At 51.2% G+C, this 57,671-nt stretch carries 54 protein-coding genes and 4 tRNA genes (2 of these 58 cut by a window edge); 42 read left to right on the forward strand and 16 right to left on the reverse strand.

Annotated elements, in window-relative coordinates; translation table 11 throughout:
• Positions 1 to 2,874, forward strand: the 3' portion of a protein-coding gene (locus tag Q394_RS0104270; RefSeq protein ID WP_028488183.1) for an alpha-2-macroglobulin family protein. Its footprint begins 2,004 nt before the window's first position; 2,874 of the gene's 4,878 nt are visible here — the last part of the coding sequence; its start codon lies off the left edge, out of view; it ends in the stop codon at positions 2,872 to 2,874.
• Between the two features lie 8 nt (positions 2,875 to 2,882).
• On the forward strand, positions 2,883 to 5,219 hold the full coding sequence (gene pbpC, locus Q394_RS0104275; protein ID WP_051542755.1) for a penicillin-binding protein 1C: 2,337 nt from the start codon (positions 2,883 to 2,885) through the stop codon (positions 5,217 to 5,219).
• Here the strand turns inward: pbpC and Q394_RS0104280 are convergent, their stop codons facing one another.
• The 6 genes from Q394_RS0104280 to nadB all read right to left on the reverse strand — a co-directional run bounded on the left by Q394_RS0104280 (position 5,220) and on the right by nadB (position 12,291).
• Positions 5,220 to 6,680, reverse strand: coding sequence for an ATP-binding protein (locus Q394_RS0104280; protein WP_028488185.1), 1,461 nt, complete (start codon positions 6,678 to 6,680; stop codon positions 5,220 to 5,222).
• An 18-nt stretch (positions 6,681 to 6,698) separates the two neighbouring features.
• Positions 6,699 to 7,400: a response regulator transcription factor gene (locus Q394_RS0104285; protein WP_028488186.1), complete on the reverse strand. Its 702-nt coding sequence runs from the start codon at positions 7,398 to 7,400 to the stop codon at positions 6,699 to 6,701.
• 227 nt (positions 7,401 to 7,627) lie between these two features.
• Positions 7,628 to 7,930 (reverse strand): hypothetical protein, encoded by a 303-nt coding sequence (locus Q394_RS0104290; RefSeq protein ID WP_028488187.1) that lies wholly within the window; start codon positions 7,928 to 7,930, stop codon positions 7,628 to 7,630.
• Between the two features lie 184 nt (positions 7,931 to 8,114).
• Positions 8,115 to 9,260 (reverse strand): cupin domain-containing protein, encoded by a 1,146-nt coding sequence (locus Q394_RS0104295; protein ID WP_028488188.1) that lies wholly within the window; start codon positions 9,258 to 9,260, stop codon positions 8,115 to 8,117.
• Positions 9,261 to 10,628 carry an adenylosuccinate lyase gene (gene purB / locus Q394_RS0104300; protein ID WP_028488189.1) on the reverse strand — a complete coding sequence of 456 codons (1,368 nt, stop codon included), beginning with the start codon at positions 10,626 to 10,628 and terminating at the stop codon, positions 9,261 to 9,263. It abuts the gene before it with no gap.
• Between the two features lie 64 nt (positions 10,629 to 10,692).
• A complete protein-coding gene (gene nadB / locus Q394_RS0104305) occupies positions 10,693 to 12,291 on the reverse strand; it encodes an L-aspartate oxidase (RefSeq protein ID WP_028488190.1) in 1,599 nt (532 codons plus the stop codon).
• Between the two features lie 113 nt (positions 12,292 to 12,404).
• Between nadB and rpoE the strand changes: the two genes are divergently transcribed.
• The 15 genes from rpoE to acpS are packed head-to-tail and all read left to right on the forward strand — an operon-like array spanning position 12,405 to position 23,565.
• Positions 12,405 to 12,980 carry an RNA polymerase sigma factor RpoE gene (gene rpoE / locus Q394_RS0104310; RefSeq protein WP_028488191.1) on the forward strand — a complete coding sequence of 192 codons (576 nt, stop codon included), beginning with the start codon at positions 12,405 to 12,407 and terminating at the stop codon, positions 12,978 to 12,980.
• A 39-nt stretch (positions 12,981 to 13,019) separates the two neighbouring features.
• On the forward strand, positions 13,020 to 13,613 hold the full coding sequence (locus Q394_RS21295; RefSeq protein WP_028488192.1) for a sigma-E factor negative regulatory protein: 594 nt from the start codon (positions 13,020 to 13,022) through the stop codon (positions 13,611 to 13,613).
• Entirely contained in the window at positions 13,600 to 14,484 is an 885-nt protein-coding gene (locus tag Q394_RS0104320) for a MucB/RseB C-terminal domain-containing protein (protein ID WP_028488193.1), read from the forward strand. Before Q394_RS21295 ends, Q394_RS0104320 begins: the two co-directional genes overlap by 14 nt.
• The gene (locus tag Q394_RS0104325; RefSeq protein ID WP_028488194.1) at positions 14,474 to 15,052 is read left to right on the forward strand and encodes a SoxR reducing system RseC family protein; all 579 of its coding nucleotides are present in this window, start codon (positions 14,474 to 14,476) and stop codon (positions 15,050 to 15,052) included. Before Q394_RS0104320 ends, Q394_RS0104325 begins: the two co-directional genes overlap by 11 nt.
• Positions 15,053 to 15,070: 18 nt before the next feature.
• Positions 15,071 to 16,459, forward strand: a complete 1,389-nt coding sequence (locus Q394_RS0104330) for a Do family serine endopeptidase (RefSeq protein WP_342665150.1) — start codon at positions 15,071 to 15,073, stop codon at positions 16,457 to 16,459.
• Positions 16,446 to 16,703 (forward strand): glutaredoxin family protein, encoded by a 258-nt coding sequence (locus Q394_RS0104335; protein ID WP_028488196.1) that lies wholly within the window; start codon positions 16,446 to 16,448, stop codon positions 16,701 to 16,703. Before Q394_RS0104330 ends, Q394_RS0104335 begins: the two co-directional genes overlap by 14 nt.
• Complete coding sequence (gene lepA / locus Q394_RS0104340; RefSeq protein WP_028488197.1) at positions 16,696 to 18,501, forward strand: translation elongation factor 4; 1,806 nt, start codon at positions 16,696 to 16,698, stop codon at positions 18,499 to 18,501. The genes Q394_RS0104335 and lepA overlap by 8 nt, the downstream gene beginning before the upstream one ends.
• Before the next feature lie 12 nt (positions 18,502 to 18,513).
• A complete protein-coding gene (lepB, locus tag Q394_RS0104345) occupies positions 18,514 to 19,278 on the forward strand; it encodes a signal peptidase I (RefSeq protein WP_028488198.1) in 765 nt (254 codons plus the stop codon).
• A 53-nt stretch (positions 19,279 to 19,331) separates the two neighbouring features.
• Positions 19,332 to 19,712 carry a DUF4845 domain-containing protein gene (locus Q394_RS0104350; RefSeq protein WP_028488199.1) on the forward strand — a complete coding sequence of 127 codons (381 nt, stop codon included), beginning with the start codon at positions 19,332 to 19,334 and terminating at the stop codon, positions 19,710 to 19,712.
• Complete coding sequence (gene rnc / locus Q394_RS0104355; RefSeq protein ID WP_028488200.1) at positions 19,709 to 20,374, forward strand: ribonuclease III; 666 nt, start codon at positions 19,709 to 19,711, stop codon at positions 20,372 to 20,374. Before Q394_RS0104350 ends, rnc begins: the two co-directional genes overlap by 4 nt.
• Positions 20,371 to 21,282, forward strand: coding sequence for a GTPase Era (gene era, locus Q394_RS0104360; protein WP_028488201.1), 912 nt, complete (start codon positions 20,371 to 20,373; stop codon positions 21,280 to 21,282). Before rnc ends, era begins: the two co-directional genes overlap by 4 nt.
• A gap of 10 nt (positions 21,283 to 21,292) precedes the next feature.
• Positions 21,293 to 21,745, forward strand: a complete 453-nt coding sequence (locus Q394_RS0104365; protein WP_038140478.1) for a DUF2721 domain-containing protein — start codon at positions 21,293 to 21,295, stop codon at positions 21,743 to 21,745.
• Between the two features lie 8 nt (positions 21,746 to 21,753).
• Positions 21,754 to 22,443 carry a DNA repair protein RecO gene (recO, locus tag Q394_RS19105; RefSeq protein WP_051542758.1) on the forward strand — a complete coding sequence of 230 codons (690 nt, stop codon included), beginning with the start codon at positions 21,754 to 21,756 and terminating at the stop codon, positions 22,441 to 22,443.
• A complete protein-coding gene (gene pdxJ, locus Q394_RS0104375) occupies positions 22,436 to 23,170 on the forward strand; it encodes a pyridoxine 5'-phosphate synthase (protein ID WP_028488203.1) in 735 nt (244 codons plus the stop codon). Before recO ends, pdxJ begins: the two co-directional genes overlap by 8 nt.
• A complete protein-coding gene (gene acpS, locus Q394_RS0104380; protein ID WP_038140481.1) occupies positions 23,167 to 23,565 on the forward strand; it encodes a holo-ACP synthase in 399 nt (132 codons plus the stop codon). Before pdxJ ends, acpS begins: the two co-directional genes overlap by 4 nt.
• Here the strand turns inward: acpS and Q394_RS21300 are convergent.
• Positions 23,491 to 25,353 (reverse strand): ATP-binding protein, encoded by a 1,863-nt coding sequence (locus tag Q394_RS21300; RefSeq protein ID WP_156946734.1) that lies wholly within the window; start codon positions 25,351 to 25,353, stop codon positions 23,491 to 23,493. The two genes, acpS and Q394_RS21300, sit on opposite strands and share 75 nt — an antisense overlap.
• Positions 25,354 to 25,498: 145 nt before the next feature.
• Between Q394_RS21300 and cysM the strand changes: the two genes are divergently transcribed.
• The 8 genes from cysM (at position 25,499) to Q394_RS0104425 (ending at position 31,421) form a co-directional block, all read left to right on the forward strand.
• Positions 25,499 to 26,392 carry a cysteine synthase CysM gene (gene cysM, locus Q394_RS0104390; protein ID WP_028488205.1) on the forward strand — a complete coding sequence of 298 codons (894 nt, stop codon included), beginning with the start codon at positions 25,499 to 25,501 and terminating at the stop codon, positions 26,390 to 26,392.
• A 14-nt stretch (positions 26,393 to 26,406) separates the two neighbouring features.
• Positions 26,407 to 27,186, forward strand: a complete 780-nt coding sequence (locus Q394_RS0104395; protein ID WP_028488206.1) for a 3'-5' exonuclease — start codon at positions 26,407 to 26,409, stop codon at positions 27,184 to 27,186.
• Positions 27,183 to 28,532, forward strand: a complete 1,350-nt coding sequence (gene rlmD / locus Q394_RS0104400) for a 23S rRNA (uracil(1939)-C(5))-methyltransferase RlmD (protein WP_028488207.1) — start codon at positions 27,183 to 27,185, stop codon at positions 28,530 to 28,532. Before Q394_RS0104395 ends, rlmD begins: the two co-directional genes overlap by 4 nt.
• A 10-nt stretch (positions 28,533 to 28,542) precedes the next feature.
• On the forward strand, positions 28,543 to 30,552 hold the full coding sequence (gene ligA / locus Q394_RS0104405; RefSeq protein WP_028488208.1) for an NAD-dependent DNA ligase LigA: 2,010 nt from the start codon (positions 28,543 to 28,545) through the stop codon (positions 30,550 to 30,552).
• A gap of 73 nt (positions 30,553 to 30,625) precedes the next feature.
• A tRNA-Gly gene (locus Q394_RS0104410) sits at positions 30,626 to 30,700 on the forward strand.
• Between the two features lie 51 nt (positions 30,701 to 30,751).
• Positions 30,752 to 30,826 (forward strand) — tRNA-Gly (locus Q394_RS0104415).
• Positions 30,827 to 30,862: 36 nt separating this feature from the next.
• Positions 30,863 to 30,936 (forward strand) — tRNA-Cys (locus Q394_RS0104420).
• A gap of 188 nt (positions 30,937 to 31,124) precedes the next feature.
• The gene (locus tag Q394_RS0104425) at positions 31,125 to 31,421 is read left to right on the forward strand and encodes a hypothetical protein (protein WP_028488209.1); all 297 of its coding nucleotides are present in this window, start codon (positions 31,125 to 31,127) and stop codon (positions 31,419 to 31,421) included.
• A gap of 71 nt (positions 31,422 to 31,492) precedes the next feature.
• Here Q394_RS0104425 and Q394_RS22580 read toward each other — a convergent pair whose 3' ends face one another.
• The 4 genes from Q394_RS22580 to Q394_RS0104440 all read right to left on the reverse strand — a co-directional run bounded on the left by Q394_RS22580 (position 31,493) and on the right by Q394_RS0104440 (position 35,397).
• Entirely contained in the window at positions 31,493 to 31,720 is a 228-nt protein-coding gene (locus tag Q394_RS22580) for a hypothetical protein (protein ID WP_169735874.1), read from the reverse strand.
• Between the two features lie 145 nt (positions 31,721 to 31,865).
• Positions 31,866 to 31,940 (reverse strand) — tRNA-Arg (locus Q394_RS0104430).
• A 19-nt stretch (positions 31,941 to 31,959) separates the two neighbouring features.
• On the reverse strand, positions 31,960 to 34,251 hold the full coding sequence (locus Q394_RS21310; RefSeq protein ID WP_169735875.1) for a mechanosensitive ion channel domain-containing protein: 2,292 nt from the start codon (positions 34,249 to 34,251) through the stop codon (positions 31,960 to 31,962).
• A 60-nt stretch (positions 34,252 to 34,311) separates the two neighbouring features.
• On the reverse strand, positions 34,312 to 35,397 hold the full coding sequence (locus Q394_RS0104440) for a polysaccharide lyase (RefSeq protein WP_084260350.1): 1,086 nt from the start codon (positions 35,395 to 35,397) through the stop codon (positions 34,312 to 34,314).
• Positions 35,398 to 35,504: 107 nt separating this feature from the next.
• On the opposite strand from Q394_RS0104440, the gene Q394_RS0104445 reads away from it, so the two are divergent.
• The 5 genes from Q394_RS0104445 to ispD all read left to right on the forward strand — a co-directional run bounded on the left by Q394_RS0104445 (position 35,505) and on the right by ispD (position 40,424).
• The gene (locus Q394_RS0104445; protein ID WP_028488212.1) at positions 35,505 to 37,160 is read left to right on the forward strand and encodes a CTP synthase; all 1,656 of its coding nucleotides are present in this window, start codon (positions 35,505 to 35,507) and stop codon (positions 37,158 to 37,160) included.
• Entirely contained in the window at positions 37,157 to 37,990 is an 834-nt protein-coding gene (gene kdsA / locus Q394_RS0104450; RefSeq protein ID WP_028488213.1) for a 3-deoxy-8-phosphooctulonate synthase, read from the forward strand. Before Q394_RS0104445 ends, kdsA begins: the two co-directional genes overlap by 4 nt.
• Before the next feature lie 18 nt (positions 37,991 to 38,008).
• Positions 38,009 to 39,289 (forward strand): phosphopyruvate hydratase, encoded by a 1,281-nt coding sequence (gene eno / locus Q394_RS0104455; protein WP_028488214.1) that lies wholly within the window; start codon positions 38,009 to 38,011, stop codon positions 39,287 to 39,289.
• 78 nt (positions 39,290 to 39,367) lie between these two features.
• Complete coding sequence (locus tag Q394_RS19120; protein WP_169735876.1) at positions 39,368 to 39,700, forward strand: FtsB family cell division protein; 333 nt, start codon at positions 39,368 to 39,370, stop codon at positions 39,698 to 39,700.
• Positions 39,690 to 40,424, forward strand: coding sequence for a 2-C-methyl-D-erythritol 4-phosphate cytidylyltransferase (gene ispD, locus Q394_RS0104465; RefSeq protein WP_028488215.1), 735 nt, complete (start codon positions 39,690 to 39,692; stop codon positions 40,422 to 40,424). Before Q394_RS19120 ends, ispD begins: the two co-directional genes overlap by 11 nt.
• A gap of 118 nt (positions 40,425 to 40,542) precedes the next feature.
• On the opposite strand, the gene glcF is transcribed toward ispD, so the two are convergent.
• The 3 genes from glcF to Q394_RS0104480 are packed head-to-tail and all read right to left on the reverse strand — an operon-like array spanning position 40,543 to position 44,336.
• A complete protein-coding gene (gene glcF / locus Q394_RS0104470) occupies positions 40,543 to 41,781 on the reverse strand; it encodes a glycolate oxidase subunit GlcF (protein ID WP_028488216.1) in 1,239 nt (412 codons plus the stop codon).
• Positions 41,781 to 42,854: a glycolate oxidase subunit GlcE gene (gene glcE / locus Q394_RS0104475; RefSeq protein ID WP_028488217.1), complete on the reverse strand. Its 1,074-nt coding sequence runs from the start codon at positions 42,852 to 42,854 to the stop codon at positions 41,781 to 41,783. Before glcE ends, glcF begins: the two co-directional genes overlap by 1 nt.
• 12 nt (positions 42,855 to 42,866) lie before the next feature.
• Positions 42,867 to 44,336 (reverse strand): FAD-linked oxidase C-terminal domain-containing protein, encoded by a 1,470-nt coding sequence (locus tag Q394_RS0104480; protein WP_028488218.1) that lies wholly within the window; start codon positions 44,334 to 44,336, stop codon positions 42,867 to 42,869.
• 88 nt (positions 44,337 to 44,424) lie between these two features.
• Between Q394_RS0104480 and crcB the strand changes: the two genes are divergently transcribed.
• The 10 genes from crcB to Q394_RS0104530 all read left to right on the forward strand — a co-directional run bounded on the left by crcB (position 44,425) and on the right by Q394_RS0104530 (position 53,699).
• On the forward strand, positions 44,425 to 44,799 hold the full coding sequence (gene crcB, locus Q394_RS0104485; RefSeq protein WP_028488219.1) for a fluoride efflux transporter CrcB: 375 nt from the start codon (positions 44,425 to 44,427) through the stop codon (positions 44,797 to 44,799).
• A gap of 102 nt (positions 44,800 to 44,901) precedes the next feature.
• Entirely contained in the window at positions 44,902 to 45,165 is a 264-nt protein-coding gene (locus Q394_RS0104490) for a ribbon-helix-helix domain-containing protein (RefSeq protein ID WP_028488220.1), read from the forward strand.
• Positions 45,165 to 45,578 (forward strand): putative toxin-antitoxin system toxin component, PIN family, encoded by a 414-nt coding sequence (locus Q394_RS0104495; RefSeq protein ID WP_028488221.1) that lies wholly within the window; start codon positions 45,165 to 45,167, stop codon positions 45,576 to 45,578. Before Q394_RS0104490 ends, Q394_RS0104495 begins: the two co-directional genes overlap by 1 nt.
• Before the next feature lie 158 nt (positions 45,579 to 45,736).
• Entirely contained in the window at positions 45,737 to 47,011 is a 1,275-nt protein-coding gene (gene serS / locus Q394_RS0104500) for a serine--tRNA ligase (RefSeq protein WP_028488222.1), read from the forward strand.
• A 116-nt stretch (positions 47,012 to 47,127) separates the two neighbouring features.
• On the forward strand, positions 47,128 to 48,528 hold the full coding sequence (gene ccoG, locus Q394_RS0104505; protein ID WP_028488223.1) for a cytochrome c oxidase accessory protein CcoG: 1,401 nt from the start codon (positions 47,128 to 47,130) through the stop codon (positions 48,526 to 48,528).
• 6 nt (positions 48,529 to 48,534) lie between these two features.
• Positions 48,535 to 49,356 (forward strand): FixH family protein, encoded by an 822-nt coding sequence (locus Q394_RS0104510; protein ID WP_028488224.1) that lies wholly within the window; start codon positions 48,535 to 48,537, stop codon positions 49,354 to 49,356.
• 6 nt (positions 49,357 to 49,362) lie between these two features.
• On the forward strand, positions 49,363 to 51,792 hold the full coding sequence (locus Q394_RS0104515; RefSeq protein WP_038140486.1) for a heavy metal translocating P-type ATPase: 2,430 nt from the start codon (positions 49,363 to 49,365) through the stop codon (positions 51,790 to 51,792).
• A 43-nt stretch (positions 51,793 to 51,835) separates the two neighbouring features.
• Entirely contained in the window at positions 51,836 to 52,039 is a 204-nt protein-coding gene (ccoS, locus tag Q394_RS19125) for a cbb3-type cytochrome oxidase assembly protein CcoS (protein WP_051542767.1), read from the forward strand.
• Positions 52,040 to 52,316: 277 nt separating this feature from the next.
• A complete protein-coding gene (locus Q394_RS0104525; protein ID WP_028488226.1) occupies positions 52,317 to 53,225 on the forward strand; it encodes a selenium metabolism-associated LysR family transcriptional regulator in 909 nt (302 codons plus the stop codon).
• A gap of 66 nt (positions 53,226 to 53,291) precedes the next feature.
• A complete protein-coding gene (locus tag Q394_RS0104530; protein ID WP_028488227.1) occupies positions 53,292 to 53,699 on the forward strand; it encodes a hypothetical protein in 408 nt (135 codons plus the stop codon).
• Here the strand turns inward: Q394_RS0104530 and uvrB are convergent.
• A complete protein-coding gene (gene uvrB, locus Q394_RS0104535; RefSeq protein WP_028488228.1) occupies positions 53,691 to 55,715 on the reverse strand; it encodes an excinuclease ABC subunit UvrB in 2,025 nt (674 codons plus the stop codon). The two genes, Q394_RS0104530 and uvrB, sit on opposite strands and share 9 nt — an antisense overlap.
• Positions 55,712 to 56,284, reverse strand: coding sequence for a TetR/AcrR family transcriptional regulator (locus Q394_RS0104540; protein ID WP_245606729.1), 573 nt, complete (start codon positions 56,282 to 56,284; stop codon positions 55,712 to 55,714). Before Q394_RS0104540 ends, uvrB begins: the two co-directional genes overlap by 4 nt.
• Before the next feature lie 123 nt (positions 56,285 to 56,407).
• On the opposite strand from Q394_RS0104540, the gene Q394_RS0104545 reads away from it, so the two are divergent.
• On the forward strand, positions 56,408 to 57,517 hold the full coding sequence (locus Q394_RS0104545) for an S-(hydroxymethyl)glutathione dehydrogenase/class III alcohol dehydrogenase (protein ID WP_028488230.1): 1,110 nt from the start codon (positions 56,408 to 56,410) through the stop codon (positions 57,515 to 57,517).
• A 10-nt stretch (positions 57,518 to 57,527) separates the two neighbouring features.
• On the forward strand, positions 57,528 to 57,671 hold the 5' portion of the coding sequence (fghA, locus tag Q394_RS0104550) for an S-formylglutathione hydrolase (protein ID WP_028488231.1). Its footprint extends 693 nt past the window's final position; the window shows 144 of its 837 coding nt (coding positions 1–144); it begins with the start codon at positions 57,528 to 57,530; its stop codon lies beyond the right edge, outside the window.

Raw genomic sequence — 57,671 nt, forward strand, 5'->3', positions numbered from 1 at the left:
ACTGAATACCCAACTGTACAGCAAAAAGTGACGTTGGATGTTGCTGCTACCAGCAAGGTTGTATTTTCTGTGCAATATGGTTACTACCGTTTGGAAGTGGAAGATGCCGAAACGGGTTTGAAAACAGTTTACCCTTTTCATGCCGGTTGGGATCGGGAGCAAAATGAAAACACGGCTGCCCGCCCGGATCAAATAGAACTGGCACTGGATAAAGCCAAATACCAAACCGGTGATGTGGCGAAACTAAAAATTACCCCGCCCGCAGCAGGCGAAGCGTTGATTGCTGTGGAAGGCGAATCCATGCTGTGGTCAAAGCATGTGACGTTGCCCGTAGAAGGGCTGACTGTGGATATTCCAGTCGACAAGTCTTGGGAACGCCACGATTTGTATATCACCGTAACAGCGTTTCGCCCGGCTAGCCGTCAGCAAAAAATCACGCCTAACCGGGCATTAGGCGTGATTTTCTTACCTCTTGAACGGGAGGATCGTCGTTTAAATCTGACGATTGATGCCCCTGAAAAAGTTCTGCCAGAAAAAACCACTTCTATTACCGTGAGTGCCGATAATCTCAAGGGTGAAAAAGCCATGGTGACCGTGGCGGCAGTGGATGTTGGGGTGCTTAGTATGACTGAGTTTAAAACACCTGACCCGTTTGCCTTCTATTTCTCACAGCATCAATATGTTCCCAGTTTGTACGATGCTTATGGAAAAATTATTGAGGGCATTGATGGTGCACCGTTGCAACAGCGCTTTGGTGGTGATGCGGCAGTGCAACGTAGTGGTTCTTTGGCGAAGGCAGATAGGAAAATTGTGTCTCTGTTCAGTGGTTCTGTGGCTTTTGATATCGAGGGTAGGGCGAAGATTGACTTGCCGTTGCCGGGGTTTGATGGAACCCTACGGTTAATGGCTATCGCTGTTTCTGAGGAGCGTTTTGGTAGTGCTGAGCGGGAGATGAAGGTGGCTTCTCCTGTGGTTGCGACATTGGCAGCACCGCGTTTTCTGGCAGCGGGTGATAGCAGTGTCCTAACGGTAGATTTGAACAATACCACGACAGAAGTGCAGTCTGTAAAGGTCAAACTTACCGGTAATTCTTTACTGTCTGGCATTGCGGATGAGCGTGAGTTAACGCTGGCAGCGGGTAAGCGTGAAACGTTACGTTTACCCCTATCTGCGCATGAGGCTTTTGGGCGTGGTCTGGTTGATCTGGAACTGACTGGTAAGGATTTTGTGGTGCGACGTCAGCTTCAACTGTCGGTGCGTCCCGCGTACCCAGAACGCTACGCGTCGCAAACGCGTGAGTTGAAAGCCAATGAGACCATGACCTTGGATGCAACAGCTCTACAAGGTTTCTTGCCAGCAGGATTGAAGGCGAATCTGAGCCTTTCTGCTGCGCCGCCATTGCCGTTGCGCAGTATTTTGCAAGATTTGTTGAAGTACCCCTACGGTTGCTTGGAGCAAACGACAAGTACTGCGTGGCCTTACTTGTTTCTGGATGACAATGTCTCTGAACAATTGGGGCTAGAACCCTTGGATATGAAAACGCGTAACGAGCGAGTGACCAGCGCTTTATTACGCTTATCAGGGATGCAGCTCTCCGATGGTGGATTCACGCTGTGGGGTGGTGACAGTGGTAATAAGGAAGAGTATTGGTTGACACCCTATGTGGTGGATTTCTTGCTGGATGCGAAAGAACAAGGCTTTGTTGTGCCGGATTGGTTATTGCAGCGTTCGCTCCAAAATCTGGAAGAGCGTTTGGCGGAAACTGAGCGTGATGCTGCCAGTCTTTACGCGTTTTCGGATGCACCGGAACACTTAGATTTTGCTGCCCGGGCTTATGCGGGTTTCGTTTTGTCGCGGGTGAAACGCGCGTCTCCGGGTACGTTAAAGGTGATGTTTGATAAAGATGCAGCGAAGGCTGTGTCGGGTTTGCCGCTGGTGCACTTAGGGTTGGCATTGAAGACTTCACCTGGCGGAGATTCAAAGCGCGGTGATGAAGCCATACGGCGCGGGTTGGCGCTGATGCGTGATGAGCAGAAATATCTGGGCGATTACGGTAGCCATTTGCGTGATCGCGCCGCGATGCTTTACTTATTGCTGCGTTACAAGGCTGACATTCCTGGTGTGTCCACGGAAATTAACAAGCTGGTCGATTTGCTGCACAACCGTAATTATTTTAGTACCCAAGAGCAATTATTCGTGTTTCTTGCGGGTTTGAAGGTACAAGAAAAAGCCAAAGATGGCTGGAAAGCCAGCTTGAAAATAGGCAGTGATAGCGTGGATCTGAGTGGCAGTAAAACGCTGTATCGGGGGTTAAGTACTGATGAATTTAAGCAAGGTATCAGCATTACTGCCACGCAGCCCCTTTACGCATCACTAACGCTGGATGGCTACCCTGATGCTGTGCCTGCACCCGACAGTGATCCGATTGAGGTGCAGCGTAACTGGTATGGAATGAATGGCAAGTTGGTGCAGCCTTCGGCGATCAAAGCTGGTGATCTGTTGTTAACCCATGTGATGGTAAGCAGCAGTATCGATATTAATGATGCTTTGCTGGTGGATCTGCTGCCTGCTGGCGTTGAGCTTGAGAATACGAATTTGCAAACCAATGAGTCTTTGGAGGGGTTGCAATTGGAGGGTATGGACAAGCCGGTGCTGGAGTTGATGGAAAGTAGTGTGTTGCGTACTCAGGAGTTCCGTGATGACCGTTACATCGCGGCTTTGCCACTGAATGCTAAGGCACGTCATCATTTGTTTTACATGGTGCGAGTTGTGTCGCCGGGTAAATTTGTGGTGCCGCCGACTTATGTTGAAGATATGTACCGTCCTGAATTGAATGGTGTGGGAGCTGCTCCGGCAGATCTGGTAATTCCTTAGGATAAACCATGACGTGCCGTTATCCATGGTGGCTAGGTGGAACGACTATTGTTTGCCTGCTGTTATTCGTGTTGGCGGATCGTCTTTGGGCTTTGCCTGATCCACAGCGTGTGCGCAGTGTGCTGATTTTGGCGCAAGACCGCACGCCCTTACGTGCTTTTGCTGATAACGAAGGTGTGTGGCGTTACCCGGTGACACTGGATGAAGTGTCACCCTTGTATGTACAAGCCCTGCTGGAATACGAGGATCGCTGGTTTTACTGGCATCCGGGCATTAATCCATTTGCGTTGGTGCGAGCGGGGTGGCAATGGTTGCGGGGTGGTCAGATTATTTCTGGTGGGTCTACGCTGACTATGCAGGTGGCGCGTATTCTCGACCCACACGACCGCAGCATGGCTGGAAAATTACGGCAAATGTTCCGTGCTTTGCAGCTTGAATGGCATTATAGCAAGTCTGAAATCCTTACTTTTTATCTTAATCTTGCTCCTTTCGGTGGGCCTATTGAAGGTGTGCAGACGGCAAGTTTTGCTTGGTTGCATAAATCAGCAGTGGATTTGAGCCATGCCGAAGCGGCGTTATTGGCGGTTTTGCCTCAAGCTCCTTCGCGTTTACGGCCTGATCGTCATCCAGAACTGGCGCAGCGTTACCGTGACAAAGTATTACGCCGTATGGTGATTCAGGGTATCTGGTCGCAAGCGGTGGTGGATGATGCGATGAATGAGCCGGTGATGCATTCACGTTTTCAGCAGCCAATGATTGCGCCGTTGTTCGCGGAACGGATGAAGTCACAGGCCTTTGCCGCCAATGTTGCCCGTTTGCAAACGACATTGGATGCGAATGCCCAATGGGCCGTGGATAATGTGTTGCGTACTCGTGTGGGAGGTTTACCGCCTAAGGCTTCTATTGGTGTTTTGGTGATGGAGAATACGACGGGCTATGTACGAGCTTATGCAGGCTCGGCGGATTTTTACAATGCTGAACGCTTTGGGCATGTCGATATGGTGCAGGCTGTACGTTCCCCTGGTTCTACCTTGAAGCCTTTTTTGTACGGTATGGCGTTGGAAGATGGCTTGATACATTCCTCCAGTTTGTTGAGTGATGTGCCTGTAAAGTTGCATGACTATGCACCACAGAATTTTGTGCGGCATTTTTCGGGTGCGGTTAGTGTGACTGAGGCTCTACAGCAATCGCTAAATGTTCCTGCGGTGGATGTATTGCAACGCTTGAATCCCAGTACATTTGTGGCAAGGTTGCGGAATGGTGGTATTGTGGTTAGCTTTCCCGAACAGGCAGCGCCGAATCTGAGTGTTATTCTGGGCGGGGCTGGGACAACGCTGGAGGATTTAGTGCGTGGGTTTACAGCATTTGCGCGTAAGGGAATCAGTATTAAGCCGCGCTTTCTCAGCGATGAGCCCATCGTAGAGCGGCGGATGTTGTCGGCAGGCGCGGCTTGGATCATTCAGGATATTTTACGGGGTATTCCTGCTCCCGAAGGTAGCGTCAATGTGACGGGAGTGGCTTGGAAGACGGGGACGAGCTATGGGTTCCGGGATGCTTGGGCAGTTGGTGTTAATGATGCTTATACCGTGGGAGTATGGACAGGTCGCCCAGATGGTACGCCGTTACCAGGAAGTTTTGGGGCGATAGCCGCAGGCCCCATTCTGTTTGATGTCTTTCGTGCCTTGCCTAAACAGCGTGATGTCAATACGCGGCGTCGCCCGCTGGAGGTGACACAAACAGATATTTGTTGGCCGTTGGGGGAGAGTGCGGCGAGTACTGCTCCAGAGCATTGTCATGTACGTCAGCAGGCTTGGGTGCTGGATGGGCATATTCCACCAACTTTGCCACATTTGCGGCAGTATTCGTGGTCGGCTGGCTTGCAAACCTATTGGGTCAATCCGCTGACAGGGTTGCGGGTAACAGCAGCGTGTAGTGCGCCGCAGCGGGTGGCTCGGCAGGTCGCTCAATGGCCATTGGAGTTGCATCCGTGGTTATCGAATGCCTTATTGTCAACAATAAACTTGCCTAAATTTGATGCTAGTTGTCCGTTGGGTAGTGAGTATCAGGAGGGGACACAATTATCTATCCGCTATTTGGATGACAGTACCTGTTTGTATTTACCCAAAGTCGGAGAAGCGCAGAGAACAAAGAGTGTGACTCTGGATCTGCACGCAGAAGGTGGAATAGGGCAATACTTTTGGTTGATCAACGGTGAGCTGATAGGGAAGGTTGTTGGGCAACAAGGTTTGCGTTACACGTTTGAACGGGCAGGGGATTATGATTTAACGGTGTTTGATGCAGCTGGGGGTGTTGATAAGGTGGCTATTAGGGTTATGACACCTTAATCAGATAGGTAAGTGTAAACGAACCCTTGCACCCACATACGGCGAAACTTGTAATTCAATTTTGCCACCAATGGCCGAAACAATTTCTGTACTGACCGCCATACCAATGCCTTGGCCTTCACTTTTACTGTCTTCGCGCACGCCACGTTGCAATAGTTTGGCGGGGTTGTCGACTGGGAAACCTAGGCCGTCATCGTCAATATCGATCACCAGCATATTGTTGTCTTGGTGGGCAGAAACTTCCACAATATTTTGGCAGAAACGGCAGGCGTTATTTATCAGATTGCCAAGCAGTTCTGTCATGTCTTCTGCATCCATTCGACATTTGGCGTATTCGTCGGCATTAATACGAATTTCAAAAGGTTTGTCCCGGTAGACCTTATGGAAGGTTTCTCGTAAGCGGAACAATATTGGGCGGATGGGTTGTGATAGGATCATGGCACCTTGGTTTGTCACCATAGCACGTCGCAGTTGATGGCCTACGATTTCGCGCATCCGTTCAATTTGTGCTTCAAATACTTTGACCGCCGCTTCAATTTGGGGCGTGTGCTTTGCTTGATTTAGCTGGTCAAGCTGGTGTTGCATCGCCGTCAAGGGGGTTTTGATGCTATGGGCAAGGTCATCAAGCGTATCTTTATAACGTTGTTTTTGCCCTTTTTCATAGCTTAATAAGCCATTCAGGGCATTTTTGACCGGTAGCAGTTCTTCGGGATAATGATCGCTGATAAGTTCTTTGTCACCCGATTCAATGGCTTTAACTTCATTCTCGAACTCTTTGATAGGTGCGACAACCCAAAAGCTCAGAGCAAGTTGCGCGATCAATACCAATACGGTTGATAGGAAAAGTAGGATCGCAAATTTCTCGCGCATATCCTGCATTTCTTTTTCAATATCGGCAATGGATGCGCCGATGACAAATTGGAATTTTCCATAAGTGGAATCGAAAAAGCTTTGAATGGACAGTAAGTATTCCTGATTATACGTTTGTTTCAGCAATGGGTCGTTTTCGAGCCTGTTGAGATCTTTGGGCTGTAATGGCTTAAGTTGCGCAAAGGATGGCTCAAAGCTGATTTTTAGGTTTTTATCGACATTGAAACGTAAGTAATAATCATCGCCTACCTCACTACTGGGTTTACTGAGTGAGGAAGCGCTCCAGACGATTTTGGACTTTTCTGTATCAATGACATAAGCAAAGTGATTTTGAGTGACATCATCTAAGTTATGGTCCATTACCATTTTTTTGGCGCTGGACTCCATTTCTTTATCTAAAATCTCAAACTTACCGTCCTGAAAGTTCAAATAGCCTAAAACATCATAGGATATTTCTCTCAGCTCAGCCTGTTTCTGCTCAATTTTGTAGCTGTGCGAAAACCAATGCAACATGCTACCTAGCATGAAAATGCCAACCATGATAACGCCAAAACCACTAATCAGTTGGCGACTGCGTAAAGAGCTGATCATGTGTTTAGCAGCTGTGCATTAAGTGCGCGTGAGTGTGAAGCGGTAGCCACGACCACGTAACGTCTCAATCGGTTTGAGTGTGTCATTTGGATCGAGTTTAATGCGCAACCGACGAATAAATACTTCAATGACATTGCTATCACGATCAGTATCTTCTTCATACAGGCTGTCAGTCAGGCGTGTTTTTGAAATGACTTCACCAGCATGTAACATCAGGTGCTCAAGTACGCGGTATTCATAAGCAGTCAATGTGACTTCTTGTTCATTGACATAGACACGCTGTTCTGAGGTATTTAAGCGGATAGGACCGCAACTGAGTTCGGCTTGAGTCCAGCGTCCAGTACGGCGTAATTGTACACGCAAACGGGCGATGAGTTCTTCGGTATGGAATGGTTTGGTTACATAGTCGTCAGCACCCGCTTCGAGTCCTTCGACTTTGCTTTGCCAGCGATCGCGAGCGGTCAGAATAATAATCGGGTAATCCAGCCCTTTAGCTCGGATGGCGCGGATAATATCCAAACCCAAATCGTTATTAACCTGCCCACCTTTAGAATTGGGTAGGCCTAAATCGATGACGGCCACGTCAATAGGATATTCCAGTGCAACATATAGCCCCTGTGAGCCATCGGCGGCGAGATCTACGGTAAAGCCACTTTTTTTAAGGTCTTCAGCAACCTGTTCGCGGATGATATCTTGGTCTTCTATTATAAGTACGCGCATGACACGGTTCTTTCCTGTTCGTCAACTGATAATGATTTAATTGTAACTATGGGGGCTTTTTAATCAGAATGCCCCTGAAATGCAATCATACACCAGCTTGTTAGGAATAAAAAACAATCATTCTGGATTATTAGTAGAAATTATCAAAAAAATGCCTAGAAATTCTGTTCGAACTCTAGGCACTTAATTAAAAATGTATTTTTTTACAGTAGCTTATGAAGTATTCTTCAGTCGCTACAGGCAACTTTGATTGTTAGATATTCACCTTCTAGTGAAAGCATACGAACAACATGGCAATCAGGATAACCCGGTAAAGGCTTTTCCTGCACGGATAGTACGCGTCCCTTATAGGCACTTTTTACTTTAGATAAGACAGCATCCCGTCCGATGGGTTCGCTGGGATTGCTGCGTTTTAGTGAAATTTTCCTTTCACTATCCGCTGCATTCGCAATATTTGGCAGTAAGGTGATAGTAACACCCACAACCATAGCGCTGCATAACGCAGCAAGCATGGACTTTTTGAAATCCATCGTTTTTCCCCTGTTACATAAAAAATCAGCAAAGACACAAAAGCTATCTCTACAGAGATAAGTGAATTATTAGGATGCATATTAATCGCTCAAAACTGAATGGGCGGTGAATACCCATTAGTTTGATTTATTCATCTTGATGATAAATATAGGAAATGCTTAAATCATGAGCGATGAGGGCTTATCACTTTTTTGCTATAAAAATCCCCGTTTCTAACAGTGTATGCAATGTGTCAAAACATATTTCATCAGTGAGAAAATGAGCATAGTTTTTGTGCAGAAGTATTGTAGATTGACAGAGGTATTCAATAAATTGAATATGTTGGCTACCAAGATCGTAATGATTGCCATTCGTAAATAGATGCACATTATTGTCTAACAGAAAGTACAGAATGCGTGCATCTAGCACTTTTTCAAACCGCTTTTTCTGTCTAATGAGTTTACCAAATTCGGCGCGACTGATGATTTCGGCTTCTAGGGGAGGCGTATTTGTTTTGGGAATGGTGAGATATTTTCCCAGCCATAGCTGTAAAGATTGTTCATCTTGCGGCAGTGCATCCACCAAAAAGTCCACCAGACTATCCATGTCCGAGGCTGTTAATTCACCAGAATGTTGTTGCGGGCTGCGTCCACTGTCGCTGAAACGTCGCTTTAGACGTGGATCTTCCAGTGAATCCTCAAGCAGTCGTTCCAGCATATCGGCTTGTGATGGGGCACGGAAACCGACCGAATAGGTCAAGCATTCGTTCAGGGCAACCCCATAATGCGGCACATTGGGGGGCAGGTAGAGCAGGTCACCCGGTTCTACCACCCATTCCTGTTCTGCCACAAAGTCGCTCATGATGCGTAACTCCAGATCGGGCAGGAAATTGTCAGGATTAGCCGTTTGGGTGGTGATCTGCCAGCGGCGTTGCCCTTGCGCTTGTAGCAGGAATACGTCGTATTCATCCACATGCGGGCCAACCGAGCCGCCTTCGACGGCAAAACTGATCATTAAGTCGTCGATACGCCAGTCGGGGATAAAGCGGAACGGTTCCATCACCGCTTTCAGTTCCGGCAAGTGCTGGTCGGTGTCGTTGACCAGCAAGGTCCAATGGGTTTCTGGCAAGTGGCTGAAATCGTCTTCGTCGAAGGCACCGTGGCGAACTTCCCACGGGTGTTCGCCGCCTTTTTCGATGACAATACGCGCGGTATCGGTTTCACAGGCCAAACCCGCCAGTTCATCCTGCGTAATCGGTGACTGGAAGTTGGGGAAGGCTTGGCGGATCAACAGCGGCTTTTTCTGCCAGTAATCCCGCAAGAATTCTTCAACGCTAATATCACCAAACATTTATACCGCCTTGGCTTGCGCAATCGCATTGCCGATGTAAGTAGCAGGTGTCATGGCAATCAGCGCGTCTTTGGCTTCCTGCGGCATGTCCAGTGTATTGACGAATTCGCGCAAGCCTTCCGGGGTAATGCGTTGTCCACGGGTCAGGGCTTTGAGCTTTTCATACGGCTGTTCGATGCCGTAGCGACGCATCACGGTTTGGATGGGTTCGGCGAGTACTTCCCAGTTGGCGTCGAGGTCGGCAGCGATGGCGGTAGTGTTGACTTCCAGCTTGCTGATGCCTTTGAGGGCGGATTGGTAAGCAATCAGGGTATGCCCCAAACCAACGCCGAGGGTACGCAAGACGGTGGAGTCGGTCAGGTCACGCTGCCAGCGCGAAATGGGTAGCTTTTGCGCCAGATGAGTCATCAGGGCATTGGCAATGCCGAAGTTGCCTTCTGCATTCTCGAAATCAATCGGGTTGACCTTGTGCGGCATGGTGGAGGAACCGACTTCGCCCGCAATCACTTTCTGTTTGAAATAGCCTAGTGAGATGTAGCTCCACACGTCACGGCAGAAGTCGATCAGGATGGTATTGGCGCGTGCCACGGCATCGAAGGTTTCCGCGATGTAATCATGCGGTTCGATTTGCGTGGTGTACGGGTTCCAAGTCAGGCCGAGTGAGGTGATGAACTGTTCAGCGGTAGTTTCCCAATCAATGTCGGGGTAGGCGCTGATGTGGGCGTTGTAGTTACCGACTGCACCGTTGATTTTGCCAAGGTATTGCGCGGCGAGTATGTGGCGTTGCTGACGTTCCAAACGTGCTACGACGTTCGCCATTTCCTTGCCAAGGGTGGAAGGCGAGGCGGGTTGCCCGTGGGTGCGTGACAGCAGCGGAATGTCGGCGTAAGCGTGCGCAAGCTGGCGAATGGCGGCGATGGTCGTGGCCAATTCGGGGTGAATGACGTTTTCCATGCCGCCTTTGAGCATCAGGGCATAAGACAGGTTGTTGATGTCTTCGGAGGTGCAGGCGAAGTGGATGAATTCGCTGACGGCTTCCAGCTCTGCCTGCCCGGCGATTTTTTCCTTGAGGTAATACTCGACCGCTTTCACGTCATGGTTGGTGGTGCGCTCAATCGCTTTAACACGCAACGCATCCGTTTCGCTAAAGTTGCTGAGGATGCTTTCCAGAAACGTGTTGGTTGCCGCTGAAAACGCAGGCACTTCGCTGATTTGTGGGTGTGCCGCCAGCATTTGCAGCCAGCGGATTTCGACCAGTACGCGGTGGTAAATCAGGCCGTATTCGCTGAACCACGGGCGTAAGGCCGCTGTTTTACTGGCGTAGCGCCCATCAGTAGGGGAAAGTGCGGTGAGTGCAGAAAGTTCCATGCCGTATCCTGAAGCAAAATAATGACCTGCGATTGTACCGTAAATTCATCTGCTGTTAATCCTGTTAATGCGTATGGTAGGTGGTAATGGGGTCTAAAATCGTGGGAATGCCATCGAGTTTGGGGTTGGTTTTAGGAAAGTTGAGGGTGTAATGCAGGCCACGACTTTCCGGGCGATCCAGCGCTGAGCGGATAATTAGCCAAGCGATCAAGGCAAGGTTACGCAATTCGATCAGGTCACTGGTGACACGGAAGTTGGCGTAGTACTCGTCGATTTCGTGCAATAGTAATTCCATGCGGTTGCGGGCGCGTTGCAGGCGTTTGGTGGTGCGCACGATGCCGACGTAATCCCACATGAAACGGCGAATTTCATCCCAGTTATGAGTAATCACCACGCGCTCATCCGAATCGGTGACGCGGCTTTCATCCCAGTTGGGAATGGGCAGGTCGAGCGCGGGTTCTTGCAACCTACTGATAATGTCCTGTGCGGCGGATTTGCCGTAGACAATGCATTCTAGTAAGGAGTTGCTGGCCATGCGGTTGGCACCGTGCAGCCCGGTGTAGGAGGCTTCGCCGATGCAATACAGCGCGTCTACATCGGTGTGTCCGTTTTGATCAACCATCACGCCGCCGCAGGTGTAGTGGGCAGCGGGGACGACCGGCACAGGTTCTTTGCTCATGTCGTAGCCAAACTTTTCGCAAGTGGCGTAGACATTGGGGAAGTGACTGATGATGAAATCGCGCGGTTTGTGGCTGATGTCGAGGTAGACGCAATCCAGCCCCAAACGCTTCATTTCATGGTCAATGGCGCGTGCCACGATGTCGCGCGGCGCGAGTTCGGCACGGGGGTCGAAACGTGGCATGAAACGGCTGCCATCTTTTAATAATAAGAGTCCGCCTTCGCCGCGCACCGCTTCGGTGATCAAGCTGGATTTGGCGTGAGGGTGGTATAAACAGGTAGGGTGAAATTGCATGAATTCCATATTGGCCACCCGGCAACCGGCACGCCATGCCATCGCGATGCCATCACCGCTCGCGCCATCGGGGTTGCTGGTGTAGAGGTAGACTTTGCTTGCCCCGCCTGTTGCCAGTACGGTGAAGCGTGCATGTAGGGTCTGAACGCGTTTAGCCTTACGGTTCAGCGCATACGCACCAATGCAGCGGTTGCTGCGATGCCCTAGTTTGCGGGCGGTAATTAAATCCACCGCGATGTGGTGTTCCAGTAAGGTGATATTGCTGCGTTGGCGTACTTGCCCGACCAAGGTGTGTTCGATGGCAGCACCACTGGCGTCAGCGGCATGGGCAATGCGCCGGTGGCTGTGCCCACCTTCACGGGTTAGGTGGAGGCGGTTGGTGTCGTGCTCTTCGCGGGTGAAGGGGACGCCTGCATCTAATAACCATTTGATGGAGCTTGCACCATTTTCAACGGTAAAACGCACGGCGGCTTCATCACACAGCCCCGCACCCGCATTGAGGGTATCGGTAATATGCGAATCCACGCTGTCGGTGGCATCCAGCACGGCGGAAATGCCACCTTGCGCATAGACGGTGCTGCCTTCGGTGATGACGTCCTTGCTCAATACGGCAATCTTGCAGTCTTCAGGCAAACTCAGTGCCAAGGTTAAGCCTGCTGCGCCGCTACCGATGATTAATACATCGTACATATGCGTCCCTCTTAGTTTCTGTGTGGAATTCATTAAGTTTAACTATTCTAATCTTGCTTTGCGGCATGTAGCATATAGTCTTAGTAAGATAATAACCAAGGAGTAAGGCCCTGATGGGCACGAGCTATACCGATCTCGAACTGGTGCAACGCATCCAGTCTGGGGACAAGAAATCATTCGATATTCTGGTTCTGAAGTACCAACACAAGGTTATTAGCTTGGTGTTGCGCTATGTTCATGACCACGATACTGCACAAGATGTTGCGCAGGAAGCCTTTATCAAAGCGTATAAGGGGTTAAAAAACTTTCGAGGCGACAGTGCGTTTTATACTTGGCTTTACCGTATTGCTATTAATACAGCAAAAAACTATCTGGTGTCGCAGAATCGCCGTTTACCTGATACGGATATTGATGCACAAGAAGCGGAACAATTTGGGGGTGAGTCCGCTCTAAAGGAATATGCCACGCCTGAACATGAATTGTTAACCGCTGAAATTCAGACCACAGTCTCGCAAGCGATTGAGGATCTACCTGAAGATTTGCGGACTGCCATCATGTTACGGGAGCTGGAGGGCATGAGTTACGAAGAAATTGCAGTGACAATGGATTGTCCAATAGGTACTGTACGTTCGCGGATTTTCCGGGCGCGTGAGTCGATTGACAAAGTATTGAGGCCGCTACTTGGCTAAACCTCCGAGAGTAGTGTCTCAAGGTGAAGGTGAAATAAAATGAATACGATAAAAGAAGAACTCTTGTCGGCTTTCCTTGATGACGAGAGCAATGAGTTTGAGCGGCGACGCTTACTCGATGAATTGAAAAAAGATGATGAAATGGGTGCAACCCTGTCACGTTACGCCTTTATGGGTGAAGCGATGCGGGCGAGTAAAGGTCAGGCTATGGGGCAGGGCGTTTCACTGTTGTCACGCATTCAGGATGAGCTGGAAGATGAGCCAGCGTACACGGCAGATAATGTTGTGCCAATGCCGGTTCGTGCCAATACTGCCACCAAAGTGCATTCTTACCGTTGGCTGGGGATGGGCATGGCCGCTACCGTGGCGGCCGTGGCGGTGGGCAGTGTGTTGTTTATGGGGCAACCCAAAGCACCCGATGCGCAAATAGCAGCAGCAATTCCGGCGACTCCGGTCAGTACGGCGACCGTCGTGGCTGATGCGGGTAGTACGGATGTGCGTATCCAGCAAGTCGGGCGTATTGATCCGCAAGCCCGTGACATTCTTAAGCAGTATGTGTCGCAGCATGTCAAATATGCTTCTACGACGGTGATTGCACCTTCAATTCGGGCGGTTTCCTATGCCAACGATTAAGCACTCCGTTTCCCTCGCAGTATTGGTGGCGGTGCTCGCATGGTCAGCGCCGAGTATGGCGAATGAGGCTGGTGATCTGCTTGCCAAGATGCGTAATGCGGTGCATGCGCTGAATTATTCAGGCACGTTGGTGTATTCACAGGGTAATGAGCTTTCCAATTACCAGATTAGCCATACGCTGGAAAATGGGACTGAAAAGGAAAGCGTGGTGCGTTTGGCGCAGGGTACCGAGGCTGGTGATGAGAATGTGGAAAGTTTTTCGTTAGCCAAGCTTCAGCAAGTGCAGCCGCAAGCGGAAGATGTTTATACGTTGGATCTGGGTGGGCAGGAGTTTGTGGCGAATCGCAATTGCCAGATTGTGGTGGCACGGCCACGTGATGGAATGCGTTACCTGCAACGTTATTGTATTGAACCGGACAGTGGCATGTTGTTGAAATATTCACTGGTTGATCGTTCCCATCGTTCGGTTGAGCAGTTGATGTTTACGGCATTGGATATCGTGGCTACAACGTCAGATGCTGTGCCGCCCATTCAGCAAGCACCTGTGGCAGCGCCTGCCGCCGCAATGCCGAGCAAGGATTGGATTTTTACTTCATTACCTGTTGGTTTCCAGCAAGTTCAGGATTTACAGCAGGACGGTGTTAATGGCAAAGCGCCCGTGCGGCAGATTATCCTGTCAGATGGTATGACATCGGTGTCAGTGTTTATTGCTCCCCCCGGTGCGCTTGGTATGTTGGATAGCATGGGACTATCATCCGGTGCGATGAATATTTATGCTTCCGAAGTGGATCAATACCAGATTACGTTGGTGGGTGAAGTACCTGTCGCTACTCTGAAAAGTATTAGTGATGCATTGCAACATGTCCACTGAAAACAAGGCTGTCATGATTAAGTTTGTAGCAAGCCCCCGTCGTTATACTGATGATATAATGGTCAATAATGAGGGCAACGGGATGATTGAGCAAACGGCAACAGTAGTCAGTGTTGAATCGGGCTATGCGTGGATTATTCCACAACAACAAGCGGGTGGTTGTGGAGGGTGTGCGTCGAAGCGTTCGTGCGCATCCACCGCATCGCCCTTTGATCTTGTGCGTAAGGAACCCCAGAAAATGCGGGTATTGAACCCATCGTATGCGCGTCCCGGTGATACCGTGGTCGTTGGTATGCAGGGTGATGCGCTGGTGGTCTATTCTTTGCTGGCTTATATGTTGCCTTTGCTGGGTATGCTTGCATTGGCTGTATTGGGGCGTGAAACCTTCGCTTTTTTCGGCATGGCGAATGAGTTAGGCACTGTATTCAGTGGTTTGCTGGGCTTAATGGGGGGGTTGCGCTTGGCCAATCTGATCAGCTTGCGCTCCCTTCAGTCAGCTGATTTCCAGCCGGTGATTTTACGTGTTGTTGGACAGCCCATCTTTAGCGGTTTGCAGCACATTGCCTGAGAGAACTACTCCATGTTGATGCAAGGGTTGCGGGGAGTAATACTCGTATGTATTCTTTTTTTTACAAAAACAGTATTTTCCCATGATTTGCCTCAATTTGCTGCGCTGGTAAAGCAGAATAGCCCAGCCGTTGTGAATATCAGTACCAAGCAAAGCATTTCCCCTGCTGAAATGCTGCCTAACGCCTCTCCATCCCCTGAATCTGATGAGCTTTTTGATGAGCTGATGAAGCGCCTTTTTGAGCGTGACGGCAGTAGTGGTGGAAAGCCCTTCGATTTCGATAGCAATTCGCGTGGTTCTGGTTTTGTCTATTCATCTGACGGTTATATCGTCACTAATCACCATGTCGTGGTTGACGCAGATGAAATCAAGGTCAGATTTACGGATGGACGTGAACTGCCCGCACAGCTGGTTGGAAGTGATGAGCGTACTGATGTCGCGCTGTTAAAAGTGGCGGCTACTGATTTACCTGTGTTGAGAATGGGAACTTCAGCCCCCTTGGAAGTGGGTGAATGGGTATTGGCAATTGGTTCACCTTTTGGTTTTGATCACAGTGCGACAGCGGGTATTGTGAGTGCGAAGGGGCGTAGTTTACCAGATGAAAATTATGTTCCATTCATTCAGACCGATGTGGCGATTAATCCCGGTAATTCAGGTGGCCCCCTGTTCAATCTTGATGGCGAAGTTGTCGGTATTAACTCTCAGATTTACAGCCGTTCGGGTGGTTTTATGGGGGTTTCCTTTGCTATTCCGATTGATCTTGCTCAGGACGTGATTGAGCAGTTGAAAAGCAAGGGTGCTGTATCGCGTGCTTGGGTTGGTGTGTATGTACAAGCAATTGACGCTAATTTAGCGCAATCTTTCAAGATGAGTAAACCCGAAGGCGCATTGGTTGCCCAAGTCATGAAAGATGGCCCAGCCGCACGCGCTTTGAACCTAGGCGATGTTATCCTGAGTTTTGATGGCAAGCCGGTGACTAATGCAGCGGCTTTGCCCCCTATCGTGGGTAATACCGCTATCGGTAAGAAAGTGGTGATTGAAATTTTGCGCGAAGGTAAGCGTAAAACCGTCACCATGACTGTCACTGAGTTACCTAATAGTCCTAAGGCGGTTGCATCTACTCATTCACCGGTGGCAGCACCCGTCGCTGGTACGTTAGGCATGAAGCTGAGTGATACCGAAGCAGGGGTATGGGTGGACGAAGTGATCGGTGAGCCAGCTCGCAGTGCCGGGATTGCCATAGGTGATACTATCCGCCAGCTTGATAGTCAGACAGTGACGTCTGTGGCGGGCTTGCAAGCGATTGCTATCGAGCTGGATGTCGGAAAAACCGTCGCAGTTTTAGTGAATCGTGAGGGTTCCGCCCGTTTTCTGGCCATGAAGATTGAGGCAAATGCAAGAGAGTGAAGCAAAAACCCATCTGAGCGTGTATTATCGCGTGGGCTGTCATCTTTGTGACGAGATGACAGCCCTTTTGTGTGAATTTCAGGATGAACTGAGGTTTACGTTCGAGCTGGTCGACATTGACGCGGATGCAGAGTTAAGAGTGCGTTTTAATGCGGATGTCCCAGTAGTAGCATGGGGAAAGCAGATTTTATTCTGGCATTTCTTCGATGAAGCGATTTTGAGGCAAGCATTACAGCATGGGTGAGGCGAATAAGAATATCCGCAATTTTTCAATTATTGCGCATATTGACCACGGTAAATCGACACTATCTGACCGCTTTATCCAGTATTGCGGGGGGTTGGCTGATCGTGAAATGGAAGCACAAGTTCTGGATTCGATGGATCTGGAGCGTGAACGCGGTATTACGATTAAAGCACAGTGCGTGGCTTTGGACTATAAAGCCCGCAATGGTGAAACCTACCACCTGAACTTCATCGACACGCCGGGGCATGTGGACTTTTCCTATGAAGTGTCACGCTCGTTGGCGGCTTGTGATGGCGCATTGCTGGTGGTAGATGCTTCACAAGGGGTGGAAGCGCAAAGTGTTGCTAACTGCTACACCGCGCTTGACCTTAATCTGGAAGTCGTGCCAGTACTCAATAAAATCGACCTGCCAGCGGCTGACCCTGACCGTGTGTGTCAGGAAATTGAAGATATTATCGGCATTGAGGCGACCGATGCGGTGCGCGTCAGTGCTAAAAGCGGCATTGGTATCGAAGACCTGCTGGAACAATTGGTGGAACGCATTCCACCCCCCAAAGGCGACCCGGATGCGCCACTCAAAGCCCTGATCATTGACTCGTGGTTCGACAACTACCTTGGCGTGGTGGTGTTGGTGCGGATGATTGATGGCGAAATGCGCAAGAAAATGAAAATCCGCTTCATGTCGACTGGGCGTGATTTTCAGGTGGAGCGCGTGGGTATTTACACGCCTAAAATGAAAGATCTGGATGTATTGCGTGCGGGCGAAGTAGGTTTCATGATTTCCGGCATCAAGGAAATCGCCGCTGCGAAAGTCGGTGATACCATTACCGACGCACAAAAACCAGCAACCACGCCTTTACAAGGCTTCAAGGAAATCCAGCCACGCGTTTTCGCAGGTTTGTTCCCGATTGAGTCCGACCAGTACGAAAACCTGCGTGATGCGCTTTCCAAGCTCAAGCTCAACGATTCCGCCTTGTTTTATGAGCCAGAAACCTCGCAAGCACTGGGCTTTGGTTTCCGTTGTGGCTTCCTCGGCATGTTGCACATGGAAATTGTGCAGGAACGTCTGGAACGTGAATACAATCTTGACCTGATTTCCACCGCACCCACGGTTATCTACGAGGTGGTGTTGACCAATGGTGAGAAACAGTTCATCCACAGCCCGTCTGAATTGCCAGTCGTGAACAAGCTGGCAGAAATTCGCGAGCCGATTATTATCGGTACTATTCTCGTGCCACAGGAATATGTCGGCAACGTCATTACCTTGTGCATGGAAAAGCGCGGTATGCAAAAGAACATGCAGTACATGGGTAATCAAGTGTCACTGACATTTGAATTGCCGCTGGCTGAAGTGGTGATGGATTTCTTTGACCGCCTGAAATCGTGCAGCCGGGGTTATGCTTCTTTCGATTACGCGATGGATCGTTTCGAGCCAGCCCCGATGGTGCGCGTGGATGTCTTGGTCAACGGTGAAAAGGTTGATGCGTTAGCGCTGATGATCCACCGTGATTTCGCCCAATCACGCGGGCGGATGTTGGTGGAAAAGATGAAAGACCTGATTCCGCGTCAGATGTATGAAGTGGCTATTCAAGCAGCCATCGGCAGCAATATCATTGCCCGCAGCACGGTCAAGGCGATGCGTAAAGACGTGACGGCGAAGTGTTACGGTGGTGACGTAAGTCGTAAGCGTAAGCTGCTGGAAAAACAGAAAGAAGGCAAAAAGCGCATGAAGCAGGTCGGTAGCGTGGAAATACCGCAAGAAGCCTTCCTTGCTGTATTGAAAGTTAGCGATAAGTAATAAGGACAAGACATGGATTTTGATCTGGAATTTTGGTTAGGCAGTGCTACAGCGGTGACGGGCGTCATCTGGTTACTGTATGCCTTGCTTGCCGGAAAAAAAGCGGAAGCTGCAGAGCCGATATTGGTGGAGTATGCCCGTTCCTTTTTTCCAGTATTGTTGGCGGTGCTGTTGCTACGCTCGTTTGTGGCAGAACCTTTCCGTATTCCGTCTGGTTCGATGTTACCTACGCTGGAAATTGGTGATTTTATTCTGGTAAACAAGTTTGCTTATGGCTTGCGTTTACCCATATTGCACACAAAGGTAGTGGAGATCGGCGACCCGCAACGGGGTGATGTGGTGGTGTTCCGTTTTCCTGGTAATCCCAAAATTGACTATATCAAGCGCCTCATCGGTGTGCCGGGTGATGTGGTGAGCTGGAACGATAAAACACTGACCGTGAATGGTGTTGCTTTGAACCGTGATGCGATGGGTGACTATTTGCGCCCTGATCAACAAACGCCACCATCAATTCATCTGAAAGAAGATCTACTGGGTGTGCCACATGATATATTGGTAACGCCCGGACGCGTTGGCCCAACAGGTTCTGTGACGGTTCCTCCAGGGCATTACTTCATGATGGGTGATAACCGCGACAACAGTAATGATGGGCGGATGTGGGGTTTAGTACCTGAAGATAATGTAGTAGGAAAGGCAACGATTGTCTGGATGCACATGAATTTTGGCGGTGAAGGCAAAGGCTTCAACTTCTCACGAATTGGTAGTGCGATGCATTAGAGTTCAGCTTCGCTTAGCCAACCATTAATCAATAACAATAAAGGTAAGTAACAATGCGCAAGCAACAAGGTGCGACTTTTTTAACATGGGTCGCGGGTGTCGGTGTGGTGATTTTTGTGTTTCTTACGGCAACTAAGATGGCACCCTTGTATATGGAGTTCTATACAGTGCGTTCATTAGTTGATCATGTGGCGCAAGAGTCGCCGGGAAATATATCCCTTCAACAAATCCGTCGCAAAATCGATGACTTTATGATTGTCAATAGTCTGGATTCTTTCTCGACAGATGATTTTAAAGTGATCGATGTCCAAGGTAAGAACAATGTACGGGCACTTGAGATACACTATGAGGTTCGTAAGCATTGGGTTGCGAACATTGATTTTTTAATGAACTTCCAATATTCCAAAGAGCTGGGAGCGGCTAGCGATACTTGAACAAATTAACTAAGCTACTGGGTAGCGAATTGATGGCGACGGACACCTTTGTCCGTGCCATCACCCACCGCAGCGCGGAGGGTAAACATAACGAGCGCATGGAGTTTCTTGGTGATAGCGTGCTTGGGCTAATTATCACCACGGAGCTTTATCAGCGGATTCCACGGGCTAGCGAAGGCTACCTGAGCCGTTTACGTGCTTCATTGGTCAATGAAAATGCTTTGGCGGGGATTGCCGCCGAACTGGCTATCGGTGATTTTTTACGTCTGGGGCCGGGCGAGCTGAAAAGCGGTGGTTTTCGGCGCAAGTCCATCATCGCCGATGCGTTTGAAGCACTGGTCGGCTGTATTTATCTGGAACAGGGCATGGCGACGGCGACAGCGTTCGTGCTCACCGCTTATGGCGATCGGTTGGATAACTTACCCGCCGAAGACAGTCTAAAAGACCCCAAAAGCCGCTTGCAGGAATTCCTCCAATCACGCGGGCACGAGCTGCCTGAATACAATCTGATTGATACCCAAGGGGAAGCCCATCGCCAAACGTTTACGGCGGAATGCATTGTCCCCAAACTCAATATCCGTACCATCGGCACTTCAGGAAGCCGCCGTAAGGCCGAGCAGGAAGCTGCTGGTCTTGCATTCCAACAGGTAACAGCAAAATGACTGAGATAACTTCTACGCCATCAACACAACGTTGTGGCTATGTCGCCATTGTTGGACGACCCAATGTGGGCAAATCCACCCTGATGAACCTGCTGATTGGTTTCAAGGTTTCTGCCACGGCTAACAAGCCGCAAACCACGCGCCACAGTATCCGGGGTATTTTGACTGAAGACGATTATCAGATGATTTTCGTCGACACACCGGGGATTCACCGTACTTCCAAAAGCTTGCTCAACAAAACCATCAACCTTGAAGCGGTGGCTGCATTGGAAGGTGTCGATGCAGTGGTCATGATCGTGGAGGTGCTGAAGTGGCAGGATGAAGATGATTTGGTGTTGCAACGCCTTGGTCATGTCACCTGTCCGGTGTTTCTGGTCGCCAACAAAGTCGACCGGCTGGAAAAGAAAGAACGCTTACTAAGCTGGTTGCCGGAAGTGCTGGCAAAGTACCCGTTCAAGGAAATTTTCCCACTCTCCGCGACCAAAGGCACGAATACGCAGCAGCTCAAGGCTTCATTGGCGAAAGTCATGCCGCAACAAGATTGGGTATACGCCGAAGATGACGTGACCGACCAGTCTACCCGCTTCATTTGCGGCGAGTTGATCCGCGAGCAATTGATGACGTATTTGCATCAGGAAATGCCGTATTCCACCGCGATTGAGATCGAAACCTTTGAGGAAAAGCCTAAACTGACCGAAATCAATGCGGTGATCTGGGTCAGTCGCGAAAACCAGAAAGGTATTGTGATCGGGAATAAAGGCGACACGCTAAAACGCATCGGCAGCTCGGCGCGATTTGCGCTGGAAGCGTTTCTGGAACGCAAAGTCATGCTGAAATTATGGGTGCGCGTCGAAGAAAATTGGGAAAATAGCCCACGTCACCTGCAAAGTTTGGGGATTTCAACCTAAGGGGCGAGCGATGCTACTGTTAGCACAAGAAGCGGAAGTCATTTCCAACGTCGCGCATGTGATTCAATTGGCGGTTGCTCCGGTGTTCTTGCTGACAGGTATCGGTAGTATTTTGTCGGTGCTGGTGAACCGTTTAGTGCGGGTGGTGGATCGCTTTCGTGTGCTGGATAGTAATTTTCAGCAAGCGAGTGCGGCGGTACTGGTGGTGATTCGTCATGAAATGCAGGCGCTTTCCCGCCGCGCCCGTATGATTCATTGGGCAATCGGCTTGTGTACGGTGTGTGCCTTGTTGATTTGTGTGGTGATTGCCATGCTATTTTTCAGTGCCATGTTGGGGATGGATCTATCCACGGCGGTATCCATACTGTTCATTATTGCGATGTTGATGTTGGTCAGCGGATTGCTGTGCTTTTTGCAGGAAATCCGTATTGCCACCAGCAGCATTGATGTCACCCCCCGTTAGCGCGTCCGATGGCGGCTGAACTTTCCCCCGCGTTTATTTTGCGGCGTAACCCCTACCGCGACACCAGTTTATTGCTGGATATGTTTACCCGCGACGCTGGCAAAATCACCTGCGTTGCCAAGTTTGGCCAAGGCAAGGGCACGCGCTCCAAAGGTATGCTTGAACCTTTCCGGCAACTCGAAGCCAGTTGGGTGGGCAAGGGTGAAGTGTTCACCCTGTTCAATGCCGAAGAAAAACGCCGTTTCCCCCTGAAAGCTGCCGGACTGGTACGCGCCGTGTATGCCAACGAATTGCTGTTGCGGGCGCTGTGGCAACACCAGCCGCAGCCGGAATTATTTGCCCAGTACCAACAACTGCTGTTCCGCTTGGAAAACCCTGCTGAGGTACTCGCACTGCCGTTGTTTGAACTGGACGTGCTGGCAATGGCAGGCTATGTTCTGAACCTGTGGCACGACGACGCGGATGGGCAAGTAATCCACGCCAACTGCCGTTACCGTTTTCGCCCCGACCACGGTATATACCCGGACGCAGGTGAGGGTAAAGGCGTGCCGCTTTCCGGTAGGCTATTAATCGCCTTGCGCGAGCCAGAAACCATGGCGACCGAACAGCGTTTGGAACTGCGCCATACCCTGGATTACCTGATACAGATGTTGCTGAAAGGCAAAACCTTGAATGCGAGAAGATTACTCAATGAATAAGATCGAACTTGGTGTCAATATCGACCACATCGCCACGTTGCGCCAGGCACGCGGCACGGCTTACCCCGATTTGCTGGAAGCTGTGCGGCTGGTGGAAGACGCAGGTGCACACGCCATCACCATCCATTTGCGCGAAGACCGTCGCCATATTCAAGATGCGGATGTGTACGCTATCCGCCAGATGTGTACCCGTCGCCTGAATCTGGAGCTGGCTGCCACCGATGAAATGGTGGGCATTGCTTGCGACGTATTGCCGAATGATGCGTGTGTGGTTCCCGAAAAGCGCGAAGAGCTTACCACTGAAGGTGGGCTGGACATTATCGGGCAATTCGAGCGGGTACGCAGCGTGACCCAGCGTTTGAATGCCGCGAATATTCGCGTATCACTGTTCATCGAGCCGGATATTGAACAAATTCGCCGCGTTCCTGACATCGGTGCGCCCGTGATCGAGCTGCATACTGGCACGTATGCCAATGCCACGGGCGCAGCCAAAGCGCAGGAACTCCAACGCATTCGCGAAGCTACCGAGTTTGCCCACAGCCTCGGCATTCAGGTGAACGCAGGTCACGGGCTGGATTATCACAATACGCAAGCCATCGCGGTCATCCCCAATATCCGCGAACTGAACATCGGCCATTCGATGGTGGCGCGGGCGGTATTCGTCGGCATCCGCCAAGCGACCGTGGAAATGCTGGCATTGATGCAAGCGGCACGTGCTGGCTCATGAAAATTATCGGCATCGGCACAGACATCGTGGAAATTGCCCGTCTTGAGGAAACCTTGCAACGTCACCCAGAACGGTTTCCCGAACGAATTTTACACCCTGCCGAACTCAAACGTTTTGCCACCGAAACCAAGCAAGCAGCATGGCTGGCAAAACGTTTTGCGACCAAAGAGGCCGTTGCCAAAGCCCTCGGCACGGGGATTGGCAAGGAAACTCGCTTGCAGGAAATCGAAACCACCCACGATGCACGCGGTAAACCACTTCTGCAATTGCACGGGGTGACGCTGGCAACGGCTACTGCGCTGGGTGTGACGGCAATCGAACTATCCGTCGCAGACGAGCGCACTCACGCGGTCGCCTTTGTGATTCTGGTGGGCGGGGCTGACGGGTTGCTGTAACCACTTTTTCAGTTCAGTTTCCAGCGTTTGGGGATCCAGTGGCTTACCCAGATGGCTGTTCATCCCGGCTTGCAGGCAAGCAGCAATATCAGTAGACAGGGTGTTCGCGGTCAGAGCAATCACCGGAATGGCTGAGTTGCGCACCGCCGCCATGCTCGCATGAGTCTGCATTCCCCGGATATGGCGGCAGGCTTCCATACCGTCGCATTCGGGCATTTGAACATCCATTAGCACCAGATCGTAATCGGCTTCAATCAGGCGTTGGATAGCCTGTTCACCATTTTCCACGGTGTCGATGTGGGTCAGCCCCAATTGTTCGAGCATGGCTTGGGCGATGATTTGGTTGATGGCATTGTCTTCCGCCAGCAGAATCCGGCTGGATGTTTCCAATGGCGCATCAGTGATGGGTGTAGTAATCGTTTCCGGGTTGGCAGCTTGAGTCTCTGCTGCCTGATAGGGAAGCTCGAACCAGAAGCAGGCGCCTTGTCCCGCTTCACTGTGTACGCCAATATCACCCTCCATCAGGCTGACCAACTGTTTGGAAATCGCTAAACCCAGACCCGTGCCGCCGTATTTGCGGGCAGTAGACGATTCCATTTGCTGAAAACTGTTGAACAGCAGTGGCTGTTTTTCTGCCGGAATGCCAATACCGGTATCGCTGATTTCAAAGCGTAGCCGTTCCCCGTTGGCGCTCAGGCTGATGGCGAGTGTTACCGTGCCCGTTTCAGTAAATTTGATGGCATTGCCCAGTAAGTTAAGCAGTATTTGTTGGATGCGGATTTCATCGCCCATGAGAAAAGGGGCGATGTTCTCGCTGATACGGGTGGTAAACGTGAGCCCTTTTTCCTTGGCGCGGATATCCAGCAAATGCTGTAAATGGACAACCATTTCACCCAGATGGTAGGTTGATAGCTCCAATTCCATCTTGCCTGCTTCGATCTTGGAAAAGTCGAGTAGGTCATTCAGCAGCGCCAATAATGTTTTGCCGCTGCGGTTGATCAGGGAAACGTATTGCTGTTGATCAGCGGTACTTACCAAGGGTGTTAGCAGACCACTTGCCCCCAGAATGCCGTTCATGGGAGTGCGTAATTCATGGCTCATATTGGCCAGAAATCGGCTCTTGGCCTGATTGGCGATTTCAGCGGCGTCCTTGGCACTTGCTAACGTGGCAGCTTGCTGTTCCAGTAAATCGTTTTTGTAGAGAAGCTGGTAGTAGTCACGGTGCAGCGTTTTGCCAAAGAATTGGGTGACAATGCTGAACAGGAGTAAGGAGAGGGCAACGCTATAGGCAGTGTTTGTCCCCATGTGTAACAGTACGATGATCTGCGGCCAAATCATGATATTGACGTAGGTAAGAAACAGTGGGTTGTGGGGGGCAAGGCTGGTCGTCGTGCCAACACTGAGCATTAACAGTGGTAGTAGCATAAGGGTTCCCTGTTCTGCTAGCCCGACATGCATTAGCCCCCAAGCGGTAAACAACGCCCAAACAATAGCCGAGGTTATCAGGCCAAATCCGAGCAGAAACCGCGCCCTGTCCGGCTGTGTTTTGTAAAGCTTAGGAAACTGTTTCATCAACAATAAACGCATGATACCAAGAGCCAACATCAACAGGCCAATACCGTAGACGAGGATGCTATGGTGCTGAATAATATCAGTCCCCAGTGCGAGAACGACCCAAGCAATCATGTAAGGAAACACACCATTGATCGAGCGGCGGCTCAGGTCATGGTCGCTTTGGATGTGCATGGCGGCAGATACGGGGATGTTCCCTACGGATACATAATTCACACTATTCCCGGTGCTTTTTTGTTATTGGCTAACGTACAACTTACCGTATTATGGGGTAAGGTCAAGCCAAATCCGCCGACAGGTAGCGAATACGCAGGATGGCTGTTAAGCTCCTCTTCTCAACACAAAATCAAGAGTGCAGGACATGCCTTACCCCACTATCGAAGACTTTATCGGCAAAACGCCGCTGGTGCGTTTGCAACGTTTGCCGGGTGATACGAGCAATACTATTTTGGTCAAACTGGAAGGCAATAATCCCGCCGGTTCAGTGAAAGACCGCCCGGCACTTTCCATGATCCAGCGAGCCGAAGCGCGTGGTGACATCAAGCCCGGCGACACCCTGATCGAAGCCACCAGCGGCAATACTGGCATTGCCTTGGCGATGGCTGCCGCGATCAAAGGCTACAAAATGGTGCTGATCATGCCGGAAACCATGAGCGCCGAACGTCGCGCTTCCATGAAAGCCTACGGTGCGGAACTGGTGCTGGTGAGCAAGGAGGCGAGCATGGAAGGGGCGCGTGACCTCGCCATGCAAATGGAACGCGAGGGCAAGGGCAAGCTGCTGAACCAGTTTGCTAACGAAGACAATCCGCTGGCGCATTTTCACTCCACTGGCCCGGAAATCTGGCGTGATACCCACGGTATGGTGACGCATTTCGTCAGCAGCATGGGTACAACAGGGACGATCATGGGGACGGGGCGTTTCCTGAAATCGAAAAACCCGGATGTTCAGATTGTCGGAGTGCAGCCAGCCACGCAAGCCGACCAGATTCCCGGTATTCGCCGCTGGACACCGGAATACCTGCCGGAAATTTTCCACCGCAATGAAGTTGACCGCGAAATCGACATGAGTCAGCCGGAAGCGGAAGACATCATGCGTCGCCTTGCGTCTGAGGAAGGCATTTTCTGCGGGGTATCCTCCGGCGGGGCGGTCGCGGCAGCGCTACGTCTGTCCAAAGAAGTTGAGAACGCGACTATTGTTGCTATCATTTGTGACCGTGGCGACCGTTATATTTCCACCGGGATTTTTCCCGCTTAACGTAAAGTATCTGTATGAATACCTTAGTTTTCGACATCGAAACCATCCCCGACATTGAAGGCGGGCGCAAACTCTATGACCTTGGCGATTTGGATGCTGACGGCATTGCTAAAGCCATGTACCACCTGCGTTTCCAAAAAAATGGCACGGAATTCCTTGCGCATCACCTGCACAAAATCGTGGCGATTTCCGTCACGTTTCGTGGCAAGGGCGATGACTTCAAGGTCTGGACGCTGGGCGACGAATCTGCCGATGAAAAAGAAATCCTGCAACGTTTCTTCGACGGCATCGACCGCTACACGCCTACTATCGTGTCGTGGAACGGCAGTGGTTTCGACCTGCCGGTGATCCATTACCGTGCCATGAAACACAAAATCTGCGCCCCGCGTTACTGGGACATGGGCGAAGACGACAGCAGCTTCAAGTGGAACAATTACATCAGCCGCTACCATACGCGCCACACCGACCTGATGGATTTGCTGGCACTCTACAGCGGACGTGCCAACGCCCCACTGGATGAACTCGCGACCCTGTTTGGTTTCCCCGGCAAGATGGGTATGAGCGGCGCAAAAGTCTGGGATGCCTATCAGGAGGGCAAACTCGCCGACATCCGCAACTACTGCGAAACGGACGTGTTGAATACTTGGCTGGTGTACCTGCGCTTCCAACTGCTGCGCGGACACATCCTCATCGACAAATACAACAGCGAATGCGAACTGGTGCGCAAACACCTGCAAGCGTCTGGCAAGGAACATTTACAAGCGTTTGAAGCCGCATGGGAGGCGGGTGCATGAGCCGACACAGAAACAGAAAACCCAAGGGTATTCAAAACAGCCCGCTGATTGAAACTACCATTGAATCGCTAACCCTTGAAGGCCAAGGTGTTACTCACATTGACGGTAAAACCGTGTTCATCGACGGCGCATTGCCGGGTGAAACCGTCGCCTTCCGTTACACCTCGCACAAACCCAAGCACGACATCGGCAAAGTCGAAACCATCCTCAGCCCTTCGCCGGATCGGGTCGAACCGCGTTGCGAACACTTTGGCGTATGTGGTGCGTGTAGCTGGCAACACATCTCCCTCGAAGCGCAAATCCGCTACAAACAACGTGCCATGCTCGACAACCTCAAGCACATTGGCAAAGCCGAACCCGAAACCGTGTTTGCGCCACTCACCGCTGAGGGTTGGGCATACCGCCGCAAAGCGCGTCTCGGTGCAAAGTGGGTACGCAAAAAAGACAAGGCGCTGGTCGGCTTTCGCGAAAAAGAAGGTGGGTTCCTCGCCGAACTCAATCGCTGCGAAATCCTGCATCCTAGCCTTGGTGAACACTTGCTCGACTTTCAAGCGCTGATTGCCAGTCTGGATGCCCGCGAATCTCTCCCGCAAATCGAAGTGGCGGTGGGGGATGGCGACAATGCCACCGCGCTGATTTTCCGTCACATGGAAGAACTTTCTGAAGGCGATACTGAAAAGTTGTTAGCGTTTGGCAAGCAATTTAATTATCAGATTTATTTGCAGCCGAAAGGCCCAGAAACTGTCCATTGTATCTGGCCGGAAAACCCGGCGTTGTATTACGAACACCCGCAATTCAACACCAAAGTGGGCTTCATGCCGCTGGATTTCATTCAGGTCAACCAGCCGCTGAACCGCAAGATGGTAGCGCGTGCGTTGGAATTGCTTGCGCCTGAACCAACGGACACTGTGCTGGATTTATTCTGCGGCTTAGGCAACTTCACCCTGCCATTGGCGCGAGTAGCTGCGCAAGTGATCGGTGTGGAAGGCGAACAGACGATGGTGGAACGCGCGCGTGCGGCGGCTCACGCCAATGGCATCATGAATACCGATTACCACGTTTGTAACCTGATGGGCGACAACTTGCAGCATGAGCCGTGGTTGAAGAAAAATCGCTACGACAAGATTTTGCTTGACCCGCCACGCGCGGGTGCGAAAGAAATCATTGCCCATTTCGGCAAGCTCAACGCGGGGCGGATTGTGTATGTGTCGTGTGACCCGGCAACGCTGGCGCGGGATACTTACGAATTGGTGCATGAGCATGGCTATCGGTTGGTGGGGGCAGGGGTGATGGATATGTTCCCGCATACCTCGCATGTGGAGTCCATCGCGGTGTTTGAAAAATAAGAGAAATAATATGCAAGCCATTGAGATACAGCTTGAAACCCTACGGGAACAACTGCGTTATCACAACCATCGCTACTATGTGATGGATGACCCGGTTGTTCCTGATGTGGAATATGATCGTCTGTTCCGCGAATTACAGGCGCTCGAAGCTGAGCACCCGGAGCTGGTGCCCCCCGATTCCCCAACCCAGCGTGTTGGGGGCGCAGCGTTAAGTGAATTCGGCGAAGTCAAACACGCCATTCCGATGCTGTCGCTGGGCAACGTGTTCAGCGAGGCGGAATTACTGGCGTTCGATAAACGTATCCACGACCGCCTGAAATCGGCTGCGGAAATCGAATTCGTTGCCGAACCCAAGCTCGATGGCCTTGCGATCAGCATTCGCTACGAACACGGCGTGTTCACGCAGGCAGCCACTCGTGGTGATGGCGAAACGGGTGAAGATGTTACCCACAATGTGCGTACCATTGCCTCGGTTCCGCTGCGGCTGATGGGTGAAGGCTGGCCTGATGTGCTGGAAGTACGGGGCGAAATTTACATGCCCAAAGCCGGGTTTGAAGCCTTTAATACCAAAATGCGGGCGCTGGGTGAAAAAACCTTCGTTAACCCGCGCAACGCGGCAGCGGGTAGTTTGCGCCAGCTTGATCCGCGTTTAACAGCAAAACGTCCGCTGGATATTTTCTGCTACGCCGTCGGGTTGGTGGAAGGTGGAACAGTGCCCGATACCCATTACGCGATTCTGCAACAATTCCGTGCATGGGGTTTGCGGGTGTGTCCTGATATTCGCATTGTGCAGGGGGCGCAAGGTTGTCTGGAATACTTCAGTGAAATCGGCGCAAGGCGTAATAGCTTGCCGTATGACATTGACGGTGTGGTTTACAAAGTCAATGCCATCGCGCTTCAGCAGGAACTCGGTTTCATTAGCCGCGCCCCGCGTTGGGCGATGGCGCACAAGTTTCCCGCTCAGGAGGAAGCGACTGTGCTGGAAGGCATTGAGTTTCAAGTTGGGCGTACTGGCGCACTCACGCCGGTTGCTCGCCTCAAACCCGTGTTCGTTGGCGGTGTGACCGTCAGCAATGCCACCTTGCACAATATGGATGAAATCGAACGCAAGGATGTGCGTATCGGTGACTCGGTGATCGTGCGCAGGGCAGGGGACGTGATTCCCGAAGTGGCCAGTGTCATCCTCGAACGCCGCCCGGAAGGTGCTGTACCGATTGTGATGCCTGTCCATTGCCCGGTGTGCGGTTCGGAGGTGAAGCGCCCGGAAGGTGAAGCAGTTGCGCGTTGCACAGGCGGTTTGTATTGCCCCGCGCAAGTTAAAGAGGCGATCAAGCACTTCGCTTCACGCAAAGCCCTGAATATCGACGGCTTGGGTGACAAAATGGTGGAGCAACTGTTTGATGCGGGCTTGATCCGTCACGTGGATGACCTCTATAGCCTGGATGTTGCAGCCGTGGCAGGTTTGGAGCGCATGGGCAAGAAGTCTGCCGAAAACCTCATTGCCGCGCTGGAAAGCAGCAAATCCACCACGCTGGAACGCTTTATTTACGGGCTAGGCATTCGCAACGCAGGCGAGGGAACGGCTAAAGGGCTTTCGCGCCATTTCGGTTCCTTGGAGGCGATACAGGCTGCTAGCGAAGAAACCCTGAAGCTGGTTCCCGATATTGGTGTGATTGTTGCGGCGAATGTCGCCCAGTTCTTCAGCGAAGCTCACAACCGCGAAACCATCCAGCATTTGCGGGATTTGGGTGTCCATTGGCCTGATTACGAAGCCAAACCGCCAGAGGCTTTACCCTTGGCTGGCAAGACTTACGTCATTACTGGCACGCTTAGTCGTTCCCGCGATGACATCAAGGCCGATCTGGAGGCGCTGGGTGCGAAAGTCTCCAACAGTGTTTCGAAAAAGACCACGGCGCTGATTGCGGGGGAAAGTGCTGGTTCCAAGCTCGATAAAGCTCAAAGTTTGGGTGTGGATGTGCTGGATGAGGCCGCTTTGTCGGTCTTATTGAGCCGCTTATGACATAGTGCTTAAAAAAAACCATTTCATTAGTTGACAGTACAGGCTGCACTATTTATTATTCGCAGCCTGTTCAGCGGGAATAGCTCAGTGGTAGAGCACAACCTTGCCAAGGTTGGGGTCGCGAGTTCGAGCCTCGTTTCCCGCTCCAAATTCAAAAAAAGTACGCATACCATTCGTACTTTTTGTAACAAGTCAATATGCGGGAATAGCTCAGTGGTAGAGCACAACCTTGCCAAGGTTGGGGTCGCGAGTTCGAGCCTCGTTTCCCGCTCCAATTTTTCATCTGTACCGTGGTCTTACCCACAATAAAGGCCGAATAGCATAGTGGTAATGTACCGGATTGCAAATCCGAGTACCTCAGTTCGATTCTGAGTTCGGCCTCCAGTTCCTTATAAATCAATCACTTATTCTTGCATCGTAAAAATGGCTGCTTCCCTCGTTAAGGTGGTCATCGCCAGTTATCGCTAAAACTTGTACTCTTGTCGTAATCACTGCATTTAGTAGCTTATTCAATACTAGTCTTTCCGTAAAGTTAATAATCCTTTTCTGAAATCCGCTATTGAGTAACCGATATGACAACGACCATTCAACAACGCCCTATCTGCATTGAGACAAAAGACATCCAGCAATTGGCACAACAAGGTCGTACCCGCGCCCTGAGTGCCCGCCAAACCTGCGAAGCCAACAATCCAAAGCAAACCGGTAATATGGGCAGTATGCTGAACGATTGTTCCAGTGCAATCATCGCAGGCGGTAAAACTGCTACTCCGACCAAGCCGCCTGTCATTGCTGGTGGGAAGCCTGCGCAACCTCCTGTTATTGCGGGTGGTTTGCCTGTCCCAACCAAGCCGCCTGTTGCTACTTGCTGAGAATAATGGTGATGCCCATGAATCTTGAGACACTTTGCCCCAGTGCCAACCATAAAGAGAAGGGCGCACAATTATTTGCAGTGGTCGGTGGTACAGCGGAAAAACCGGCAACGGCCTATCTGGATCATGTCCAGCCCATTACCGATGAGGTGTTGCAGCTTGCTGGAGACCTCGACCCTACTGAAGTTTTCCGGTTTGCTGCACCCTGTGCGAAAACAGGCTGCCAGCATTTCGATGGGGAGCAATCTTCCTGCCAACTGGCAGCTAATGTGGTGAGTCTGGTTCCGGTTGTGGTACACAAGTTAGCACCGTGCCCTATCCGCAGTACGTGTCGGTGGTGGCAACAGGAAGGCATTGCAGGCTGCCAGCGTTGCCCGCAGGTGGTGACGTTGAATTATGCGCCCAGCGGTGCTATGCGCACAGCGGCTACTTCAACTGAAAAAGTGGCGGCCCCAATAGGAATCGAACCTATAGCTGCCCCTTAGGAGGGGGCCGTTTTATCCATTAAACTATGGAGCCACTGAAAGGAGTCCGTATTCTAGCCTAAATCAGTGGATTTGGCAGGTACTTCTGAGTTTTTAACTAAATGCACGGTACGTTGTGGGAATGGTATATCGATTCCCTGTTGACGGAAGGCTTTGTCTATCGCCAGATTAAGGTCGCTGGTGACACCAAGTTTTGACTCTATATCACGGATAAAACAACGTAACTCGAAATTCAGTGAATCAGCCCCAAATCCTCGGAAGAATACACTTATTTTCATGTCGGTTCGTTCTTTCAATACAGCGGGGTGTGCCGTAGCTGCTTCGCGTAAAATCATCATGACTTGTTCGGTGTCTGAGCCGTAAGCCACACCGATGGGGAGAATGAGCCTGCCGAAATTATCGTTCAGCATCATATTGGTCACTTGCCCAGAAATGATTTCCGAGTTCGGCACAATAATGTCAGAACGGTCAAAGGTCTGGATGGTGGTGGAACGGATGCTGATCTCACGCACATAGCCTTCCGCAGTACCGACTTTGATCCAGTCACCTCGGCGGATAGGGCGCTCAAATAGCAGAATTAGCCCGGAAACAAAGTTATTGACGATATTTTGTAGACCAAAACCGATACCGACGGACAATGCCCCCGCAATAATGGCAAGTTTTTCAAACTGTATGCCTGCTACGGATAAGCCGATCAAGATGGCCATCAATATGCCAATGTAACCACTAATGGTCGTACTGGCTTCCCGTGCGCCACGGCTGAGGCTGGTGCGACGCAACCAGCTTTCCGACACATGTTTTTTGAACACTTGTGTCACGCTGACCAACAAAGCTAAGACTAGAAGGCCGCCGATGATGCGTAAAGGCTCGAGCGTAAAGCCAGCAATGTCGATGCCGTTACGTAACTGATGGATCAGATTTGTCTGACTTTGTTCTGACATGCCCCACAAGCGTAGCAGTAGAATGATCAGTAGGCTGTTGATTACCATGGTATTGGTTAGGCGAAGCCAAATAAGCCCTGGAATAAACTGACCTGGTTTTAATCCCAACTGCTCACGTAAGCGCTGTTGCCATTCCACCCGCCCTTCATCCAGTCCGTCAAAAACTTCTGAAGGAATCTTAATCAGGAGTAGCGCGACTAGTAACAAAAATAATGTCCCGAATACACCTGTAAATAAGAAACTGGCAACATTCCGATACCCCAGCCAAAGGCTACCAACCGCCAGCACGATGCAAAGGGTCGTGAGTAGGTGTAAACGGGTACGCTTGATAAACAAAAAATGTAACGACATCAACCATATTAGGCGAGTGAGCGCGATACCGATGACAGTGCCACAAGTGATACGGATCAAGGCAACCAAATGGCTGGGTTCAGCGTTTTCAAGTGAGGTACTGTCAAACAGTTGTGAGTGGACGACTACCCCGGTCATGGTGGAGAACAGTAATAAGCGTGCCCACGTATACAGTTTATTTCCCGCCTTTTTGTCTGCGGGTACGATGCCCTCCACTTGTGCTGTGGTGCGTAATAGGGAGTGAAGAATGCCATAACTTAGACTGAAGACCAGTAAGAGTTGCATGAATTGTGGAATAATCGGGGTTCCGGCCGGGTAAAAATATAAGGATAGTCCCGATAATCCAGCAAATAGCACATAGGGCATCACACGAAGCAAGCTGCGCCACACGGCTGCTAAGGTTGGGCTAGTCTCATGAATAGCAGGTGTTTGTTGACGGTATTGACGTCTTTTGTGGATGCTCCAAAGTAGCCCAACTAACAACCCCGCTATTCCATAACTAAGCGCTACGATTAGGTTGTGCCAGTTGATGAGGGGTTGAAGTAGTTTATTAACTAGCCCCGCCAGTTCCTGCTTCCAGATGCCAGGCTCCAGTAGCAGAGTATATAGGTGCGTGAACAATGACTGGGAGGGGGCAAATAATTGCTGTTTCAGCAAATTCTGCTGAGACTTAAGAGATGAATCCAGCAAGGTGGTGGCGCGTAAGTTGATGAGGCGACACTGGGCAAGGGTTTTGTCAACTTGTTGTTTCTTGGTTTCCAACTCAGTACGTTTCTGCTGGACATCCTTGTCGTCAGTGGTCGCAGATTCACCAAGGCTATCGGTTGCTTGTTGTATTTGTGTTTGTTCATGCTCGTACTGGGTAATGCAGGCTTGTGCTTTTTGCCCAAGTCCTGCTGCGGTAGCGTGCAGGCTGTTCAGTCGGGTGATGTCGTTGCCGTATTGTTCGAAATCTTTTTCGGCAGTATCCAGTTGTTTGCTAAACGTATCCAGATCTTCCGTCGTGAAGGGAATATCCGCTGCGTATATCGGTAGCGTAAGGCACATCATCATCAACAATGCGCACCATAAAGAGAGATTTTTGCCCTGCATAGTATCCTGTGTTCTCAATTATTACTGTGTTGAAAGTGTGAAATCATCCAGATACAAAACCGTATCCTGTTTAGGCGCCCATTGCGCACCTGTTCCGCCAAAAAATACGGCGAACAAAAAGCGTTCAATTTGGAGGTTATTGTTATTGCGGAAGCGTAGGTCATGCTTATCTAGGACTTGTTTGCCATTTAGCCATGTGGTGATGACCCCATCGCGCTGACCGGGTGTATTGAGACGCACGAAGGTTTTGATTTGATACCACTTGCCTGTTTCTAACGGTGGAGCATCCCACGGGACGAAATCGCCAAAGTTTTTTGCTTGATCAGGATGGTAAACGTATTGCCCCAGTTTGCCATCTTTTTCCCACATGGCACGTACACTCCAGCCATCGTTGCCGTTGGGTTTTACGCCACCGACGCGGGGTTCAAAGCTACCGATGCCAGGAAGCTTACCGCCAAGCACAAAGTCGAAGTTTTCGGGAAATTTGACCCAGTATGAGTAATAAAGGCTATCAAGTTGTGCGCCAATGTGTGGTTTCCAGTTGGCGCAATCTTTGTCGTTGCTACAGCCAGAGGCGCCTTTGGGCAATTTGATGCTTAAGGCTTGTCCGTGATTATTGCGAGCCTCTTTGCCGCCGACAATGCTGACGTTGTTTAGCCCCATGCTCCAGCCAGGGCAATTCCAGTCACGAAAATAATCTTTTTCGGTGTAGTGGCCGAGGGTGTTCTGGTCGAAATTGATGTGCAGCGGTTTGCCGAAAGTGAGTGGCGTGTTGCCATCGCAATAAGCATTGAGGTGGAAGGCTTTGTAGTAGAGATTTTCCCCTGGCTTGCTGGCTGCACGGCCGGGAGTTTGCATATCATCCAGATACGCCCAAACCGGGTGAGTGGCAGGTGGGCTTTGATTGCCGTTGTAAAGCACCAGTACTTTATCCCACTGTTGGTCGTGGGGGTTCCATTGCAACTTGGCCGCCAGCTCGAAGGGTTGTGCAGCGTTGGTCATGGGAATGGTGCGCACGTTTGTATTGTCTGCCTGCGTGATACCCGGCAGTAGCAGGGTGGTGAGCAGGAGGGTGCTACAAAGAAGGGTAGGTTTTGCTCTATTCATGAGCGCATCATAAACCAATAGTGAATTTCTTGCCTTAGCAAAACCCATCCATCTATGCTAGGATGCGCCCGCATAATTGTGACTCACACGGATGCGTATTTCTTCCTATGGCTCGATATATTTTCATCACTGGCGGCGTGGTTTCCTCTCTTGGGAAAGGCATTGCTGCCGCATCACTCGGTGCAATCCTTGAAGCACGTGGCCTCAAAGTCACCATGCTGAAACTTGACCCCTATATCAACGTTGACCCCGGCACGATGAGCCCTTTCCAGCACGGCGAAGTCTTCGTCACGGAAGACGGCGCGGAAACCGACCTCGACCTCGGGCACTACGAGCGTTTTGTTGGTTTCAAGGCCAGCAAGCTCAATAACTTCACCACCGGGCGGATTTACCAAACCGTTATCGGTAAGGAACGTCGGGGCGAATACCTCGGGGCGACCGTGCAGGTGATCCCACACATTACCGACGAAATCAAACGCTGCGTGCGTGCCGGTGCCGGTGATGCGGACATTGCGATGGTCGAAATCGGCGGGACGGTCGGCGACATCGAAGCCATGCCGTTCATGGAAGCTATCCGCCAAATGGGTGTGGAAGAAGGGCGTAACAAAGCCCTGTTCATCCACCTGACCCTGCTGCCTTATGTCGCAGCGGCGGGTGAGCTGAAAACCAAGCCCACCCAGCACTCGGTCAAGGAATTGCGTTCCATCGGTATCCAGCCTGATATTCTGCTATGCCGCAGCGAACGCCCGTTCCCCGAAAATGAGCGTAAAAAAGTTTCCCTGTTCACCAATGTGGAAGAACGCGCCGTCATTTCTGCGGTGGATTTGGATAACATCTACAAAATTCCGTTGTGGTTACACGCGCAAAAACTCGACCGCATCGTTGCTGAGAAATTCGGCCTGCATGACCTGCCGGAAGCCGACTTGTCTGACTGGAAAGATGTGGTCAGTTCGATGGAGTTCCCGGAAGCGGAAATTACTGTGGCAATGGTCGGTAAATACGTTGAATTGACCGAATCTTATAAGTCACTCAACGAAGCCCTGACTCACGCCGGTATCCAGACCCACACCAAGGTCAAAATTCACTACCTCGATTCCGAACGGCTCGAATCTGACGATGAGTCTGCGCTGGAAGTGTTGGGCAGGGCAGATGCGATCCTCGTGCCCGGCGGTTTTGGTAATCGCGGTGTCGAAGGCAAAATCCGTGCGGCGCAGTATGCGCGTGAACATAAAATTCCTTACCTCGGTATTTGTTTGGGAATGCAGGTTGCTGTTATCGAATTCTCACGCCATTGCGCCGGTTTGGCGGGGGCGCACAGTACCGAATTTGCCCCTGATACCCCGAACCCCGTGATTGGCTTGATTACCGAATGGCAAGCCGAAGATGGTACGATTGAAAAACGCTCAGAAGACTCCGATTTGGGCGGAACCATGCGCCTCGGCGGTCAGCCTTGCGTATTGCAAGCGGGTTCATTGGCACGCGAAACTTACGGCGCAGACCAGATCGTCGAACGCCATCGCCACCGTTACGAATTCAACAATCATTACCGTGAAGTGTTGACCCAGCATGGTTTGATACTGTCAGGCACGTCGATTGATGGTAATCTGGTCGAAATGGTGGAGCTGAAAGATCACCCATGGTTCTTGGCGTGCCAATTCCACCCTGAATTTACCTCGCGTCCGCGTCAGGGGCATCCGCTGTTTAGTGGGTTTGTCCAAGCGGCACGTCAGCATCACGAAACCAAAAACGGAAGCCGACTATGAAATTGTGCGGGTTTGAAGTAGGACTAGATCAGCCGTTTTTCCTGATTTCAGGGCCCTGTGCCATCGAAACCGAAAAGCTGGCGCTGGAAACGGCTGCTAAATTGAAAGAAATGACCACGAGACTCGGCATTCCTTTCATTTATAAATCCTCTTTCGACAAGGCTAACCGCTCGACACATACCAGCGCACGCGGTGTGGGGCTGGAAGCAGGGTTGCGCATTTTGGAGCGCGTGAAAACCGAGATCGGTGTTCCCGTGTTGACCGATGTTCACGAAGATACCCCGATGGATGAAGTCGCCAGCGTGGTGGATGTATTGCAAACACCTGCGTTTCTGTGCCGCCAGACCAATTTCATCCAAAGCGTGGCGCGTACCGGCAAGCCGGTCAATATCAAAAAAGGCCAGTTCCTCGCGCCGTGGGACATGGGCAACGTGGTCGAAAAAGCCCGCGCGACCGGCAACCAGCAGATCATGGTGTGTGAACGCGGTTATAGCTTTGGCTACAACAATCTGGTGTCGGATATGCGCAGCCTTGCCATTATGCGTGATACTCAATGCCCGGTAGTGTTTGATGCTACCCATTCAGTACAATTACCCGGCGGGCAGGGTAGTTGCTCCGGTGGGCAACGTGAACATGTGCCGGTATTGGCGCGTGCCGCCGTCGCGGTAGGCATTGCGGGCTTGTTCATGGAATCACACCCTGACCCGGCGAATGCACTGAGCGATGGGCCAAACTCTTGGCCAATGGATCGCATGGAAGAATTGCTGACAACGCTGGTCGAACTGGATCGCGTTATCAAAGCACAAAAATTGTTAGAAAATACTTTGTAAATTTATTGGGAAAACAACATGTCTGAAATTAAATCAGTACGGGCGCGTGAAATCATTGATTCCCGTGGCAACCCCACCGTAGAAGCGGATGTTATCCTCAGCAGTGGTGTGATGGGTCGCGCTGCTGTGCCTTCCGGTGCATCCACTGGCTCGCGTGAAGCGATTGAATTGCGCGATGGTGGTGCGCGTTACATGGGTAAGGGCGTACAAACGGCTGTTGCCAACGTCAACGGTGAAATTGCTAAAGCCGTTGCAGGTATGGATGTGGCCGATCAGGGTGGCCTTGACCGCGCCATGATTGCATTAGATGGCACTGAAAACAAAGGCCGTCTGGGTGCCAATGCGCTGCTGGCTGTTTCCATGGCGGCTGCACACGCAGCGGCTAACGAGCAGGGGCAGCCACTGTACCAATACCTCGGCAAAGCCGATTCTTACAAGTTGCCCGTGCCAATGATGAACATCATCAACGGTGGTGCACACGCTGACAACAGCGTGGACATGCAGGAATTCATGATTCTGCCCGTCGGTGCGACCAGCATGGCAGAAGCAGTACGTTACGGTGCGGAAGTATTCCACAATCTCAAGTCCGTGCTGAAAAAGCGTGGCATGAACACAGCGGTCGGCGACGAAGGTGGTTTCGCACCGGATCTGTCTTCCAACGAACAGGCCATCGAAGTCATTCTGGAAGCGATTGACAAGGCCGGTTTCAAAGCAGGCCAAGACATCTGGCTGGGTCTGGACGTTGCCAGTTCCGAGTTCTACAAAAACGGTAAGTACGATCTGGAATCCGAAGGTAAGCAATTCAGCGCTGAAGAATTCACCGCTTACCTCGAAAACTGGGTTAACCAGTACCCGATCCTGACCATTGAAGATGCAATGGCGGAAGGCGACTGGGCGGGTTGGGCGCATTTCACCAAGGTGCTCGGCAACCGCGTGCAAATCGTGGGTGATGACCTGTTCGTCACCAATACCAAAATCTTGCAAGAAGGCATCGACAAGGGCATTGCCAACTCGATCCTGATCAAGGTTAACCAGATTGGTACGCTGACCGAGACCTTGGAAGCGATTGGTATGGCACACAAGGCTGGTTATACTTCCGTGATTTCTCACCGTTCCGGTGAAACCGAAGACACCACGATTGCGGATATCGCGGTTGCGACCAATGCTTGCCAGATCAAGACAGGTTCACTGTCACGCTCTGACCGGATTGCCAAGTACAACCAGTTGCTGCGTATCGCTGAGCAATTGGGCAGCAACGGCATTTATGCTGGAAAATCAGCATTTAAACAGTTGGGCTAACCTTTCGGTTTAAATCTGCTATCCTCTTATGGCGGGCTTGTCCCGCCATATTTATTTCTGAAAGACCACCATATGAACATGACACGCATCGTATCTATAGTGCTAGGAGTACTGGCTTTCGGACTGTTTATGCGCTTATGGGTAGGCGCAGGCAGTTACCCTGATATGCGCAGTCTGGAGCAGAAAATTGATCAGCAAAATACCGCTAATGATGAACAGGCTGAAATAAAGCGCCGTTTGCAAATGGATGTGGCTGGTTTATCCAAAGATGACGAAGCCGTTGAAGAGCACGCTCGCAGTGAGCTTGGTATGGTGCGACAAGGAGAAACCTTCTATCAGGTGATTTTGCGTACTGATCAACAAGTAGCCGCTCCGGGTGCAGAAGTTAAGGCCAGTCCACATGTTGAATAAGTGCTGGGTAGTGATACCGGCGGCTGGCGTAGGGGCACGGATGCAAGCTGACCGCCCCAAGCAATACCTGCCATTGGTCGGCAAAACAGTGATTGAACATACTCTCGCCTGTTTTCTGGAGCACCCGGCTGTGGTGGGTATTGTAGTCGCCATTAGTGAGGGTGACCCGTATTGGGCGGAACTCACTGCAACTACGCTCAGTGAGTGGGAGAATGTTTATACCGCTCCCGGTGGGCGTGAACGTGCCGATTCGGTGCTGAATGCGCTGGATTATTTAGCCAATACTTTGCAGGTGAATGCTGACACGAGCGTGCTGGTGCATGATGCTGCCCGTCCGTGCTTGAGCCGCCCGGATGTCGACAAACTGTTGGCAGAAGGTATGGAGGAAACAGCCGGTGCGATTCTGGCCGTGCCAGTACGTGATACCATGAAACGCGCCCAGTTAGATACCCAGCGTATTGCCCACACCGAAGAGCGTAACGGCTTGTGGCACGCGCTCACCCCACAAATGGCAAGGCTTGGGGTATTACAGGATGCTTTGACACATGCTTTGCAGATGGGTTTGTCCGTGACGGATGAGGCTTCTGCGTTGGAACAGTTTGGTCTGCACCCCATATTGGTCGAGGGTGATGCACGCAACATCAAAATTACCCGCCCGGCTGATTTAGCATTGGCAACTTTTTTCCTTATGGAAGCGGCTAACACAAGCCATTTTACGCAATAAAAAGCCCCGCATTGCACGGGGCTTCCCCTTTCCAGTGATGCTCGATTGCTGAACATCACCCTACCAACTCTCTGCGGTAACTACCTATCCGATGATTTTTGAGAGTATAGAATAGATTCTAGATGTTCGTTTGATCTAATAAATGAATCCAATGCATAACTGGCAGGTCAGAGCCTTCTTGTAGGTGTGTTTGGCAACCGATATTGGCGGTCACAATCGCTTCCGGCTGATGTTGGGTCAGGTTTGCCAGTTTGTTGCTACGTAGTTGCTGGGATAATTCGGGTTGTAGGATGGAATAAGTACCCGCCGAGCCACAGCATAAATGCTCATCAGCGACTGGCAGTAATACGAAACCACAATCCAGTAAAATATTTTCTACTACACCCCGGATTTTTTGGCCATGCTGGAGCGTGCAAGGTGGATGCCATGCAATACGAGTTGCCTTATTTGGCGCAAGCTGCTGGTAATTTTCTTTGGCGATTACTTCGGCAATATCTTTACATAAGTGCGAAATGCGTTCTGCTTTGATGGCGTATTCAGGGTCATGGCGTAAGTGGTGAGCATATTCCTTGATCATAACCCCGCAGCCGCTGGCGGTGGTGAGAATAGCTTCTACCGCACCCTCTTTGCGTGAAAGGTACGGCCACCATGCATCGATGTTACGGCGCATATAGTCGAGCGCATCTTCTGGAGCACCCAAGTGTTGGCTAACTGCGCCGCAGCAGCCTGCTTTGGGGGCTGTGACCAAGCTGATTCCTAGCTTGTCGAATACCCGTGCGGCTGCCGCATTAATATCGGGGGAGAGGGCGGGTTGCACACAACCATCCAGCACCAATATCCAGCGGTCATGACGTGCTTTTGGCCAGTGTCCAGCGGGGCGCGGCGCGGTGATTTTTTTTGCCAGCTTTTCTGGTAATAAGGGTTTAAACGTGCGCCCCAAGCTTAGGCCGATACTAAAGAGGTCACTTTTAGGCAGGTAAGTGCGCAAGCGTTTTCGTAGGGTTTTGTCCGCCCGGTCGCGCCCGACATGTTTCTCAGCAATGTGGCGCCCGATGTCTAGCAGTTTGCCGTATTCTACCCCGGATGGGCAGGTGGTTTCACAGCTGCGGCAGAGTAGGCAACGGTCAAGGTGCTGCAAGGTTTTACGCCCGCTATCCGGGGTATTTTCCAGCTGGCCTTCCATCAGTTGTTTAATGAGGTAGATACGTCCGCGTGGGCCGTCGTTTTCATCACCCAATAGCTGGTAAGTGGGGCAAGTGGCATTGCAAAATCCGCAATGCACGCAGCGGCGAAGGATGTCTTCGGCGACTTTACCTTCATGGGTTTGGCGTAGTGCGGTGAGTATCTGGGTTTGCATTACCAATCCTTATACATGCGGCCGATGTTGAAAATGCTGTGTGGATCCATTGCCTGTTTGAGGCGTTGTTGGACGCTGAGCATATTAGGTTGCAAAGGGTGGAAAGGGTTTACACCCGGCAGGCTACCACGATAAACCGTGGCATGGCCTTCGCCTTTGTGCGCAATATTGCGTATCAGGTTAACTGGGATATTGGTGTATACCCAGCGCTGTGAACCACCCCATTCGATCAGAGAATTTCCTTCTAAGCGACTAATAACATTAGCAGAAGAGGGAAATGATAGACGCCATAAGGGGCGATCGTATTGCTGGAAGAATTCATGGGTTTGATTGCGCAAGGCTTCCCAGAACTGGTCTGGGTTGTTGAGTGGTTCACCCCCAATCTTGCGGTGTGAGGCAACCACATGGCTAGCTACACCACTAAGTCGTAGGTATAAGCACCCATCAAAATAGCAAGTCGCACTCAAGGGGAGGGTAGAGTTGCGCATGGTCGTCACTAGCTCAAAGGCTTCCTGACTGGGTAGGTCGAGTGTCAGGGTTAGCTCAGTGGCTGGACGCGGCATAACTTTTAGAGAAACCTCTAAAATTAGACCAAGTGTACCCATTGAGCCAGTGATCAGTCGTGAAATGTCGTAACCCGCCACATTCTTCATGACTTGTCCGCCAAAGCTGGCGACTTTGCCATAGCCTGTTATCAGCTTGACACCCAACACATGGTCACGTACAGAGCCTGACCAAGGTCGTGCTGGGCCAGCTAAGCCAGAAGCAACAACCCCACCAATGGTCGAGTCAGGGCTGAAGCAGGGCGGCTCAAAGGCCAACATCTGGCCATTGGCTGCGAGTAGTGCTTCGATGTCCTGTAGGCGAGTGCCAGCACGAGCAGTAATGCACAATTCTGACGGTTCGTAGGCAATAATGCCAGTATGCGGCGCGACCTGTACAGGTATGCCGGTTGTCGTATTGCCATAGAAAGCTTTGCTGCCTCCACCCATGATATTCAGTGGTTGTTGGTCAGCAATCGCCGCTACGACTTTTTCTTGCAATGTCGAGGTTATATCGTTATCTGCGATCATATCAGGCCCGAATCAAAATCTTGGCAGTTCAGGGTGGGAAAGCTGCCCGTGATGGACGTGCATTGCACCTAGTTCTGCGCAACGGTGCAACGTGGGAACAGCTTTTCCGGGGTTTAGTAGTTCGTCAGGGTCGAAGGCACGTTTGACTGCGTGAAAAACTTCCAGCTCTGCCTCGCCAAATTGCACACACATAGAGTCTAGTTTTTCATGCCCGACGCCGTGTTCACCCGTTATAGAGCCACCGACTTTAACACATAATGCCAGAATATCCGCACCGAAACGCTCGGCTTTTTCGAGTTCACCGGGGCGGTTGGCATCGTAGAGGATCAGAGGGTGCAGGTTACCGTCACCAGCATGGAAGACGTTGGCTACACCCAGTGCATAGGTTTGGGAGAAATCATTAATCTTTTGAAGGACATGGGCTAGATGCTTGCGTGGAATGGTGCCATCCATGCAGTAATAGTCGGGGGAAATGCGTCCCACCGCAGGGAAAGCAGCTTTGCGCCCTGCCCATAAACGGGCACGCTCGGCGGCAGTTTTGGCAATGTGGATAGTGCCTGCACGGTATTCTTTTAGGATGGCACTGACTCTGGCGACTTGTTCGCTTACTTCGTCTTCAGTGCCGTCTAGCTCACACAATAAAATAGCATTGGCGTCTATCGGGTAGCCTGCGTGGATGAAATCTTCAGCCGCACGTAGCGCGGGGTTATCCATCATTTCTAGCCCGGCGGGGATAATGCCTTTACTGATAATGGCGGCGACGGCATCGCCTGCGTCGTTAACCATGGCGAAATCTGCCATCAACACTTGCACGGTTTCGGGTTTGACGGTCAGTTTGACCAGCACTTCGACGACAATACCCAACATACCTTCCGAGCCGGTCATCAGTGCTAACAAGTCGTAACCGGGGGTATCCAGCCGGTCGTTACCAATGATTAGCAATTCACCGTCAATGGTGACAACCTTGATTTCAAGGATATTGTGAACGGTCAGGCCGTATTTGAGGCAATGCACCCCGCCGGAGTTTTCCGCAACATTGCCGCCAATCGAGCAGGCAATTTGTGAGGAAGGGTCGGGGGCGTAAAACAGGCCGAGGTGGTCGACCGCTTGGCTGATGGCAAGGTTGCGTACACCGGGTTGGACGCGGGCGTGCAGGTTCACGGTGTCGATTTCCATGATCTGCTTGAAGCGGGCAAGGCTCAAGACAATACCGCCTTCGTGTGGCAATGCACCCCCGGATAGGCCAGTGCCTGCGCCGCGTGCGACCACCGGTATTTTCAGGCGTGAACAGGTTTTGACAATCAATTGCACCTGTTCGGTGGTAGTGGGTAATACCACTGCTAGGGGCAAATGGCGGTACGCAGTCAGGCCGTCGCACTCATAGGGGTGCAAGTCTTCTTTTGCGGTCAGGATAGCATCCTGTGGCAAAATGTCAGCTAGCTGCTGGAATAACAGGTTGTGTGGGGCTGCACTGGTTTTCACGAACTATTATGACCTTGTACTAGGGAGTGGGTACTGTAGCGTACTTCCAACAAAAAATTAATTTTAGCTGAATTACGAAGGAATTGGCATGTATCAGATAGGTGGAATTTTATTAGGTGGTGCAATCGGTGCGTTGTTACGTTTCCTGGTGGCGAATGGTGTGTACCAGTGGTTAGGGCGTGGATTCCCTTACGGGACGCTGGTTGTGAACGTTTTTGGCTCATTTTTTATTGGCTTTTTAACGTTGTATTTTATGGAACGTGAGTTGCTGAATTCGGTGTTGGCACGGGGATTAATTGTGGGGGTTTTGGGTGCATTTACCACATTTTCCACGTTTTCTTTGGATACGTTTGATCTGATTCAGCAAGGCAGGTTGTTGGGGGCGGGGTTAAATGCGTTGCTGAATGTTGGGGTTTGCGTGCTGGCAGTGTGGGCAGGGGTGTCGGTGGCGCGGTTGGTTTAGGGAGTAAGGTATATACCGATATTCTCGCTTGAGTATGCCGTATCTCCAGTGCTAATCTTGACGGATAGATGTTTATCCGCTTATCCATATAGGAGGCTACTTATGGCTGATGCAATCCGTTGGACAATTTCCGTTTCCTCTGAAACCGACCTTTCTCTGCGCGGCTTTTTGGGTGCGCAAGGCATGAAGAAGGGCGATTTATCAAAATTTGTCGAAGATGCGGTGCGCTGGCGGATGCTTGATCGCACTGTGCAGGCAGTCAAAGAGCGTAATCAAGATATGTCTGCCGATCTGTTGGAGGCGATGATTGATGAAGCGGTACGCGAAGTCCGTGCCGAACGTCGTAAACAGACGGCTCAACACTAATGCGCTTGATATTAGATACCAATATCCTGCTATCTGCCTTAATGGTGCGTGGGACGCCGCCGGACTACCTCTACGAGGCGTGGCGGCAAGGGCGTTTCGAGCTGGCTTCTACCGAGCGGCAGCTAGAAGAGCTAAACAGGGTTTCGCGCCGCCCGTTTTTTCAGGATCGCCTTAAGCCCATTGAAATCGGACGTATGGTGAATGATATTCGTCGTCTTGCCATCATGTGCGATCCATTGCCTCGTGTGGAGTTGTCACCTGATCCTGATGATGATTATCTGTTGGCAACGGCGGAAGTAGCCTCTGCTCATTATTTGGTAACTGGTGATAAAAGCGACTTGTTGGTTTTGGAATCCTATATCAGCACACGCATTATCACCGCTAGAAACATGGTGCAACGCTTGGAAAAATAGTGAGGGGCGGGTGTTTGAAACGTAGTAGGTCACTTGATGCCTTGCGGAGCGCAGGACTATGCTGTCCCAAAAATAGCCAAGCGTCAAAACCGTAAGAAAAAATAGCGTGTCTGGGTTAAGATAGCGCCCATTCCGAATACCGTCATGGAACAAGAATTATGTTAGACCCAAAACGCTTACGATCAGAACTGGATGAAATCGCCACGCAATTGGCGCGGCGCGGCTTCAAACTGGATGTCGACACCATCAGCAGCGTGGAAGAGCGCCGCAAAGCGCTTCAGATTGAAACCCAAAACCTGCAAAACGAGCGTAACTCACGTTCCAAGGCGATCGGTCAAGCCAAAGCCAAGGGCGAAGACATCCAGCCTTTGCTGGCAGAAGTCGCCAATATGGGTGACACCCTCAAGGAAAAAGAGCAGGAACTTGCTCGCCTGCAAACCGAACTTGATGCTATTGTCATGGGCATCCCCAACCTGCTGGACGCTTCCGTGCCGGATGGTAGGGATGAAAACGCCAATGTGGAAATCCGCCGCTGGGGTGAACCCGCTGCGTTTGCTTTCGAGCCAAAAGACCACGTTGACCTCGGTCTGCCGAATGGCTGGATGGATTTTGACGCAGGCGCGAAACTGACCGGCTCACGTTTCGTGGTGATGCGCGGCGCAATGGCGCGGATGCACCGGGCGCTGATCCAGTTAATGCTGGATACTCACACGCTGGAACACGGTTATACCGAAGCCTACGTGCCTTACATGGTGAATGCCGACAGCTTGCGCGGCACCGGGCAATTACCCAAATTTGCCGAAGACTTGTTCAAGTTGGAAGGCGAGCAGGGCTATTACCTGATACCGACGGCGGAAGTGCCTGTCACCAATCTGGCGCGTGACACCATTACCGATGCGGCTGATTTGCCGGTGAAATACGCTTGCCACACCCCGTGTTTCCGTTCCGAAGCGGGTTCTTACGGCAAGGATACCCGTGGCCTGATCCGCCAGCACCAGTTTGAGAAGGTGGAAATGGTGCAACTGGTGCGCCCGGAAGACTCCATGCAAACGCTGGAAACCCTCACCGGGCACGCTGAAGCCATTTTGCAAAAGCTCGGCTTGCCTTATCGGGTGATCGTGTTGTGTGCGGGGGATACTGGATTTTCCTCAACAAAAACCTACGATATTGAAGTGTGGTTGCCAGGTCAGCAAAAATACCGTGAGATTTCATCCTGTTCCAGCTTCGGCGATTTTCAAGCGCGGCGCATGATGGCACGTTTCCGTAACCCGGAAACCGGCAAGCCGGAATTGCTGCATACCCTGAACGGTTCTGGGCTGGCGGTCGGGCGTACGTTGGTGGCAGTGCTGGAAAATTATCAGGAAGCGGATGGGCGTATCCGTATCCCGGAAGCCTTGCGCTCTTATATGGGTCATGCGGACTATCTTTATTAGAAATTAGTGAAATACGGTCTTAACTTGATTCTGCTCAAGGTAATGTGTGCTGGGTCGGGTATGATGCAGTCTTTTTACCCCGTCCGGCATAGCGCACGATTGGATATTGCAACATTATGAGTACTGAACAAGTCATCCAGCCCAAGTCTTCCCTCCAGCCACGTTCGGTGGAAGGCCGTTTCCGTAATATCAAAACAGCCATTCTGGTGATGGCCTATGCAGTATTTTTCCTGCTGCCGTGGGTTCGCTGGGAGCGGGCGGTCGGGCCAGATCAGGCTATCCTGTTTGATATTCCCGGTCGGCGTTATTACATGTTTGATTTGGTGATGCACGCGCAGGATATTTTCTGGCTCACGGCCTTATTGTTCCTTGCGGCGGTATTGCTGTTTTTTGTAACGACGCTGTTTGGGCGGGTGTTCTGCGGCTATTTCTGCTTCCAAACCCTGTGGACGGATGCCTTCCGCTGGATTGAGCGTTTCATTCAAGGGGATCGGGTAGCACGTTTGCGTCTGGAGAAGCAGCCGTGGAATGTCGAGAAAATTCGCAAGATCGGTCTGACGCACGGCTTGTGGCTGCTGTTGGCGATGTGGACGGGTTTGAGCTTTGCCTTGTACTGGGGCGATGCGTTCACGCTGACCGGGCAATTTTTCATGGGCAGCGCTCCGGCAGCGTTATACGGCACGGTCATTATCTTGATGACTACCACGTATCTGACCGCAGGTTGGGCGAAGGAATACGTGTGTTTGCACATGTGCCCTTACTCACGTTTTCAGAGTGTTATGTTCGATCAAGACACCATGATTGTGTCGTATGACATGAATCGTGGTGAAGGCTCAACCGGGCGGATTAAGCCGGTGAAAGAGATGCGTGATCAGCAAAATCGTCAGGAAAAAGGCCATGGCGATTGTGTCGACTGTGGCTTGTGTGTGCAGGTTTGCCCAACAGGAATCGATATCCGTAACGGCTTACAGATTGGCTGTATCCACTGTGCTCTGTGTATTGATGCTTGTGACAACATCATGGATAAGCAAGGCTGGAAGCGCGGCCTGATTCGTTACACTTCTGAGCATGGGCTGGAAGGGAAGAAGACCAAAGTACTTAAATTACGCACGGTTGGCTATGGTTTGGCAACCTTGTTGGCGACGATTTATCTGGTGTGGAGCATTGCTAGCAGCAAATTGCTGGAAGTGACGGCGGTACAAATTCGTAGTCCGCTGTACGTTACCCTGTCAGATGGGCGTATTCAGAACAGCTACGAAGTCAAAATCAACAACAAAACCATGGAAGCAGCACGTTATTCATTGACAATGGAAGGTTTGCCGGGTGCTGAAATGGATTTACAGATCAGTGACTTGAGCCTTAAACCGGATTCGACTATGCGGGTGCTGGCAAAAATCCGTTATACTAAGCAGCCCGGTGATGCTGGTGGAAACCGTGAATTCCAGTTCAGGCTGACGCCGTTGGAAGGCAAGGTGACTGAGCCGGTTATTATCCCTTCACACTTTATGACCCCGTAAGGTTGCATGGAAAATCAAAATATTGCATTCACTCTTGGGGTAGGTGTCCTTGTGTCACTTGCCCTGTTTATTCTGTTCTACAAGGTACTGAAACGTCCCGCTAAACTGTCATCTTTGCTCACTTTTTTAGTGGTGCAGGCTCTCTATATCCCGTTAGCAACGTTGTATTGGGCGGGTTTGGATGTATTTGCGATTCATTTCTCGTTTTTTACTATGGCAGCGGTTTTGCCGGGCGTTATTGTGGGAAATCGACGTGGTACTACAGATGAGCAAGGCCGTTTTCATTGGGGGCCAGGTATTATTATCGGTTTTTTCATGATTCTGGTCATCGTGGATTCGACGATTATTACCTTGGCAAATAGTGGCGCGAGTGCAAATTTCATTCGTAAGTTTTTGCCTGAGCCTCATCGCGAGGGCGTGCAAAATGTAGTCTCGGCATTCCCCGGTACGGTTGCGAATGACTACCAGAAAAAATATACGCAGTACAACAATTATATCGGACAACTGAAAACCCAGCGGGAGCGTGGCTGGCAAGTCGTCGATGGATGGATGGAAAAGCCCCAACCTGATAAGCCTACACAATTCCGTCTTCATGTCACGGATAAAGCTGGGCAGCCGGTGAGTAGTGGCAAAGTCCAGGTCTCATTTTTGAGACCTTCTAACAAAGCATTGGATGTTAACCTTGAATTACTAGAATCTGAGCCAGGTTTTTATGGCCAGATGGTTAGCTTGCCTGTCCACGGTGCATGGTCAATGGTCATTTCTATCCAGCGTGGTGATGAAGTGCATGAGATCAAAGGGGAAACGTGGGTCGGAGAGCAGCAGTGAGTCTACATGACTGAAAGTGCTTTTCAGGTGGCGGCGGGCGGGTGCTTTCATTGTGGGCAACCCGTTCCGGTAGGAGCGCTTTATCCTGTCAGTATTGATGGGTATACCCATGAGATGTGCTGTACCGGTTGCCAAGCAGTGGCAATGGCCATCGTCGATAATAATCTGACGGATTATTACCGCTTCCGCACCGAAATCGGCGACAAGCCGGATGACTTAGTGCCGGAAGCCTTGCGCCAGTTACAGGTATACGATGCCCCAGAGTTGCAAAAGTCGTTTGTACGTGACACCGGCGGCAATATCTGTGAGGCCTCGCTGATTCTTGAGGGCATTGTTTGTGCCGCTTGTGTCTGGCTGAATGAGCACCACGTCAAGCAACTCGACGGGGTGCTGGATTTTCGCATCAATTATTCCACCCATCGCGCTACCCTGAAATGGGACAATGAACGCCTGCTGCTCAGTACGGTGTTGCAGGCCATTTCAGAAATTGGTTATCACGCCCACCCGTTTGACCCCGGTCGCCTTGAATCCCTGCAAAAAAAGGAAAAATCCGCAGCCCTGCGGCGTATTGCTGTGGCGGGTTTGGGGATGATGCAGGTGATGATGATTGCGGTATCGATGTACGTCGGTGCGGTTTCTGACATGGAGACCGGAATGCGTGATTTCCTGCGCTGGATCAGTTTGATCATGACCACGCCGGTGGTGTTTTACTCGGCGCGGGTCTTTTTTAGCTCTGCCTGGCGGGATCTGCGGCGCGGGCGCTTCGGCATGGATGTACCGGTGTCGCTGGCGATTGGGATTGCCTTTAGTGCTAGTGTGTGGGCGACCCTGACGGGTAGTGGTGAAGTTTATTTTGATTCAGTAAGCATGTTCACCTTTTTCTTGCTGACTGGACGCTATCTGGAAATGGCTGCGCGTCACAAGGCTGGACAGGTAGCCGAAGAGTTGGTGCGGCTGATGCCCGCCACGGCGACGCGCTTGCGTGAGGGTGAACAGGAAGTGGTTCCCGTCAGCCAGCTTGAGCTGGGTGACCACCTGCTGGTTAAGCCGGGTGAAGTGGTTCCGGCGGATGGCACGGTGCTTGAAGGCATGAGCAGTACCAACGAATCCCTGCTGACGGGCGAAAGCTTGCCTTGTCACAAACAGCAGGGTGATTCCCTAGTAGGCGGTACGTTAAATATTGAAAGCCCGCTAACCATGCAGGTGGAAAAAGTCGGCGACAGCACTGTGTTGGCTGCCATCATCCGTTTGCTGGAGCGGGCGCAGGCCGAGAAACCCGAGCTGGCACGGTTAGCAGAAAAAGTGGCCTCACGCTTTGTGCCGATTATTTTAGTGATTGCAGTGAGCGTTTTTGCGTGGTGGTATCAGCATGAGCCTTCGCAAGCCTTCTGGATTGCGCTGTCCGTATTGGTGGTGACATGCCCGTGTGCATTTTCGTTAGCTACGCCCGCCGCGTTGACGGCAGCAACAGGCTTGTTGACTTCCAAAGGGGTGTTGACCACCCGAGGCCATGCGCTGGAAACACTGGCACGCATTAACCACATTATTTTTGATAAGACGGGAACCCTGTCGCACGGTCATCTGGAAGTCGTGGATATTCAGGTGTTGGGTGCAATGCCGAAAGATTTCTGCGAGCAGGTGGCGGCGGGGCTGGAAACGGCCTCGGAACATCCGGTTGCTCATGCCATTATGCGTTTGAGTGCTAGCCCGTTGCGTTGCAGTGACCTGAGTTCAGAATCAGGGCGCGGTGTGAAAGGTGTCTATCAGCAAAAATCTTACCGGATAGGGACATTAGCATTCGTGCGCGAACTGACCGGGAGTGATGTACCGCCCGGTATTTTACCTTCTGCGGGGTATTCACAGGTCTTTCTGGGGTCGGAGGATGGCTGGTTGGCTGTCATCAGCCTCGCAGATCAGTTGCGTGCTGAAGCGGCTGAAATGGTCACTATGTTGCAAGCCTTGGGTGTGGAAGTGACCTTGTTAAGTGGTGATTCACCGCATGTGGTGGCCACCGTGGCGAAGCAATTAGGCATTACTCATGCGCTTGGTGGCCAACTGCCTGATGATAAACTGGCGCATTTACGCGATTTACAGGCGCAGGGCAAGGTCGTCGCGATGGTGGGTGATGGCGTGAATGATGCGCCTGTGCTGGCGGGGGCGCAGGTATCCATTGCGATGGGGAGTGGTTCGCAATTGGCACAAGCCAGCGCTGACATGGTGCTGTTGTCAGAAAACTTGCAGCAACTGCCTTTTGCTATCCGTACTGCTCGGCGGATGCAAATCATTATCAAACAAAACTTTCTCTGGACTATAGTCTATAATTTGATCGCTATTCCTTTGGCGGCTACCGGACTAATTGCACCCTGGATGGCGGCTATCGGTATGTCAGCTAGTTCTTTGGTTGTTGTGCTGAATGCATTGCGTCTGAAAAATTAACTATTTGGGTCTATAATGTCTGATTTGGTCGGGATATAACATAATGGATGCCTTGTACCTGTTGATTCCTATTGCGTTGGGTGTGATGGTTGTAGTGGTGATAGCTTTCATCTACACAGTCAAAAGCGGGCAATATGATGATTTAGAGGGGCCAGCGCACCGTATCTTGATGGATGATGACGATCCACGTATCCCAGGAAACCAGAAACCGCTAGTAGCAGAGGAAAAAGAGAGTCAGCGTGATTAATAAATAGAGGCATGCCGTTTATCGCCCCGTGCTCTACCTCCCATCATATTACTCACGTATTATTCACGAAGCTGAACATATCATTAACCATAATGCGAAAATTGTTCTATGCTATCTATAACAAATTCCTCTGGTGAAAATTAGTGGGTTTTTAGATATATTTTTTTAATCATTGATCAGTAGTAAATATCCGGGAATGGATTGCCGGAACAGGGATGGCAAGGATGGGTTCCCTGTGGGGTTTGCTAGGACTGGTAATAGGAGAATAGGTAATCATATGGCTGATAGAAGATTACAGGTCTTTCATGCGGTGGCTCGCTTATTGAGCTTCACCAAGGCAGCAGAAGTGCTGCATATGACGCAACCGGCGGTCACATTCCAGATCCGTCAGTTGGAAGACCAGTTTGATACCCGTCTGTTTGACCGGACGCATAACCGCGTTTCCCTCACAGAAGCTGGGAAGATCACTTTCGAGTATTCCGAGCGTATTTTCGAGCAATACAGCGAGATGGAAAATGCCATCCGTGAAATGACTAACGACATCAGTGGTTCTTTAACTATTGGCGCGAGTACTACCATTTCCGAATACATGTTGCCGTCCCTTTTAGGTGAATTTAACTCCAAAAACCCTGATGTTAGACTGCGCCTGCGCGTGTCCAACACTGAGGGCATTGTGTCCATGGTAGAAAACAACGTCATTGATTTGGGTGTTGTCGAGGGCATGGTCAACAATAAAAACCTGCTGGTGGAAGTTTGCCGTCAGGATGAATTGGTATTGATTGTGCCGCCTACCCATGCGTTGGCAAGCAAGTCAGCCATTAAAATGAAAGACGTACTGGAATACCCTTTTATCTGCCGTGAAGAAGGCTCAGGTACACGTGAAGTGGTCTTGGACTATTTGTACGCGCTGGGTATGGACAAACATGCAATGAATGCCTGTTTGGAACTGGGTAGCCCAGAAGCTGTTAAAGGTGCCGTTGAAGCTGGTATGGGTGTCTCCATCGTTTCTAGTGCCAGTATCGGTAAAGAGTTACGCCTTGGCTCATTGGTTGCTATTCCATTAGATCCACCCCTGACCCGTGACTTCTCTTTCGTGCGCCAGCGCCAAAAGTTCAAAGTCCGTGCGATGGAAGAACTGCTGGAGTTTGCCCGCAGCTATTGCGAAAACCTCAAAAAGCAGAAATAAAATCCGCTGCGGGTACAGCTCATGTTGCTGTACCCCGGATTATTTGCATCACACAGGATATTTCCCATGTTACCCGGTATGCCACAATCCAACGGCTCTGCCGAAGAAAAGCGTCTTCGCAAGCTATACCGCGACATGAGTTCACAAGATCAGGCAACCCTGATGCGCTTTGCTGAGTTTTTGGCAGGCTCGCCGACGCTTGATGCTGAACCCATGACTGAATTCCCCACCCCCGAAAACATTCCGCGCCCCGAACAGGAAAGTGTGGTCAAGGCGATTAAACGTCTGACAGCGACTTATCCAATGGTTCCGCGTGAACGTTTACTCAATGAAACCTCCAGCCTCATGACAGCGCATGTGATTCACGGCAAGTCAGCCCCGGTGGTGATTGAAGAGCTTGAACTGATGTTTGCACAGCATTACACCACGCTGAAAGCTGAGTTCGAGAAAGAAACCCCTCCCGCTTTACTCTAGGCCGAACACACGGGCGCGGAGGTGGGCAAGCTGATCGCGGACTGAGGCGGCCTGTTCAAATTCCAGATTCTTGGCGTGCTGGAACATCTTTTCTTCCAGCTTCTTGATTTGCTTGAGCGCCTGGTCGGGCGTTAGGCTGCGGTATTCTGCCGCTTCCTCGGCAACTTTCTTTTCCCCACGTGTTTTCCCTTTGCCCTTGCTGGCATTGGCGTAAGCGCCTTCCATCACGTCGGCAATGCGCTTGCGGATGGTTTGCGGGGTAATGCCGTGTTGTTCATTGTGGGCAAGCTGCTTGGTGCGGCGACGGCTGGTTTCGTCCATTGCTTTGCGCATGGAATCGGTGATCTTGTCGGCGTAGAGAATCGCTTTGCCTTCTGCATTGCGTGCTGCCCGCCCGATAGTCTGTATCAGGGAGCGCTCAGAACGCAGGAAACCTTCCTTGTCAGCATCCAGAATCGCTACCAATGACACTTCTGGTATATCAAGCCCTTCCCGTAGCAAGTTAATGCCAACTAGGGCATCGAATTCGCCCTTGCGCAGGTCGCGGATGATTTCAACGCGTTCCACGGTGTCGATGTCAGAATGCAGGTAACGTACCTTGATATTGTGTTCCATCAGGTAATCGGTGAGGTCTTCCGCCATGCGTTTGGTCAGCGTGGTGACCAGCACGCGCTCATTGCGCTGGGCACGTTCGCTGATTTCGGACATCACGTTGTCGACTTGCGAGAGGATAGGGCGTACTTCGACTAGCGGGTCAACTAACCCGGTCGGGCGCACCACCTGTTCGGCGATATTGTCGGAATGCTCCAGCTCATAGGTGCCGGGCGTGGCGGAAACGTGGATAGCTTGCGGAATCAGTTTCTCAAATTCGTCAAAGCGCAGCGGGCGGTTGTCGAGTGCCGAGGGCAGGCGGAAACCGTAATCCACCAGTGTGCTTTTGCGGGAATAATCGCCTTTGTACATGCCGCCGAATTGCGGAATGGTGACGTGCGCTTCGTCGATGAACACGATGGCATTGCGCGGTAAGTAGTCGAATAAACAGGGTGGTGGTTCCCCTGCCGGGCGTTTCGACAGGTAGCGCGAATAGTTTTCGATGCCGGAACAGTAGCCGGTTTCGACGATCATTTCGATGTCGTACTGGGTGCGCTGTTCGAGACGTTGTGCTTCCACCAGCCGGTCGTTTTCGCGCAAGACGGTGAGGCGTTCCTTGAGTTCGGCCTTGATGTAGTCGATGGCAGCCAACAACACCTCTCGCGGGGTGACATAGTGCGTTTTCGGGTAAACCGTGAGGCGCAGCACACGGCGTAGCACTTCGCCGGTCAGTGGGTCGAAATAGCTGAGGTTTTCGATTTCGTCATCGAACAGTTCGATGCGGATGGCTTCCTTGTCGGATTCCGCTGGGTGGATGTCGATGATTTCGCCACGTACCCGAAATGTGCCGCGTTGCAGGTCAAGGTCGTTGCGGCTGTATTGCATTTCCGCGAGTCGGCGTAACAGGGTGCGCTGGTCGATGCGGTCGCCACGCACCAGAATCAGCAGCATTTTCAAATACGATTCGGGGTCGCCGAGGCCGTAAATCGACGAAACGGTGGCGATAATGATGACATCTTTGCGCTCGAACAGGTTGCGGGTGGCAGAAAGGCGCATCTGTTCGATGTGGTCGTTAATGGCGGAATCTTTTTCGATGTACACGTCTTTGGACGGCACATAGGCTTCTGGCTGGTAGTAATCGAAGTAGGAAACGAAATATTCCACCGAATTATTCGGAAAAAATTCCTTCATCTCGCCGTAAAGTTGTGCCGCCAGCGTTTTATTGTGTACCAGAATAATTGCCGGGCGCTGGGTTTGCTGGATGATGTTTGCCATCGTGAAGGTTTTGCCCGACCCGGTAACGCCCAGCAAGGTTTGGTGTAACAAGCCATCATGCAGGCCATTGACGAGTGAACGGATCGCTTCCGGCTGATCGCCAGCGGGCTGGTAGTCGGTGTGGAGCTGAAAAGTGTTCGGTTCAGTCATGTCAGGATGCCTGTGCGGATGGTTTGCAATAATTGCGGGGCGTATTCGGGCAGTGGGCGTTCGATCATGCCGTCCAGCCGTAACTGGATCATACGGATAGCTCCGCCAAACAGGCTGGCGGTCACTACCCACGGGTCAAGTGCGCCAAAATCACCCGTAGTGATGCCTTGCTGCACAATCTGGCGAACCTTGATGAAGGGGGCGGAATGACAGGCCAGCGGCTGTTGTGGGATGAATTCGGTGTGTTTTGCGTGGAAGGCAAACGCGATGATATTGCGGTGGGTTTCCGTATAGCCAAATAATTGATTGATAATGGCTTCGCATTGCTGCCAGGGGGTTGGGTATTCCAGTATGACCGCATCCACCAACTCATCGATTTCATTGAAAATGTGTTTGTAAAGCGCTTGTGCCACGCCTTCCTTGCCGCCGAAGTGGTTGTAAATCGAGCCGATGCTGACTTGCGCCCGCTTTTGTATTTCGTGGATGGAGACGTTGTGGTAGCCATTTTCCACAAACAGATCCAGCGCTGCGGCCAGAATACGGCAGTCAATGGGTTCGGGGCTGGACACACATTTTCTCAAATACGGCATAAGGTCAAGCCTAGCTAATACCCCAGTAAATAGCAATTGACAGAAATGAACATTCATTCTATTTTTATTGACAGATCAATATGACACAGAGGAGTTATTTGTATGAAATGCCGTGCAGCCGTCGCGTGGGAACCTAAAAAACCGTTAGTGATTGAAGAGATCGAAGTCGAAAAACCGCGTGAAGGCGAGGTGTTGCTACGGGTAGTCGCTTCCGGTGTTTGCCATACTGATGCGTTCACCCTCTCAGGCGATGACCCAGAAGGCGCGTTTCCTTGTGTCCTCGGTCATGAAGGCGGTTGTATCGTCGAGGAATGTGGCCCCGGCGTGAAAAACCTCAAGCCCGGCGATCACGTTATCCCGCTGTATATTCCCGAATGTGGCGAATGCGAATACTGCCATTCCCCCAAAACCAACCTGTGCCAATCCATCGCCTCCACGGTATGGACAGGTTACATGCCTGATAATACACGCCGCTTTAGCTGTAACGGTAAGCCGATTTATCACTACATGGGCTGTTCCACCTTCTCGGAATACACGGTCGTGCCGGAAATTGCCTTGGCGAAAATTAACCCTGCCGCGCCGCTGGACAAGGTTTGTTTGCTTGGTTGTGGCGTGACCACGGGGATTGGTGCGGTGCTGAATACGGCCAAAGTTGAACCGGGTTCCACGGTTGCCGTTTTCGGTTTAGGTGGCATCGGTTTATCGTGCATTCAGGGCGCGGTGATGGCAAAAGCTGGGCGTATTCTTGCTATCGACATTAATCCCAGCAAATGGGAAATGGCGAAAGCGCTGGGTGCAACTGATTTTATCAACCCTAAAAACATCAACGGTTCCATCAGCGAATACATCAAAGAAATTACCAATGGCGGAGTCGACTATTCCTTCGAGTGCATCGGTAACGTTCACGTGATGCGTGATGCGCTGGAATGCACCCACATGGGCTGGGGTGTTTCCACCGTGATTGGTGTAGCAGGTGCTGGTCAGGAAATTGCCACTCGCCCGTTCAATCTGGTGGTCGGGCGTACTTGGAAAGGCTCAGCGTTTGGCGGCGTGAAAGGTCGTACCGAGTTGCCGGGCTACGTTGAGCGTTACCTGAGCGGCGAAATCGAGCTGGATAGCATGGTCACGCACACCATGCCACTGGACGACATCAACCGTGCATTTGACTTGATGCACAGCGGCGAAAGCATCCGTTCCGTCATCATTTTCTAAAGGGGGGCGCATGACGCTGATTGAAAGCATCAAGGAGTTTGGCGGCTATCTTAACCGCTATACTCATTATTCGGTGGCTTGCCATTGCCCGATGACTTTTTCGGTGTATTTGCCGCCACAGGCAGCGCATGGCAGTGTGCCTGCCTTGTACTGG

Origin of the sequence: Thiothrix lacustris DSM 21227, assembly GCF_000621325.1 — a bacterium.
Lineage (GTDB): Bacteria > Pseudomonadota > Gammaproteobacteria > Thiotrichales > Thiotrichaceae > Thiothrix > Thiothrix lacustris.

Coding starts and splice junctions, on each gene's coding strand:
- Q394_RS0104445 (WP_028488212.1), top strand. CDS start 35,505: ATGGCTCGATATATTTTCATCACTGGCGGCGTGGTTTCCTCTCTTGGG.
- serS (WP_028488222.1), top strand. CDS start 45,737: ATGTTAGACCCAAAACGCTTACGATCAGAACTGGATGAAATCGCCACG.
- lepB (WP_028488198.1), top strand. CDS start 18,514: ATGGATTTTGATCTGGAATTTTGGTTAGGCAGTGCTACAGCGGTGACG.
- Q394_RS0104395 (WP_028488206.1), top strand. CDS start 26,407: ATGAATACCTTAGTTTTCGACATCGAAACCATCCCCGACATTGAAGGC.
- Q394_RS0104330 (WP_342665150.1), top strand. CDS start 15,071: ATGCAAGGGTTGCGGGGAGTAATACTCGTATGTATTCTTTTTTTTACA.
- Q394_RS0104530 (WP_028488227.1), top strand. CDS start 53,292: ATGTTACCCGGTATGCCACAATCCAACGGCTCTGCCGAAGAAAAGCGT.
- recO (WP_051542758.1), top strand. CDS start 21,754: ATGGCGGCTGAACTTTCCCCCGCGTTTATTTTGCGGCGTAACCCCTAC.
- Q394_RS0104510 (WP_028488224.1), top strand. CDS start 48,535: ATGGAAAATCAAAATATTGCATTCACTCTTGGGGTAGGTGTCCTTGTG.
- Q394_RS0104320 (WP_028488193.1), top strand. CDS start 13,600: ATGCCAACGATTAAGCACTCCGTTTCCCTCGCAGTATTGGTGGCGGTG.
- Q394_RS21295 (WP_028488192.1), top strand. CDS start 13,020: ATGAATACGATAAAAGAAGAACTCTTGTCGGCTTTCCTTGATGACGAG.
- pbpC (WP_051542755.1), top strand. CDS start 2,883: ATGACGTGCCGTTATCCATGGTGGCTAGGTGGAACGACTATTGTTTGC.
- kdsA (WP_028488213.1), top strand. CDS start 37,157: ATGAAATTGTGCGGGTTTGAAGTAGGACTAGATCAGCCGTTTTTCCTG.
- ccoG (WP_028488223.1), top strand. CDS start 47,128: ATGAGTACTGAACAAGTCATCCAGCCCAAGTCTTCCCTCCAGCCACGT.
- lepA (WP_028488197.1), top strand. CDS start 16,696: ATGGGTGAGGCGAATAAGAATATCCGCAATTTTTCAATTATTGCGCAT.
- acpS (WP_038140481.1), top strand. CDS start 23,167: ATGAAAATTATCGGCATCGGCACAGACATCGTGGAAATTGCCCGTCTT.
- ccoS (WP_051542767.1), top strand. CDS start 51,836: ATGGATGCCTTGTACCTGTTGATTCCTATTGCGTTGGGTGTGATGGTT.
- nadB (WP_028488190.1), bottom strand. CDS start 12,291: ATGTACGATGTATTAATCATCGGTAGCGGCGCAGCAGGCTTAACCTTG.
- Q394_RS0104440 (WP_084260350.1), bottom strand. CDS start 35,397: ATGAATAGAGCAAAACCTACCCTTCTTTGTAGCACCCTCCTGCTCACC.
- Q394_RS0104495 (WP_028488221.1), top strand. CDS start 45,165: ATGCGCTTGATATTAGATACCAATATCCTGCTATCTGCCTTAATGGTG.
- Q394_RS0104365 (WP_038140478.1), top strand. CDS start 21,293: ATGCTACTGTTAGCACAAGAAGCGGAAGTCATTTCCAACGTCGCGCAT.
- crcB (WP_028488219.1), top strand. CDS start 44,425: ATGTATCAGATAGGTGGAATTTTATTAGGTGGTGCAATCGGTGCGTTG.
- Q394_RS0104295 (WP_028488188.1), bottom strand. CDS start 9,260: ATGTTTGGTGATATTAGCGTTGAAGAATTCTTGCGGGATTACTGGCAG.
- Q394_RS0104515 (WP_038140486.1), top strand. CDS start 49,363: ATGACTGAAAGTGCTTTTCAGGTGGCGGCGGGCGGGTGCTTTCATTGT.
- pdxJ (WP_028488203.1), top strand. CDS start 22,436: ATGAATAAGATCGAACTTGGTGTCAATATCGACCACATCGCCACGTTG.
- rlmD (WP_028488207.1), top strand. CDS start 27,183: ATGAGCCGACACAGAAACAGAAAACCCAAGGGTATTCAAAACAGCCCG.
- Q394_RS0104280 (WP_028488185.1), bottom strand. CDS start 6,680: ATGATCAGCTCTTTACGCAGTCGCCAACTGATTAGTGGTTTTGGCGTT.
- Q394_RS0104290 (WP_028488187.1), bottom strand. CDS start 7,930: ATGGATTTCAAAAAGTCCATGCTTGCTGCGTTATGCAGCGCTATGGTT.
- Q394_RS0104490 (WP_028488220.1), top strand. CDS start 44,902: ATGGCTGATGCAATCCGTTGGACAATTTCCGTTTCCTCTGAAACCGAC.
- ispD (WP_028488215.1), top strand. CDS start 39,690: ATGTTGAATAAGTGCTGGGTAGTGATACCGGCGGCTGGCGTAGGGGCA.
- era (WP_028488201.1), top strand. CDS start 20,371: ATGACTGAGATAACTTCTACGCCATCAACACAACGTTGTGGCTATGTC.
- Q394_RS0104425 (WP_028488209.1), top strand. CDS start 31,125: ATGACAACGACCATTCAACAACGCCCTATCTGCATTGAGACAAAAGAC.
- Q394_RS0104285 (WP_028488186.1), bottom strand. CDS start 7,400: ATGCGCGTACTTATAATAGAAGACCAAGATATCATCCGCGAACAGGTT.
- ligA (WP_028488208.1), top strand. CDS start 28,543: ATGCAAGCCATTGAGATACAGCTTGAAACCCTACGGGAACAACTGCGT.
- Q394_RS0104350 (WP_028488199.1), top strand. CDS start 19,332: ATGCGCAAGCAACAAGGTGCGACTTTTTTAACATGGGTCGCGGGTGTC.
- Q394_RS0104335 (WP_028488196.1), top strand. CDS start 16,446: ATGCAAGAGAGTGAAGCAAAAACCCATCTGAGCGTGTATTATCGCGTG.
- glcF (WP_028488216.1), bottom strand. CDS start 41,781: ATGCAAACCCAGATACTCACCGCACTACGCCAAACCCATGAAGGTAAA.
- Q394_RS19120 (WP_169735876.1), top strand. CDS start 39,368: ATGACACGCATCGTATCTATAGTGCTAGGAGTACTGGCTTTCGGACTG.
- Q394_RS0104325 (WP_028488194.1), top strand. CDS start 14,474: ATGTCCACTGAAAACAAGGCTGTCATGATTAAGTTTGTAGCAAGCCCC.
- cysM (WP_028488205.1), top strand. CDS start 25,499: ATGCCTTACCCCACTATCGAAGACTTTATCGGCAAAACGCCGCTGGTG.
- uvrB (WP_028488228.1), bottom strand. CDS start 55,715: ATGACTGAACCGAACACTTTTCAGCTCCACACCGACTACCAGCCCGCT.
- glcE (WP_028488217.1), bottom strand. CDS start 42,854: ATGATCGCAGATAACGATATAACCTCGACATTGCAAGAAAAAGTCGTA.
- rpoE (WP_028488191.1), top strand. CDS start 12,405: ATGGGCACGAGCTATACCGATCTCGAACTGGTGCAACGCATCCAGTCT.
- purB (WP_028488189.1), bottom strand. CDS start 10,628: ATGGAACTTTCTGCACTCACCGCACTTTCCCCTACTGATGGGCGCTAC.
- Q394_RS21310 (WP_169735875.1), bottom strand. CDS start 34,251: ATGATGATGTGCCTTACGCTACCGATATACGCAGCGGATATTCCCTTC.
- Q394_RS0104545 (WP_028488230.1), top strand. CDS start 56,408: ATGAAATGCCGTGCAGCCGTCGCGTGGGAACCTAAAAAACCGTTAGTG.
- eno (WP_028488214.1), top strand. CDS start 38,009: ATGTCTGAAATTAAATCAGTACGGGCGCGTGAAATCATTGATTCCCGT.
- Q394_RS0104525 (WP_028488226.1), top strand. CDS start 52,317: ATGGCTGATAGAAGATTACAGGTCTTTCATGCGGTGGCTCGCTTATTG.